At 65.4% G+C, this 41,735-nt stretch carries 41 protein-coding genes and 4 tRNA genes (1 of these 45 running past the window's edge); 11 read left to right on the top strand and 34 right to left on the bottom strand.

What is annotated here, in order from left to right; genetic code table 11:
• From ASF31_RS14325 to rpsL, 4 genes are all read right to left on the bottom strand, one after another.
• The coding region (locus tag ASF31_RS14325) for a GTP-binding protein (RefSeq protein ID WP_156356038.1) at positions 1-165 on the bottom strand (165 nt) is incomplete at its 3' end.
• Positions 166-274: 109 nt separating this feature from the next.
• Positions 275-2,353, bottom strand: a complete 2,079-nt coding sequence (fusA, locus tag ASF31_RS12380) for an elongation factor G (protein ID WP_055754906.1) — start codon at positions 2,351-2,353, stop codon at positions 275-277.
• Between the two features lie 145 nt (positions 2,354-2,498).
• The gene (rpsG, locus tag ASF31_RS12375) at positions 2,499-2,972 is read right to left on the bottom strand and encodes a 30S ribosomal protein S7 (protein WP_055754905.1); all 474 of its coding nucleotides are present in this window, start codon (positions 2,970-2,972) and stop codon (positions 2,499-2,501) included.
• An 81-nt stretch (positions 2,973-3,053) separates the two neighbouring features.
• The gene (gene rpsL, locus ASF31_RS12370) at positions 3,054-3,428 is read right to left on the bottom strand and encodes a 30S ribosomal protein S12 (protein WP_008260482.1); all 375 of its coding nucleotides are present in this window, start codon (positions 3,426-3,428) and stop codon (positions 3,054-3,056) included.
• Between the two features lie 394 nt (positions 3,429-3,822).
• Between rpsL and ASF31_RS12365 the strand changes: the two genes are divergently transcribed.
• The 3 genes from ASF31_RS12365 (at position 3,823) to ASF31_RS12355 (ending at position 5,983) form a co-directional block, all read left to right on the top strand.
• On the top strand, positions 3,823-4,419 hold the full coding sequence (locus tag ASF31_RS12365) for a hypothetical protein (RefSeq protein WP_156356036.1): 597 nt from the start codon (positions 3,823-3,825) through the stop codon (positions 4,417-4,419).
• A gap of 416 nt (positions 4,420-4,835) precedes the next feature.
• On the top strand, positions 4,836-5,150 hold the full coding sequence (locus tag ASF31_RS14535) for a hypothetical protein (protein ID WP_156356035.1): 315 nt from the start codon (positions 4,836-4,838) through the stop codon (positions 5,148-5,150).
• Complete coding sequence (locus ASF31_RS12355) at positions 5,147-5,983, top strand: hypothetical protein (RefSeq protein ID WP_055754902.1); 837 nt, start codon at positions 5,147-5,149, stop codon at positions 5,981-5,983. Before ASF31_RS14535 ends, ASF31_RS12355 begins: the two co-directional genes overlap by 4 nt.
• A gap of 280 nt (positions 5,984-6,263) precedes the next feature.
• Here the strand turns inward: ASF31_RS12355 and rpoC are convergent, their stop codons facing one another.
• Positions 6,264-10,460 carry a DNA-directed RNA polymerase subunit beta' gene (gene rpoC, locus ASF31_RS12350; protein ID WP_055754901.1) on the bottom strand — a complete coding sequence of 1,399 codons (4,197 nt, stop codon included), beginning with the start codon at positions 10,458-10,460 and terminating at the stop codon, positions 6,264-6,266.
• A 103-nt stretch (positions 10,461-10,563) separates the two neighbouring features.
• On the bottom strand, positions 10,564-14,679 hold the full coding sequence (gene rpoB / locus ASF31_RS12345) for a DNA-directed RNA polymerase subunit beta (RefSeq protein WP_055754900.1): 4,116 nt from the start codon (positions 14,677-14,679) through the stop codon (positions 10,564-10,566).
• A 340-nt stretch (positions 14,680-15,019) separates the two neighbouring features.
• On the opposite strand from rpoB, the gene ASF31_RS12340 reads away from it, so the two are divergent.
• Positions 15,020-15,571 (top strand): FKBP-type peptidyl-prolyl cis-trans isomerase, encoded by a 552-nt coding sequence (locus ASF31_RS12340; RefSeq protein ID WP_055754899.1) that lies wholly within the window; start codon positions 15,020-15,022, stop codon positions 15,569-15,571.
• A 3-nt stretch (positions 15,572-15,574) separates the two neighbouring features.
• Here the strand turns inward: ASF31_RS12340 and ASF31_RS12335 are convergent, their stop codons facing one another.
• From ASF31_RS12335 to ASF31_RS12325, 3 genes are all read right to left on the bottom strand, one after another.
• Entirely contained in the window at positions 15,575-16,003 is a 429-nt protein-coding gene (locus ASF31_RS12335; RefSeq protein ID WP_055754898.1) for a molecular chaperone DnaJ, read from the bottom strand.
• Between the two features lie 7 nt (positions 16,004-16,010).
• Positions 16,011-16,847, bottom strand: a complete 837-nt coding sequence (locus ASF31_RS12330; protein WP_055754897.1) for a division plane positioning ATPase MipZ — start codon at positions 16,845-16,847, stop codon at positions 16,011-16,013.
• A gap of 129 nt (positions 16,848-16,976) precedes the next feature.
• A complete protein-coding gene (locus ASF31_RS12325) occupies positions 16,977-17,636 on the bottom strand; it encodes an SPOR domain-containing protein (protein WP_162233965.1) in 660 nt (219 codons plus the stop codon).
• A gap of 75 nt (positions 17,637-17,711) precedes the next feature.
• Between ASF31_RS12325 and panC the strand changes: the two genes are divergently transcribed.
• Positions 17,712-18,572: a pantoate--beta-alanine ligase gene (gene panC / locus ASF31_RS12320; RefSeq protein ID WP_055754895.1), complete on the top strand. Its 861-nt coding sequence runs from the start codon at positions 17,712-17,714 to the stop codon at positions 18,570-18,572.
• A gap of 44 nt (positions 18,573-18,616) precedes the next feature.
• On the opposite strand, the gene ASF31_RS12315 is transcribed toward panC, so the two are convergent.
• The 4 genes from ASF31_RS12315 to ASF31_RS14640 all read right to left on the bottom strand — a co-directional run bounded on the left by ASF31_RS12315 (position 18,617) and on the right by ASF31_RS14640 (position 21,901).
• Complete coding sequence (locus ASF31_RS12315; protein ID WP_235551330.1) at positions 18,617-19,339, bottom strand: chorismate mutase; 723 nt, start codon at positions 19,337-19,339, stop codon at positions 18,617-18,619.
• 318 nt (positions 19,340-19,657) lie between these two features.
• Positions 19,658-20,233, bottom strand: a complete 576-nt coding sequence (locus ASF31_RS12310) for a prephenate dehydratase domain-containing protein (RefSeq protein WP_055754893.1) — start codon at positions 20,231-20,233, stop codon at positions 19,658-19,660.
• A 90-nt stretch (positions 20,234-20,323) separates the two neighbouring features.
• Complete coding sequence (locus ASF31_RS12305; RefSeq protein ID WP_055754892.1) at positions 20,324-21,694, bottom strand: class II 3-deoxy-7-phosphoheptulonate synthase; 1,371 nt, start codon at positions 21,692-21,694, stop codon at positions 20,324-20,326.
• Positions 21,695-21,760: 66 nt separating this feature from the next.
• Positions 21,761-21,901, bottom strand: coding sequence for a hypothetical protein (locus ASF31_RS14640; RefSeq protein ID WP_165116349.1), 141 nt, complete (start codon positions 21,899-21,901; stop codon positions 21,761-21,763).
• Positions 21,902-22,144: 243 nt separating this feature from the next.
• On the opposite strand from ASF31_RS14640, the gene ASF31_RS12300 reads away from it, so the two are divergent.
• Positions 22,145-23,140, top strand: a complete 996-nt coding sequence (locus tag ASF31_RS12300; protein WP_082465140.1) for an ROK family protein — start codon at positions 22,145-22,147, stop codon at positions 23,138-23,140.
• On the opposite strand, the gene ASF31_RS12295 is transcribed toward ASF31_RS12300, so the two are convergent.
• The 3 genes from ASF31_RS12295 to ASF31_RS12285 all read right to left on the bottom strand — a co-directional run bounded on the left by ASF31_RS12295 (position 23,097) and on the right by ASF31_RS12285 (position 25,331).
• Positions 23,097-23,171, bottom strand: a tRNA-Val gene (locus ASF31_RS12295). The two genes, ASF31_RS12300 and ASF31_RS12295, sit on opposite strands and share 44 nt — an antisense overlap.
• A gap of 56 nt (positions 23,172-23,227) precedes the next feature.
• Entirely contained in the window at positions 23,228-24,517 is a 1,290-nt protein-coding gene (locus ASF31_RS12290) for a dicarboxylate/amino acid:cation symporter (RefSeq protein ID WP_055754891.1), read from the bottom strand.
• Between the two features lie 100 nt (positions 24,518-24,617).
• Positions 24,618-25,331 (bottom strand): HAD-IA family hydrolase, encoded by a 714-nt coding sequence (locus ASF31_RS12285; protein ID WP_055754933.1) that lies wholly within the window; start codon positions 25,329-25,331, stop codon positions 24,618-24,620.
• 64 nt (positions 25,332-25,395) lie between these two features.
• Between ASF31_RS12285 and glmU the strand changes: the two genes are divergently transcribed.
• Positions 25,396-26,748 carry a bifunctional UDP-N-acetylglucosamine diphosphorylase/glucosamine-1-phosphate N-acetyltransferase GlmU gene (gene glmU / locus ASF31_RS12280; protein ID WP_055754890.1) on the top strand — a complete coding sequence of 451 codons (1,353 nt, stop codon included), beginning with the start codon at positions 25,396-25,398 and terminating at the stop codon, positions 26,746-26,748.
• Complete coding sequence (gene rpiA, locus ASF31_RS12275; RefSeq protein WP_055754889.1) at positions 26,745-27,428, top strand: ribose-5-phosphate isomerase RpiA; 684 nt, start codon at positions 26,745-26,747, stop codon at positions 27,426-27,428. The genes glmU and rpiA overlap by 4 nt, the downstream gene beginning before the upstream one ends.
• On the opposite strand, the gene ASF31_RS12270 is transcribed toward rpiA, so the two are convergent.
• From ASF31_RS12270 to ASF31_RS12260, 3 genes are all read right to left on the bottom strand, one after another.
• Positions 27,425-27,994: a sugar transferase gene (locus tag ASF31_RS12270; protein ID WP_055754888.1), complete on the bottom strand. Its 570-nt coding sequence runs from the start codon at positions 27,992-27,994 to the stop codon at positions 27,425-27,427. The two genes, rpiA and ASF31_RS12270, sit on opposite strands and share 4 nt — an antisense overlap.
• Before the next feature lie 172 nt (positions 27,995-28,166).
• Entirely contained in the window at positions 28,167-28,664 is a 498-nt protein-coding gene (locus tag ASF31_RS12265; RefSeq protein ID WP_055754887.1) for a hypothetical protein, read from the bottom strand.
• Positions 28,661-29,617, bottom strand: coding sequence for a M28 family peptidase (locus ASF31_RS12260; protein ID WP_055754886.1), 957 nt, complete (start codon positions 29,615-29,617; stop codon positions 28,661-28,663). The genes ASF31_RS12265 and ASF31_RS12260 overlap by 4 nt, the downstream gene beginning before the upstream one ends.
• A 120-nt stretch (positions 29,618-29,737) precedes the next feature.
• Between ASF31_RS12260 and ligA the strand changes: the two genes are divergently transcribed.
• Positions 29,738-32,071 (top strand): NAD-dependent DNA ligase LigA, encoded by a 2,334-nt coding sequence (ligA, locus tag ASF31_RS12255; protein WP_055754932.1) that lies wholly within the window; start codon positions 29,738-29,740, stop codon positions 32,069-32,071.
• A 122-nt stretch (positions 32,072-32,193) separates the two neighbouring features.
• Positions 32,194-32,616, top strand: coding sequence for a DUF2147 domain-containing protein (locus ASF31_RS12250; protein WP_055754885.1), 423 nt, complete (start codon positions 32,194-32,196; stop codon positions 32,614-32,616).
• Between the two features lie 72 nt (positions 32,617-32,688).
• Here ASF31_RS12250 and ASF31_RS12245 read toward each other — a convergent pair whose 3' ends face one another.
• From ASF31_RS12245 to ASF31_RS12180, 14 genes are all read right to left on the bottom strand, one after another.
• Positions 32,689-33,675 (bottom strand): aldo/keto reductase, encoded by a 987-nt coding sequence (locus tag ASF31_RS12245; RefSeq protein ID WP_055754884.1) that lies wholly within the window; start codon positions 33,673-33,675, stop codon positions 32,689-32,691.
• Positions 33,676-33,785: 110 nt separating this feature from the next.
• Positions 33,786-33,862: transfer RNA gene (locus ASF31_RS12240), tRNA-His, on the bottom strand.
• A 150-nt stretch (positions 33,863-34,012) separates the two neighbouring features.
• Positions 34,013-34,732 (bottom strand): energy transducer TonB, encoded by a 720-nt coding sequence (locus ASF31_RS14885; protein ID WP_055754883.1) that lies wholly within the window; start codon positions 34,730-34,732, stop codon positions 34,013-34,015.
• Between the two features lie 14 nt (positions 34,733-34,746).
• Complete coding sequence (locus ASF31_RS12230; protein ID WP_055754882.1) at positions 34,747-35,181, bottom strand: biopolymer transporter ExbD; 435 nt, start codon at positions 35,179-35,181, stop codon at positions 34,747-34,749.
• Positions 35,182-35,186: 5 nt separating this feature from the next.
• Complete coding sequence (locus tag ASF31_RS12225; RefSeq protein WP_055754881.1) at positions 35,187-36,068, bottom strand: MotA/TolQ/ExbB proton channel family protein; 882 nt, start codon at positions 36,066-36,068, stop codon at positions 35,187-35,189.
• A 531-nt stretch (positions 36,069-36,599) separates the two neighbouring features.
• Positions 36,600-36,675: transfer RNA gene (locus ASF31_RS12220), tRNA-Phe, on the bottom strand.
• Positions 36,676-36,702: 27 nt separating this feature from the next.
• Positions 36,703-36,903 (bottom strand): DNA gyrase inhibitor YacG, encoded by a 201-nt coding sequence (locus ASF31_RS12215; protein WP_055754880.1) that lies wholly within the window; start codon positions 36,901-36,903, stop codon positions 36,703-36,705.
• A 3-nt stretch (positions 36,904-36,906) separates the two neighbouring features.
• Positions 36,907-37,941, bottom strand: coding sequence for a ribonuclease E/G (locus tag ASF31_RS12210; protein WP_055754879.1), 1,035 nt, complete (start codon positions 37,939-37,941; stop codon positions 36,907-36,909).
• Positions 37,938-38,519: a nucleoside triphosphate pyrophosphatase gene (locus tag ASF31_RS12205; protein ID WP_055754878.1), complete on the bottom strand. Its 582-nt coding sequence runs from the start codon at positions 38,517-38,519 to the stop codon at positions 37,938-37,940. Before ASF31_RS12205 ends, ASF31_RS12210 begins: the two co-directional genes overlap by 4 nt.
• Positions 38,520-38,738, bottom strand: a complete 219-nt coding sequence (infA, locus tag ASF31_RS12200; RefSeq protein ID WP_008261544.1) for a translation initiation factor IF-1 — start codon at positions 38,736-38,738, stop codon at positions 38,520-38,522.
• Between the two features lie 103 nt (positions 38,739-38,841).
• Positions 38,842-39,309: a UPF0262 family protein gene (locus tag ASF31_RS12195; RefSeq protein WP_017505201.1), complete on the bottom strand. Its 468-nt coding sequence runs from the start codon at positions 39,307-39,309 to the stop codon at positions 38,842-38,844.
• On the bottom strand, positions 39,306-39,791 hold the full coding sequence (locus tag ASF31_RS12190) for a DUF2948 family protein (protein WP_055754877.1): 486 nt from the start codon (positions 39,789-39,791) through the stop codon (positions 39,306-39,308). Before ASF31_RS12190 ends, ASF31_RS12195 begins: the two co-directional genes overlap by 4 nt.
• A complete protein-coding gene (gene murA, locus ASF31_RS12185; RefSeq protein ID WP_055754876.1) occupies positions 39,781-41,070 on the bottom strand; it encodes a UDP-N-acetylglucosamine 1-carboxyvinyltransferase in 1,290 nt (429 codons plus the stop codon). Before murA ends, ASF31_RS12190 begins: the two co-directional genes overlap by 11 nt.
• A gap of 102 nt (positions 41,071-41,172) precedes the next feature.
• A complete protein-coding gene (locus ASF31_RS12180) occupies positions 41,173-41,370 on the bottom strand; it encodes a hypothetical protein (protein WP_055754875.1) in 198 nt (65 codons plus the stop codon).
• Positions 41,371-41,480: 110 nt separating this feature from the next.
• Between ASF31_RS12180 and ASF31_RS12175 the strand changes: the two genes are divergently transcribed.
• A tRNA-Thr gene (locus ASF31_RS12175) sits at positions 41,481-41,555 on the top strand.
• Between the two features lie 66 nt (positions 41,556-41,621).
• On the opposite strand, the gene ASF31_RS12170 is transcribed toward ASF31_RS12175, so the two are convergent.
• Positions 41,622-41,735 carry the end of a hypothetical protein gene (locus tag ASF31_RS12170; RefSeq protein ID WP_235551329.1) on the bottom strand. It continues 474 nt past the right edge of the window, so 114 of the gene's 588 nt are visible here — the last part of the coding sequence; its start codon lies beyond the right edge, outside the window; its stop codon occupies positions 41,622-41,624.

Below are 41,735 nucleotides of genomic sequence, written 5' to 3'. Positions count from 1 at the left end.
ATAGACCGGCCCGAAGTCCTTGAGCGTCTCGTCCTTCAGGGCTTCCAGGCTGTCGATGACGGTCATCGTGATCGCAGCCGTCAACGTCGTCTTGCCGTGGTCAACGTGACCAATCGTGCCGATGTTGCAGTGCGGCTTCGTCCGTTCGAACTTTTCCTTGGCCATTTTCTAGCTCCTAAGGTCCCCGAACCGGGGTTCCTGCAGTTTGGGGGTTAAGGACGCCCGGTCCTTACGGTCCGGGCGCATATAGGCGGGCTTTCCGAAAAGGGAAAGCTTAGGCGTACTTCTTGATCACTTCGTCGGCGACGTGTTGCGGCACCGGCTCGTAGTGGTCGTATTGCATGGTGAACTGGGCGCGGCCCTGCGACATGCCGCGCAGCGTGTTCACATAGCCGAACATGTTGGCCAGCGGCACGAAGGCGTTCACGACGGTGGCGTTGCCGCGCATGTCCTGACCCTGGATCATGCCGCGACGGCCGTTCAGGTCGCCGATGACCGAGCCGAGGTATTCCTCGGGGGTCACGACTTCCACCGCCATGATCGGCTCGAGCAGCTTGGGCGAACCCTTCTCCTTCAGCTCGCGGAAGGCGGCGCGCGACGCGATTTCGAACGCCAGCACGCTGGAGTCGACGTCGTGGTACTTGCCGTCCGTCAGCGTCGCCTTGAAGTCGATCAGCGGGAAGCCGGCCAGCAGGCCGTTGTCCTTGGCCGAGTTCAGGCCCTTTTCGACGCCGGGGATATATTCCTTCGGCACCGCGCCGCCGACGATCGAGTTCTCGAACACGAAGCCCGAGCCCGGCTCGCCGGGTTCGAAGGTGATCATGACGCGGGCGAACTGGCCCGTACCGCCGGTCTGCTTCTTGTGCGTGTAGTCGATGTCGACCTTGCGGCCCAGCGATTCACGATAGGCGACCTGCGGCGCGCCGATGTTGGCCTCGACCTTGTAGGTGCGCTTCAGGATGTCGATCTTGATGTCCAGGTGCAGCTCGCCCATGCCCTTCAGGATCGTCTGGCCCGACTCGTGGTCGGTCGAGACGGTGAAGGAGGGATCTTCCGAGGCCAGCTTGGCCAGGGCGACGCCCAGCTTCTCCTGGTCGCCCTTGGTCTTGGGCTCGACCGAGATCTCGATGACCGGCGCCGGGAACTCCATCTTCTCCAGGATGACGGGCGACTTGATCGGGTCACACAGGGTGTCGCCCGTGCGGGTTTCCTTCAGGCCGGCCAGGGCGACGATGTCGCCGGCGTAGGCTTCCTTGACGTCTTCGCGGTTGTTGGAGTGCATCTGCAGCATCCGGCCGACGCGCTCTTTCTTGTCGCGGCTGGAGTTCAGCAGCGACTGACCGGTTTCCATCTTGCCCGAGTACAGGCGGCAGAAGGTCAGCGAGCCGACGAAGGGGTCGTCCATGATCTTGAAGGCCAGCACCGACAGCGGCTCTTCGTCCGAAGCCTTACGCACGACGGGCTCTTCGGTCTTGAAGTCGATGCCCGGGGTCGGCGGGATGTCCAGCGGCGACGGCAGGTAGTCGACGACGGCGTCCAACAGCGTCTGCACGCCCTTGTTCTTGAAGGCCGAGCCGCACAGGATCGGATAGAAGGCGCCGGTCAGAACGGCCTTACGGATGCACTTCTTGATGGTGGCTTCGTCGGGCTCGTTGCCCTCGAGGTAGGCTTCCATCGCCTCGTCGTCCAGCTCGACGGCGTTGTCGATCAGGTACTGACGCGCGGCGATCGCCTTGTCCATCAGGTCGTCGGGGATCGGCACGTCCTTGTAGGAGGCGCCCAGGCCGTCGTTGTCCCAGACCACGCCGGTCATGCGGACCAGGTCGACCAGACCCGACAGCGAGGACTCAGCGCCGATCGGGAACTGGATCGGCACGGCCTTGGCGCCCAGACGGTCGCGGATCGACTCGACCGAGGCGTCGAAGTCGGCGCCGATCTTGTCCATCTTGTTGACGTAGACGATGCGCGGCACCTTGTACTTGTCGGCCTGGCGCCAGACGGTTTCCGTCTGCGGCTCGACGCCGGCGTTGCCGTCCAGCACGGTCACGGCGCCGTCGAGGACGCGCAGCGAACGTTCGACCTCAATGGTGAAGTCCACGTGGCCGGGGGTGTCGATGATGTTCAGGCGCTTGCCCTGCCAGAAGGCGGTCGTCGCGGCGGACGTGATGGTGATGCCGCGCTCCTGCTCCTGGTCCATCCAGTCCATGGTCGCAGCGCCGTCGTGGACTTCGCCGATCTTGTGGGATTTACCGGTGTAATACAGGATCCGCTCGGTCGTCGTCGTCTTGCCCGCGTCGATGTGGGCCATGATGCCGAAGTTGCGGTAGTCCTCGAGCTTGTGAGTGCGGGCCATGAAAGCGTGCCTTGAAAATTTCAGGACGCTCAGGTGCGCCCTCGGAAGGATGTCGGTGTTCGGATAAGCGAGCGCGGGCGATTTAACTTAAACCGCCCGCGCCGGAAACCCTTAGATAGTCAGCGCAGATGACGCTTTAAAGGCGTTACCAGCGATAGTGGCTGAAGGCGCGGTTAGCTTCGGCCATCTTGTGGGTGTCTTCACGCTTCTTGACCGCGGTGCCGCGGTTGTTCGAGGCGTCCAGCAGTTCGGCGGCCAGCTTCTCGGTCATGGTGTTCTCGCCACGCTTGCGCGCAGCGTTCACCAGCCAGCGGATGGCCAGGGCGCGGCGACGGTCCGGACGGACCTCGACGGGCACCTGATAAGTGGCGCCGCCGACGCGACGCGAGCGCACTTCGACCGACGGGGAGACGTTGTCCAGGGCGGCGTGGAAGGTCGCGACCGGCTCCTGGTCCTTCTTCTTCTCGGCCAGGATGTCGAAGGCGCCGTACACGATGTTTTCGGCGACGGCCTTCTTACCTTCGTACATGACGTAGTTCATGAACTTGGTGACGATCAGGTCCCCGAACTTGGGATCCGGCAGAACTTCACGTTTCTGGGCGCGGTGACGACGCGACATGGGGTATTCCTTGCAGTGCCCGACCAGCGCCGGGAAGATCTCGAAAAGGCCTCCGGGCGCGACGGCCCGGAGAAGAATGGCTTACTTCGGACGCTTGGCGCCGTAGTGCGAACGACGCTGCTTCCGGTCCTTGACGCCTTGGGTATCCAGAACGCCGCGCAGGATGTGGTAGCGAACGCCGGGCAAGTCCTTCACGCGGCCGCCGCGGATCAGAACAACCGAGTGTTCTTGCAGGTTGTGGCCTTCGCCGGGGATGTAGCAAACGGCTTCGTAGCCGTTCTTGGCCAGACGGACCTTGGCGACCTTACGCAGAGCCGAGTTCGGCTTCTTCGGGGTCGTGGTGTAAACGCGGGTGCAGACGCCGCGACGCTGGGGCGAACCCTCCAGAGCCGGCACCTTGTTGCGGGTGGGCTTGGGCTTGCGCGGCTTGCGGATCAGCTGGTTGATCGTAGGCATTCGAAACTCGTCTCGACTTCTGATGGAGGCGTGTGTCTTTCGACCGAAGCGCCTCTCGCCTTCTTGTGAACGGGGGACCATCCCCTCGCCCGGGTGTCATCGAGACTGAGCGCGCGACCACCCAAACAGAAAAACCGGAACGCGCGCTTTGGGCGTTCCGGCGGGCACAGCCCGTCCGTTGGATTGTCACGATCTCAGCGACCGGCGAACCGGTCACGCCTCGAAAGTGGGCGGCTTCTACGCGCGATGGGCGCGAAGGTCAAGGCGGAGACGTTAACACTCCAGAATGCAGCCGCTTCGATGAAGCCTAGCGGTCTTCAATAGAGCGACCTTTCGCCTGAAACCCGCCACGCTTCGCGCTCAGCTTGACGACACGACCAACCGGGGATGGGTCATGGCGGGGCTGGCCAGAACAGGGGCGATTGCGCTCTCGCTTGCGGTGAACGCAGGCCTGCTGACGCTGCTCGCGTCGGAGGACCGCCGCCCGGCGCCGCGTCGGGTTTCGGGACACTCGCCTCTCTACATCCAGATCGAACCCGTGATCATAGGGGCCAAGGCCCGCAAGGCGCCGGCGTCCCCGCCGCAAGCGCAGGACCAGCGCCGGGCGCCGGTCCATTCGCGCGATTCCGAGACTGCGGGATCGGACCCGACCATGACGCCGACATCGGATCGTCCGGCCACGCCCGCCTATGACCCGCGCTGGACCGTCCGACCGAGCGTCTCGCTCGACGCCGCCTGGCCGACGGGAAACGCGGTGCGCAATGGCGGACCGGATTGCCGGCCCGAAAGCGCACGGTCCACGCAAGACCGGCACGCTTGCCGTGCGCTGGCGAGCGCGGCTGGTGAAACAGCGCCGCCGATGGTGCGCTCCGGCGATGAGGAAAGGACAGCAGCCTTCGCCAAGGAAGCCGCCGTCAAGAAACGCTGGCGCGACTACCGCGAGGGCGACGGCGCCTACCCCGGGCTGCGGTCCCTATTCGGTAGGAACTGACGATGGCTGTTGTTGACCTCTTAACTGGGACGACGACGCCGACGAAGTCCCCCCGCCGTCTTGACTGGCGCAAGGCGGGCTTTGCGGCCGCAGCCGTCGGGCTGAATGCGAGCGCCGTGGCGCTTCTATCCCTGACCGATCCAGGGCTGCGCGCTCGTTCGCTGCGGCCTGCGCCGATGATCGTCTATCTTGAGGACGCCTGGCCGTCCCTGGTCCGCGCGCCGAGGAGCCCGTCTGTCACGTCCTCTGAGGACGCCATGGCCGCCCCCCGACCCGCGCAGACGTCGCAAGCGGATGCGCCGGACAGAGGCGATCCGGCGACGTCGGCGCCTCCGCCCACGTCTTTGAGCCAGGCGAAAGCAGACGACGGGATCGACGCCCGCTGGCGAGTCGATGGCCCTCTTGCGGAGCCGAAATTGTCTTCCCTTTCGTGCAACGCCCCGCACCGCCTCGCGCCCGACGACCGCCGCCGCTGCGAAGAGCGCTGGAGCGGCGGTGAAACCACGCCTGTCATCCGGGGAACGGGCAATGCCTATCGCGACGCCGCCTTCGCGCGACAGGGCGCGCGTCGTCTGGCCGCCTGGGAAGCGCAGCGCGCCGATCCGCCGCGTGTTCGGGGATCATGCGAAGATCCTAACCCCGTGGCAGGTTGCGCCGACGTGGACATCCGTGTTGAACTCTTTTCCTCGCGGGACGGCTTGCTGCCCAATCTCAGAAAGCGTCGCGAATGACCGTCGCCTCCGCGCCCTCCCCTTGCTTCTGGTCGCGACGTAACCGCCCGAACTGGCGCAAGGTCGGCTTGGCCACAGCCTCCGTCGCCATCAACGCGGGGCTGATCGCCACCCTGTCGCTCACCGCGCTGGGGATTGACGCTCCGCCGAGCGCGCTCGATCCACGTCCCCTCTACATCGACATCAGCCCACGCCCTCTCCTGCCGAATGAGCGGCCCCGCCCTGCGATGCAGACGCCCGAGCCCGTCGCCATGTCCGCATCGCGTGACGCTGGCACCATCGACGCCGCTCCCACAGACAGGGTCGCGTCCGCACCGGACAGTCGCCCTACCCCAATCCGTCCACGCATCGCTGCGCCCGCGCCCCAGGGCGCGCCCACGCCGCCGGACGCCTGGACCGTCAATCCGAACGATCGCGCCGGCGCCATGTCTCGCGTCCTGCGTCAGGGCCTGATCGGCTGCACCACGCCGCAACAGCTCAACGCCGCCGAGCGCGCCCATTGCCGCGAGGACGCCATGCGACGCGGCATGAACGCCGCTCCGATCACCGGCACGGGCAACCCCGAGCGTGACGCCGCCTTTGCGCGCGAGGGCGCACGGCGTCTGGCCGAATGGGAGGCGCGACGTCGTCCTCTGTCCGGCGGCGTCGGCGTGGTGGGTCCGGCGGACTGCGTCGGCTCGAACTTCGGCACGGGCTGCGCCGGCGCCCTATTGCCCGACGTTCCCGGCGTTGACATGCGTCAAGGCGCAGAGACGACAATCAATCGAGGCGAACGCCGCCGCCAAGGCCTCTCAGCCAGCATCGGCGGAGTACGAATCGGCGGTAAAGACTGACAATGAGGTCAGCGATGATCCAGGCAGTGGATGTCGTGCATAACCCCGCCAAGATGTATCGCGGCTATGGCTAGACCGACGTAACCCACACCGCACCAGAGGACGATGTTAAGGGCCATCACGACGGGCGAAGCCCGTTTCTTGGTCATGACGCATCCTCCCCCCTCACAATCAGAAGGAAAGCTCGACCACAATCAAGGCGCGGTCAACGGCTCATAGAAAAAGGGCGGCGCCGTCGCCGGCGCCGCCCCCTTCATGTCTTCGCTTTTGAAACGAAAGATCAGCTCTCGCTGCTCTCCAGCTCCAGTTGCAGATCGGCCGGCAGCGGCTCGATCGCCTCTTCCAGAGCCGAGGTCAGTTCTGCATCACGCTCGTTGGCGATCTTCTGCAGGCTGCGCAGATAGGCGCCGGTGCCGGCCGGGATCAGGCGGCCGACGATGACGTTTTCCTTCAGGCCTTCCAGCATGTCCTTCTTGCCGTGGACCGAAGCGTCGGTGAGGACGCGGGTGGTCTCCTGGAAGGACGCCGCCGAGATGAAGCTGCGGGTTTGCAGCGACGCCTTGGTGATGCCCAGCAGGACGGGCTGGGTGGTGGCCAGACGGCCGCCACGCTTCTCGACCTTGGCGTTTTCCAGAACGGCTTCTGCAACTTCGACGGTGTCGCCGCGGATCAAGGTGGTTTCACCCGAATCCAGCACTTCCACCTTCTGCAGCATCTGACGCACGATGACTTCGATGTGCTTGTCGTTGATCGGCACGCCCTGCAGTCGATAGACCTCCTGCACTTCGTTCACCAGATATTCGGCCAGCGCCTCGACGCCCTGGATGCGCAGCAGATCGTGCGGATCCGGGTTGCCGTCGATGATGTAGTCGCCCTTCTGGATCAGATCGCCGTCGTGGACGGAGATGTGCTTGCCCTTCGGGATCAGGAACTCGACCGGTTCGCCCTGCACGCCGTCGGCGTTGGGCTCGGGCGTGATCTTGATGCGACGCTTGTTCTTGTAGTCGCGGCCGAATTCGACGCGACCATCCATCTCGGCGATGACCGCGCAGTCCTTCGGACGACGCGCTTCGAACAGTTCGGCGACGCGCGGCAGACCGCCGGTGATGTCGCGGGTCTTGGCGCCTTCGGTCGGAACGCGAGCGATGATCTCGCCCGGCTTGACCTCATCGCCGTTCGACACGGACAGAACCGCGCCCACCGGCAGCAGATAGCGGGCGTCCGAACCGGACGACAGCTTGGCGTAGGCGTCGCCCAGGGTGACGCCCATGGCCGGACGCAGGTCCGAGCCGCGCGGGCTGGCGCGCCAGTCGCTGACGACGCGCTGGGCGATGCCCGTCGCTTCGTCGGTTTCTTCCTTCACCGACAGGCCTTCGACCAGGTCCTCGAAGCGCACGACGCCGCCGACTTCCGTCAGGATCGGGGTGGTGTAGGGGTCCCACTCCGCCAGGCGCTGGTTCTTCTTGACCTCGTCGCCGTCCTTGACGCGGATACGGGCGCCATAAGGAGCCTTGTGCGTCTCGCGGTCCTTGCCGTCCACGACCACGGTCACGATGACGTTGCGGCTCATGGCCACCAGGTCGCCGTGGGCCGCGACGACGGTCGGGCCGGTGACCTTGGCCGTACCGGCGTTGGTCGCCTCCATGAAGGAGGTTTCCGCCACCTGAGCCGTACCGCCGATGTGGAAGGTCCGCATCGTCAGCTGGGTGCCCGGCTCGCCGATCGACTGGGCGGCGATGACGCCGACCGCTTCGCCGATGTTGACGTTGGTGCCGCGCGCCAGGTCACGGCCGTAGCAGTGGGCGCAGATCCCGGCTTCGGCCTCGCAGGTCAGGGCCGAACGGACCTTGACCGACTGGACGCCCGCAGCCTCAACGGCCTCGGCGACTTCTTCCACGAGATAGGTGTCGGCGGGGAACAGGACGGTATCGGTGCCCGGCTCCTTGATGTCCTCGGCCGCATAACGACCCAGGATGCGCTGACCCAGCGAGACCAGCACGTCGCCGCCTTCCATCACCGCACGCAGGGTGATGCCGCGCGTCGAGCCGCAATCCTGCTCGGTGACGATGGAGTCCTGCGCCACGTCCACCAGACGGCGGGTCAGGTAACCCGAGTTGGCGGTCTTCAGCGCGGTGTCGGCCAGACCCTTACGGGCGCCGTGGGTGGAGTTGAAGTATTCAAGGACGGTCAGGCCTTCCTTGAAGTTCGAGGTGATCGGCGTCTCGATGATCTCGCCGGACGGCTTGGCCATCAGGCCGCGCATGCCGCCCAGTTGCTTCATCTGGGCCTGCGAACCACGGGCGCCGGAGTTGGCCATCATGAAGACCGAGTTGATGTCGGGGTTTTCACCCTCGATCAGCACGCGCGGTTGCGCGATCTCGCCCATCATGGCGTCGGCGATCCGGTCCGTGGCCTTGGACCAGGCGTCCACCACCTTGTTGTACTTCTCGCCGCGCGTGATCAGGCCGTCGGCGTACTGTTGCTCGTACTCCTCGACCTGAGTGCGGGTCTCGGCGACCAGCTCGACCTTCTTGGCCGGGATCACGATGTCGTCCTTGCCGAACGAAATGCCGGCCTTGGCGGCTTCGCGGAAGCCCAGGCCCATCATCTGGTCAGCGAAGATGACCGTCGCCTTCTGACCGCAGTGGCGATAGACCACGTCGATCAGATTGCCGATTTCCTTCTTGGTCAGGTTCTTCTCGAGCAGGCGATAGCCGACGTTCGGGTTGCGCGGCAGCAGAGCCGCCAGCTTCATCCGGCCCGGCGTGGTGTCGATGACCTTGGTCACCTCATTGCCTTCGGCGTCCTGTTCCGTCCAGCGCGCCTTGATGCGCGTGTGCAGGGTGACGACCTTGGCGTCCAGCGCCGCATCGATCTCGCCGATGTTGGCGAACAGCTTGCCTTCACCCGGCTCGCCGTCCTTGACCAGCGACAGATAGTACAGCCCCAAGACGATGTCCTGCGACGGCACGATGATCGGCTTGCCGTTGGCGGGCGACAGGATGTTGTTGGTCGACATCATCAGGACGCGCGCTTCCAGCTGGGCCTCGAGGCTCAGCGGGACGTGAACGGCCATCTGGTCGCCGTCGAAGTCGGCGTTGAAGGCGGTGCAGACCAGTGGGTGCAGGCGGATGGCCTTGCCCTCGATCAGCTTGGGCTCGAACGCCTGGATGCCCAGACGGTGAAGCGTCGGCGCGCGGTTCAGCAGAACCGGGTGCTCGCGGATGACCTCGTCCAGGATGTCCCAGACGGCGGGCTGCTCGCGCTCGACCATGCGCTTGGATTGCTTGACGGTGCCCGACAGGCCCTTGGCGTCCAGGCGCGCATAGATGAACGGCTTGAACAGCTCCAGCGCCATCTTCTTGGGCAGGCCGCACTCGTGCAGCTTCAGTTCCGGACCCACGGTGATGACCGAACGGCCCGAATAGTCGACGCGCTTGCCCAGCAGGTTCTGACGGAAGCGACCCTGCTTACCCTTCAGCATGTCGGCCAGCGACTTCAGCGGACGCTTGTTGGCGCCCGTGATCACGCGACCACGACGGCCGTTGTCGAACAGGGCGTCGACAGACTCCTGCAGCATCCGCTTTTCGTTACGGATGATGATGTCCGGCGCGCGCAGCTCCATCAGGCGCTTCAGGCGGTTGTTGCGGTTGATGACACGGCGATACAGATCGTTCAGGTCAGAGGTCGCGAAACGACCGCCGTCCAGCGGCACCAGCGGACGCAGTTCCGGCGGGATGACCGGCACGATCGTCAGGATCATCCACTCGGGCTTGTTGCCCGATTCCAGGAAGGCCTCGATCAGCTTCAGGCGCTTGGACGCCTTCTTGGCCTTCATTTCCGAGGGATTGTCGGCCAGCTCGGCGCGGTGCTTTTCAGCTTCCGCGTTCAGGTCGATGCCCATCAGCAGGTTGCGGACGGCCTCGGCGCCGATCTCGGCGGTGAAGCCGTCATCGCCGAACTCTTCCTGGTAGCGATAGAACTCGTCTTCCGTCAGCAGTTGGTTCTGCTTCAGCGGGGTCAGGCCCGGCTCGGTGACGATGTAGTTCTCGAAGTACAGGACGCGCTCGACGTCCTTCAGCGCCATGTCCAGCATCAGCGAGATGCGGCTGGGCAGCGACTTCAGGAACCAGATGTGGGCGACCGGCGCAGCCAGGTCGATGTGACCCATGCGCTCGCGGCGAACGCGGGCCAGGGTGACTTCGACGCCGCACTTCTCGCAGATGATGCCCTTGTACTTCATGCGCTTGTACTTGCCGCACAGGCATTCGTAGTCCTTGGTCGGGCCAAAGATACGCGCGCAGAACAGGCCGTCACGCTCGGGCTTGAACGTACGGTAGTTGATGGTTTCCGGCTTCTTGATCTCGCCGAACGACCAAGAACGGATCTTCTCGGGCGAGGCCAGGGCGATCTTGATCTGGTCGAAGGTCGGGGTGACCGGGACCGGGTTGAAGATGTTCAGGACTTCCTGGTTCATCTTGATTCCTTCTGCGGGGCTGACCCGCGAAAATTATTCAGAACGGAGAAAAGCGGAGGGATCGCCCTCCCCCGCCGTGGCGAGAGAGGGCTCGTGATCCGGATCAGCTGTTCCCCAGCTCCACGTTCAGACCCAGCGAACGCATTTCCTTGATGAGCACGTTGAAGCTCTCGGGAATGCCGGCCTCGAAGCTGTCGTCGCCACGGACGATGGCCTCGTAGACCTTGGTCCGGCCGGCCACGTCGTCGGACTTCACCGTCAGCATCTCCTGCAGGGTGTAGGCGGCGCCGTAGGCTTCCAGAGCCCAGACCTCCATTTCCCCGAAGCGCTGACCGCCGAACTGCGCCTTGCCGCCCAGTGGCTGCTGGGTGACCAGCGAGTACGGGCCGATGGAGCGGGCGTGGATCTTGTCGTCGACCAGGTGGTGCAGCTTCAGCATGTAGATGTAGCCGACCGTGACCGGACGCTTGAACTGCTCGCCGGTCTGACCGTCGTACAGGATCGACTGTGCCGACTTGTTCAGCCCAGCTTCTTCCAGCAGACGCTCGATGTCGCCGATGTGCGCACCGTCGAAGACCGGGGTCGCGAAGGGCACGCCCTTGGACAGGTTCTTCGCCAGTTCGATCAGCTCTTCCTCATCCTGCGGCAGCGGGGTTTCCGGGCCGTAGATATGGGTCAGACGATCGATCAGCGCCTGCTTCTGACCACCCGCTTGCCAGGCTTCCAGCAGACCGGAGATCTGCTTGCCCAGACCGGCGGCGGCCCAACCCAGGTGGGTTTCGAAGATCTGGCCGATGTTCATGCGCGACGGCACGCCCAGCGGGTTCAGAACGACGTCGACGTGCGTGCCGTCTTCCAGGTGCGGCATGTCCTCGATCGGCAGGATCTTGGAGATGACGCCCTTGTTGCCGTGACGGCCGGCCATCTTGTCGCCGGGCTGAAGCTTACGCTTCACGGCCACGAAGACCTTGACCATCTTCATCACGCCGGGGGGCAGTTCGTCACCGCGCTGCAGCTTCTCGACCTTGTCTTCGAAACGACGGTCCAGTTGCTTGCGAGCATCCTCGAACTGGCGCTTCATCGCTTCCAGCTCGCCCATGGCCTTTTCGTCGTCCAGGGCGATCTGCCACCACAGACCACGGCTGACCTCGGCCAGCTTCTCGTCGGTCAGTTCGCCACGGCCGATGCCCTTGGGCCCCGACACGGCGTTCTTGCCGACGATCAGCGGCTTCAGGCGGCCATAGACGTTGCGCTCGAGGATTTTGAGCTCGTCGTCGCGGTCCTTGCCCAGACGTTCGATCTCGGCGCGTTCGATCGCCATGGCGCGCTCGTCCTTGTCGACGCCGTGACGATTGAAGACGCGAACGTCGACGATCGTGCCGGCGACGCCGGGCGGCAGGCGCAGGGAGGTGTCGCGCACGTCCGAAGCCTTCTCGCCGAAGATGGCGCGCAGCAGCTTCTCTTCCGGCGTCATCGGGCTTTCGCCCTTCGGCGTGACCTTGCCGACCAGGATGTCGCCCGGCTGGACCTCGGCGCCGATGGCCACGATGCCCGCTTCGTCGAGGTTGCGCAGGGCTTCCTCGCCGACGTTGGGGATGTCGCGCGTGATTTCCTCAGGGCCAAGCTTCGTATCGCGGGCGGCGACTTCGAACTCTTCCAGGTGGATCGAGGTGAAGACGTCGTCGCGCACGATGCGCTCGGAGATCAGGATGGAGTCTTCGAAGTTGTAGCCGTTCCAGGGCATGAAGGCGACCAGGGCGTTGCGGCCCAGAGCCAGTTCGCCCAGGTCCGTCGACGGACCGTCGGCGATGACGTCGCCGCCCTTCACCTGATCGCCCACGCGCACGATCGGGCGCTGGTTGATGCAGGTCGACTGGTTCGAACGCTGGAACTTCGACAGGCGGTAGATATCGACGCCAGAGCGGGCGGCGTCCACGTCGCCGGTGGCGCGCACGACGATCCGGGTGCCGTCGATCTGTTCGACGACGCCGTCACGACGGGCGACCACGACGGCGCCGGAGTCCACGGCCACGACCGCTTCCATGCCGGTGCCGACCAGCGGCGCGTCCGACTGCACCAGAGGCACGGCCTGACGTTGCATGTTGGCGCCCATCAGCGCGCGGTTGGCGTCGTCGTTTTCCAGGAACGGGATCAGGGCCGCAGCGACCGAAACGACCTGTTTCGGCGACACGTCCATCATGTCCACGGCGTCCTTGTTCAGGAGCTGGGATTCACCGTTGATCCGGCCGGGAACCAGGTCCTCGACGATCTGACCATTCTTCAGTTCGATGTTGGCCTGAGCGATCGTGTACTTCGACTCTTCCATGGCCGAGATGTAGACCACCTCGCCCTGGGCCTGGCCGTCCTTCACGCGGCGGTACGGGCTCTCGATGAAGCCGTACTTGTTGACGCGCGCGTGGGTGGCCAGCGAGTTGATCAGGCCGATGTTCGGGCCTTCCGGCGTTTCGATCGGGCAGATGCGGCCGTAGTGGGTCGGGTGCACGTCGCGGACTTCAAAGCCCGCGCGCTCACGCGTCAGACCGCCCGGGCCAAGCGCCGACAGACGACGCTTGTGGGTGATTTCCGACAGCGGGTTCGTCTGGTCCATGAACTGCGACAGCTGCGACGAACCGAAGAACTCGCGAACCGCGGCGGCGGCCGGCTTGGCGTTGATCAAGTCGTGCGGCATGACCGTGTCGATATCGACCGAGGACATGCGCTCCTTGATGGCGCGCTCCATGCGCAGCAGACCGACGCGGTACTGGTTTTCCAGCAGCTCGCCGACCGAACGGACCCGGCGGTTGCCCAGGTTGTCGATGTCGTCGATCTCGCCGCGGCCGTCCTTCAGGCCGACCAGGATCTGCAGCACCTTCAGCACGTCTTCCTTGCGCAGGACGCGGATCTCGTCAGAGACCTCGGGGCTTTCCAGACGCATGTTCATCTTGACCCGGCCGACAGCCGACAGGTCGTAGCGTTCGCTGTCGAAGAACAGCGAGTTGAACATGGCCTCGGCGGCTTCCGGGGTGGGCGGCTCGCCCGGACGCATCACGCGATAGACGTCGAACAGGGCGTCCTCGCGGTTGTCGTTCTTGTCCACGCGCAGGGTGTTGCGCATGTAGGCGCCGACCGTGACGTGGTCGATGTCCAGCACTTCGATGGTGGTGAAGCCGTTTTGCTCCAGCACTTCGATGGTCGGGGCGTCCAGTTCGTCGCCGGCCTCGGCGAAGATTTCGCCGGTCTCGAAGTTGACGGCGTCATTGGCTAGATACTTGGTGACCAGGGCGTCGGCGGCCAGCGACAGCGAGGTCGTCGTCTCGCCCAGCTTCTTGGCGGCGCGGGCGCTAATCTTCTGACCGGCCTGGGCGACCACTTCGCCGGTGTCGGCGTCGATCAGGTCGAACTCCGGCTTAACACCGCGCCAGCGCTCGGCCTTGTAAGGCGTGACCCAGCCTTCACCGCGCTTCTCGTAAGGCACGGTCTCGTAGAAGGTCTTCAGGATTTCTTCGCCGTCCATCCCCAGACCCATCAGGAAGGTCGTGGCGGGCAGCTTGCGGCGGCGGTCGATGCGCACATAGACCACGTCCTTGGCGTCGAACTCGAAGTCGAGCCACGAGCCGCGGTACGGGATCACGCGGGCGGCGAACAGCAGCTTGCCCGACGAGTGCGTCTTGCCCTTGTCGTGGTCGAAGAAGACACCCGGCGAACGGTGCATCTGCGACACGATCACGCGCTCGGTGCCGTTGACGATGAAGGTGCCCTTGTCCGTCATGAGCGGGATGTCGCCCATATAGACGTCCTGCTCCTTGATGTCCTTGACCGAACGGGCTCCCGTTTCCTCGTCGGTCTCGAACACGATCAGGCGCAGCTTGACCTTCAGCGGCGCGGCATAGGTCATGTCGCGCTGGATGCACTCCTCGACGTCGTACTTCGGCTCTTCGAACTCGTACGAGACGTATTCCAGGATGGCGCGTTCGTTGAAGTCCTTGATCGGGAACACCGACTTGAAGACCGCCTCGATGCCCTGCTCCTTGCGGACGCCCGGACGGACCTCGCGCTGCAGGAACTGTTCGTAGGAAGCGCGCTGAACCTCGATCAGGTTCGGCATCGCGATCGCTTCGGGGATACGCCCGAAGGATTTGCGGATACGCTTCTTGCCGGTGAACGAGGTGGCGGAAGCGATCTGACCGTTGATGGCGAGATCGTGGGCGACGTCAGTCATTCAGTGTTTCCCATGGCGCACGCCCCGGGGAAGGCGTGCGTGAAATGCAGCAGCCACGGCGCGCGTCTCCGCGTCCGCAGCCAGGGTTTCGGCATCCACCCTCGGCCCGCTGCCGGGCCAGGACGCCTGAAATGTACCGGCTCCCTGGGAAGGAGCCGCGCCTTCGCTCGGTCGGAGGGCGACGGACCGGGCCTCGGCGCTTGCGCGCAGACTCATATGGAGTGTTGCGGAGCGCGCACATATACGCGCATTCGCGACGAAATAAAGGCCCAAGGGAACCTTTTCGACAGAGCCGACCAATCTCATTGCGAGCGACGAAGGCCTGATCTAGCGTCGCCTTATGACACGGATCGCCCTGCCTCTGCTCGCCGCTCTCGCCCTCTCCGCCTGCGCCACCCATCGCGCGCCGGTGACCTATGCCGAGACGGCTTCGGCCGCCGCGCGCGCCGCCGATCAGGTCAATGGCCAGGGGGCCCTGACGCCGCAGCAGGCCTGGGACGCCGGCAACACCGCCTACCTCGCCTGGAACGGCGCGCGGCGCGGCTGGACCACCACCGAAAGCGGCCTGCAATATCGCCGCGTCGGCAAGGCCCACCCCGAGGGCGCTCAGCCGAAGGCGACCGACACGGTCAAGGTCCACTATCGCGGCACCTTCATTGACGGGCGCGAGTTCGACAGTTCCTACGCCCGCAACGAACCGGCCGAGTTTCCGCTGAACCGCGTCATCAAGGGCTGGACCGAGGGCGTGGCCCTGATGCGCGTCGGGGAAATCTACGAATTCGTCATCCCCGCCTCGCTGGGCTACGGCTCGCGCTGGGTCGGCGGCGACGAACTGCCCCCCAACTCCACCCTGCGCTTCTCGGTCGAACTGCTGGACGTCAAGCCGGGCTGACGCTCAGCGACGTCCGGATTTTCCCAGCAGCCGATCGCGCGCGGCGTTGACGCGCGTCGCCAGCCCCTCCGTGCCGCCCTTGTCGGGGTGGGCGCGGGCCATGGCGCGTTTCCATGCCGAACGGATTTCGGCCTCAGTCGCGGTTGGTCCGACGCCCAGCACGGCGCGGGCGTCAGCCTCGCTGATGGGTTCGGATTGAACGATCGGTCTCTGACGAGAGGACCAGGCCAGATAAAGCCCTGCCCCGGCCAGCGCCGCCGCCGTCAGCCACGATCCACGAAACGCCGCCAGCGCGCCGCCCGCCAGCAGCACCGCGCCCAGCAAGGTCGCGGTCACGCGCCAGTGGGCGCGTCCGCGTCGCTCGGTCTGCCGGCCCAGCCGCACTAGCGCCCAAACGGCGATCGCCGCCAGGGCCAGCCAGATCAAACCCATCAGGCGATCAGGCCGCCACGTCCAAAGGGCTCAGCACCTGCTCCAGGCCCATCGCCATCATCAGATTGCGCATCTCCTGGCGCGCAGCGACGTGGGCCAGGGACACCGCGACCGGCCGGATCTCGTTCGACAGGTCGGCCACCGTCAGGCCGAACGGGAACAGCTCGCGATAGATGACCCGATCGCGCAGGCCCGGACCGACGCGGAAGCCGACGCGTTTGGCCAGCTTGGTCATCCGTTCTTCCAGACGCTTGCGGTTGCGGGCCTCCGCGACGGCGAGGCGATTGGTGACCACCAGCCAGTCGATCGTGGCGTGACGGCCCTGGGCGATGGCGCGCTGCTTGCGCGCCTCCCAGACGCTCTCGGAATAGATGGAGGGCTTCAGCAGCTCCAGGGTGACCGGATCGACATCGCCCAGCAGATCGAAATCGACGAAGCTGTCGTTCATCGGCGTCACGATCTGATCGGCGCGGGCGTGGGCGGCGTTCGAAACGGCCGTGTCGCCGCCGGGCGTGTCGATCAGGATGCAATCGACGCCCCGCGCCGACGCCTCATCGAAAGCGCGCTCGAAGGTGGCGATCTGTTCGGCCACGTCCGCCTTGGCCAAGGCCTTGCCGTCGCCCATGTCAGGAATGAACGGCTGGGGCAGATCGTGCCCGTTCGCGGCCAGCCAGGCCAGACGATTGTGGAAGAAACGCTGCATCGAGCGCTGGCGCAGGTCCAGATCGATGATCGCCACCGAGCGCCCGGCGTGCAGCAGGCCGGTCACGATGTGGATGGCCAGGGTGGACTTGCCCGCCCCGCCCTTTTCGTTGCCGAGGACGATCACATGCGGCTGCGTCATTCGAGGGAATCCTCTGTGCCGACCGCGCGACTCAGACTGCGCGGTCCTAAGTCCGGCGAGACTCGGCCTCAACGGGCCAAACGTCAACGGAACCTTAACGCAGACCTGTGGACGGCGAACCGGGGTCGGTCAGCTGTTGCGCGCGCACCAAGCGTCGGCGACAGCGACGGAGCGGCACACCGCAGCGGCGGTTTCGGTCGAGACCGGCCCGACCTTCAGCCGCGTCAGCCGACGGCCGTTGACCTCGACCTCCTGATAGATCGGCGACAATCCCGACAGGTCTGACGTAGCCTTCATCCGATCCCAAGCCAGACGCGCGCCGGCCGCACTGGAATAGGCGCCCAGTTGGATTGTTCGCCCGGTTTCCCGCGTCGCCGGAAGGCTGGCGGGACGCAGCACCGGCGCCTGAACCCGCGAGATCGCCTCATCCGCAACGGCTTTCACGACCGCCGGCGAGGCAGCCCGTACAACCGCGTCGCGCAGCCCGGTATCCTCACCGACGGGGCGCAGACCCGCCTGAACGTCACGAGCGTCCCACATGGCGTGAGGATCCATGACCGCCACCTTGACCGGCGTGAAGCGCACAGGCCGCAGTCCAGCCTTTTCAGCCACGGCATGCCGGGTTTCGCGATCGCGGGCCGATAGCGGAATGTCGATCGACGCGACGTTGTCGGCCATCGCGCTGAACCGATGGGGATCGCTGTCCACCGCGCCACAACCGGCGACGGCTAGGCTGCTGGCGAAAGCCAGGGCGATCAGAACTGGACGGGTCGCTTCTGCGGGCGTCATAAGCACGACCATAGAGCCCAGACTTTGCGGTCTGGTGCATCAACAGGCTTAAGCGGAAAGGTTAATCGCTTCATCATGATAGACGCCGCCCCCCTCCCCGTCGTCCGCACCGTCGCCGACCTGCGGGCGATCGTCCGGGACTGGAAACGTCAAGGCCTGAGCGTCGGCATGGTTCCGACCATGGGCGCCCTGCATGAAGGCCACCTGACCCTGGTGCGCGAGGCCGCACGCCGCGCCGACCGCGTCGTCGCCTCCAACTTCGTCAATCCGACCCAGTTCGCGGCGCATGAGGATCTGGGCAAATATCCCCGCCAACAGGAGGAGGACGCCCGTTTGTTGGCCGGCGCCGGCTGCCATCTGATGTTCGCGCCCTCAGCCGACGAGATGTATCCGGAAGGCTTTGCGACAACCGTCGCCGTCGCCGGCCCGGCGCTGGGTCTGGAAGGCGACTTCCGGCCTCAGATGTTCGGTGGGGTCGCCGTGGTCGTCACCAAGCTGTTCAACCAGGTCCAGCCCGATGTCGCGATCTTCGGCGAGAAGGACTACCAACAGCTGATGGTCGTTCGCCGGTTCGTGCGCGACCTGGACCTGCCGGTCGAGATCGTCGGCGCGCCGACGGAGCGGGACGGCTGGGGTCTGGCCCTGTCGTCACGCAACGCCTACCTGTCAGAGACCGAGCTTGAAACCGCCCGCCGTCTGAACGGCATTCTGGCGGAGGCCGGCGTCCATGCCTCAAGCGGCCGCCCCCTGCCAGGCGTCGAGCGTGAAGCCTATGCGGCCCTTCTGAAAGCCGGGTTTGATCGCGTCGATTACGTCGCCATCCGCCACGCTGAGGACCTGACGCCGTTCCGCAACGACATCGTCGACGCCCCCGCGCGCATCCTGGCCGCCGCCTGGCTGGGCAAGACGCGACTGATCGACAATATGGCGGTCTGAAACGACAAGGGCCGCATCCGTTCGCCGGATGCGGCCCTGTCAGATCATCCGATCGCGCCGACGCAACCCTCTGCGTCGCCTGGCGCCAGATCGGCGTCGGTCAGGGCGATGGTCCAGCCGTGATGTGTGTTCAGGCCCCAGCGCCGCGCGCCGCCGCCATCGCCGGCGTCCCCACCCGCCGTGACCACCACGCGTCGGCCCTTGGGCAGAGCCGGCGGATCGATCTTGCCCACCGCCAGAGACGTCGGCGTCTCGCCGCCGTAACCGTCGAACACGCTCAGCATCGACCATTCACGACGCAGGCCCATCCACCAGGCGTCCTCGGTATTGATCGCCAGCACAGCGATCCCGTGGCCCTCGGCGGCGAAAGCCAGAGCTTTTTGCGGATCGCGCACCATCTTGATGTCGGCGGCGGCGCCGAAGCGCAGGCGCGCGCCGTCATAGGCGCGTGTCGGTTCGATTGGGGCCCAGACCTGGACCTGAAGCCGGCCCTGGCGCGCCAGGCCCCAGCCGACGATCTCGCGCCACAGATGTTCGACCGCCTCGGCATTCTCGGGCTGCGCCTGCTTGAGCATGCGCGAGAGGACGGTTTGTTCGCGATCGGGACGCAGCTTGGTGTGCGGTCCCGTGGGTGCGTCCTTGGCCCTGCCGACGGTGGCGGCGATGGCCAGACGTTGCTCGAACAGGGCCAGGATCTGGTCGTCGATGCCGTCGATTTCGGCGCGCAGGGCGGCCAGCGCCTGCTGTTCGGGGGTCAGGTCGGCCATGTCAGGCCAGACTTGCTGAAGGTTGGAATGGGGCATGGGAAAGGGCTTTCGGCATTCTGAGATTCGATATGTGCAGGGGCGAACAGCCGCTCTGGTCCAGAGCGGTCGCCGGTGAAGCAGTCAGGGACGGAGTGCGCCCGACGCCTCAGCCGGCGTATCGAAAGCCGTAAAAGCCGTAGCCGAAATAGAGGCCGGAAACCGCGCGCGAACGGTCGAAAGAAACAGAAAGAGCGCGCAGGCGGGACATGGTCCGGTTCCGGTTGATGCGGATCGTGTTGCGACCCGTCGGTGTCTTAAGGACGCAAAGACCGTGCGCAGTCAAGCCTCAGGGAAGCTCAACAGGACAAAACGCGTCTGATTATCGCTGGAATCCTGCAAGTCGTTGCGCAGGATCGACAGACCATACACCTCAGCGGCGCCGACCGGGGCGATGGCCGCCCGTGTCGGGTCGCCCGCTTCTGCCACATCGCGCGCCGCGCCTGCGGTATCGAAATGCTCGATGACCTCGACATTCAAACCGGCCAGCGTGTCCTTGCACTGGGCCAGGGCGATGGGGTGGCTCTCGACCGTGCGGATATCGGACAGACGCGCGCCGTCGATCGCCATCAGCGCATGACGGATCGGCCGCCAGACCTGGGCGACCGGCTCCACGCCAAGCGCACCGACCAACGTCGCCGCCGGCTCGACCACGCCGATGGTCGAGTTCTCGACCGGGATCAGGGCGCAACCGCAGTCGCCGGCGCGCAGCGCATCCAGGGCCTGGGCGAAGGTTTCGAACGCCACAGCCTCGTCCCAAGGACGCAGGGCCAGACAGGCCTCATGGCTGAACGATCCGGGCGCGCCCTGATAGGCGACCCGGCCGGGCTTTTCCTCAGTTGGAGCCGCTACTTGCATCGATCACTTCCTCGGTCTCGGATCGATCTGGCGCTGCCTCGGTGGCGTCACCATGACCGGATCGGCCCGCATTTGGGGCGCTGACGACGGCTAGGCCGCCGCCGACTGCGCCACCCGCCCGGCCTTCAGCCGCTCCGCGACCAGGAAGGCCAGCTCCAGCGCCTGGTCCGCGTTCAGGCGTGGATCGCAGTGGGTGTGATAGCGGTTTGACAGGTCGTCCTCAGTCACCGCCTGGGCGCCCCCGATGCATTCGGTGACGTTCTGGCCGGTCATTTCCAGATGGACGCCGCCGGGGTGGACACCTTCGGCCTCGGCCACATCGATAAAGGTCCGGACTTCGCTCAAAATTCGGTCGAACGGCCGGGTCTTGTAGCCGTTTCCGGCCTTCAGCGTGTTGCCGTGCATCGGGTCGATGGACCAGATCACCTTGCGGCCCGAGGCCTTCACCTCGCGCATCAGCCTGGGCAGACGCTCGCCGACCTTGTCGTGACCGAAGCGTCCGATCAGCGTCAGGCGACCCGAGACATTGTCCGGGTTCAGGGCGTCGATCAGCGGCAGCAGGTCGTCGGCCGTCATGGTCGGCCCGCACTTCACGCCGATGGGGTTCTTGATCCCCTTCATGAACTCGACGTGGGCGCCGTCCAGCTGACGCGTGCGCTCGCCGATCCATAGCATATGGGCCGAGGTGTCGAACCATTCGCCCGAACCGCCATCCAGACGCGTCAGGGCGCTTTCGACGTTCAGCAGCAGGGCCTCGTGACTGGTGAAGACCTCGACCCGGCTCAGATCCGGATGCGTCTCGGGCGTAACGCCGACCGCCTCCATGAAGGCCAGGGCCTCGGTAATCTTGTCGGCCAGCTCACGGTACTGGGCGCCGGCGGCGTTGTCTCCGGCGAAGCCCAGAGTCCAGCGATGGATGTTGTATAGATCGGCGTAGCCGCCGCCGGCGAAGGCGCGCAGCAGGTTCAGCGTCGAGGCCGACTGGTTATAGGCGCGGATCAGACGTTGCGGATCGGGCGCGCGCTCCTCCGGCGTGAACCCCATGCCGTTGATGATGTCGCCGCGATAGCTGGGCAGTTCGACGCCGTCAATCTCCTCCAGCGGCGACGAGCGGGGCTTGGCGAACTGGCCCGCGATCCGCCCCACCTTCACAACCGGCTTGCGTCCGGCGAAGGTCAGGACGACCGCCATCTGAAGGATCAGACGGAAGGTGTCGCGGATATTGTCGGTCGAGAACTCCTTGAAGCTTTCCGCGCAGTCGCCGCCCTGAAGCAGGAAGGCGTCACCCCGCTCGACCTGCGCCAGCTTCGACGTCAGGCGCCGCGCTTCGCCGGCGAAGACCAGCGGCGGCAAGGCGCGCAGCTCGTCTTCCACCCGCGCGAGGGCGGCAGGATCCGGATAGTCCGCCGGCATATGCAGGGCGGTCTTGGTTCTCCAGCTTTCGGGGGTCCAGCGTGTCATCGCGCAAGAATAGGACTTCGCGCCTATTCAAACAACGAAAAGCCAGGAGGATTTTGCCGCGAAATGTCAGTCTTCCGAAGAAGGCGACTTTTCCGCCGCAGCTTCAGCCTTGCGTTCGGCCTTCGCCGCCGCCTTCTCGGCCGCCTTCAGCGCTGCGGCGCGCTCACGTTCCTGACGCTCAAAGCTATAGTTGGGTTTGCGAGCCATCGGCGTCCTCGTCTCAAATCTTGATCTTGCGGTGAAGGTGACGATGCATGGGGCCGGACGCAATCGCCAAATCCAGCACCATGCAAAAGCAGCTCACAGCAGTCTCTCCTTGCGCGTCAAAATCTTGGCTGCAGCGTCGAAGGCGATGAACAGGCGAGCTAAAAGGGTCATGGGCTCTGAACGCTTGGCCTTATTCGATGTTCAGTCCCGCAAACCTTCGTCGCACCCAGCAGGCAGGCGCCCATGTCGACCCAACCCACCCTCCTTGGCGGTGTCGAAGCCGGCGGCACCAAGTTCATCTGCGGCGTCGCCGCCGCCGACGGCGTGATTGTCGACCAGATTCGTATACCCACGACGTCGCCCGACGAGACGCTCGATGCGGTTGCAGCCTTCTTCGTCAACGCCCAGTCGAGGCACGGCCGGCTTTCTGCGCTGGCGACCGTCAGTTTCGGCCCTTTGTCCCTGAAATCCGACGCGCCGGACTTCGGCGCCATCACCAGCACGCCCAAGCCCGGGTGGAGCGGCGTCAACCTGTTGGCCCGTCTGAGCCGCCGCCTAGATGTTCCAATGACGCTGGACACCGATGTGAACGGCGCGGCCGTCGGCGAACATCTGTTCGGCAGCGGGCAAGGGCTGGAGAGCTTCTGCTACGTCACGGTTGGCACGGGCGTGGGGGTCGGGGTGATGATTGACGGCGCGCCGCATGGCGGGGCGAACCATCCCGAAGCCGGTCATATCCGACTGCCCCGCGCCAAGGGCGACGAGACGTTCTCGGGCGTTTGTCCCTTCCACGGTGACTGTCTGGAAGGCTTGGCGAGCGGGCCGGCGCTGCAAGCGCGCTGGGGCGCGGCGGCCGAGACTTTTTCTCGTGATCATCCGGCCTGGCCGATGGCGGCGGAGTATATCGCCGGTCTGTGCACCAACCTGACCTATACGCTGCGGCCGGAGCGAATCATCATCGGCGGCGGCGTGATGCAGCCGCACATGTACGATCTGGTCAGACAGGCGCTGGTGAGACAGCTCGGCGGCTATGGCGCGAGCCTGCGGGATCTGGATATGAAGACCTACATCGCGGCGCCGACTGCGGGCGTATCCGCGGGTCTGATCGGCGCATTGGCCCTCGCCTACCGTTCTGTCACAGGCACGTGGCCCAAGGGATGGGCGACGCAGGGCCACGATCAGATCGAAGTGGAGATGGTGGACGCGACAGGGATTGAACCTGTGACCCCCTCGGTGTGAACGAGGTGCTCTCCCGCTGAGCTACGCGTCCTTGCCTTGCGGAGGCGGCGACATAGCCCGGTCGCCGGCCCCGCGCAAGCGCCTGTTTCAGATTCCGGCGGCGCGAACGCCTTCGGGCGTATCGGCTTCCGGGTCGCCCGGAAGCCAGGCGACGTGACCGTTGTAGATGTCCTGGTTGAGGATGCCCTCCTCCTTGGCCACCAGCACCGGGACCAGCATCTGGCCGGTGACGTTGGTCGCGGTGCGCATCATGTCGATAATCCGGTCGATGGCGACGATATAGCCGATCCCTTCCAGCGGCAGGCCGGCGGTCGACAGGGTCAGGGTCAGCATGACGATGCTGGTGCCCGGCACGCCGGCCGTTCCCAGCGACCCAAGCACCGCCGTCAGGCCGATCAGGACGTACTGGGTCAGCGTCAGATCGATCTTGAAATACTGGGCGATGAAGATCGAGGCGATGGCCGGATAGATGGCCCCGCACCCGTCCATCTTCACATTGGCGCCCAAAGGCACGGCGAAGGCGGCGTAGGCCTGGGGCACGCCCAGCCGTTCGACCGTCTGGCGAAGGGTGATCGGCAACGTCCCCAGCGAGGAGGAGGTCGCAAACGCGGTCTGCTGGGCCGCGAAGGCGCCGCGGAAGAAGCTGGTGACCTTCAGGCCGTGGATCTTCAACAGGCCCGAATAGACGATCAGGATGTGGAACAGGCAGGCGGCATAGATGGCGAGAATGAACTTCAGCAGCGGCAGCAGCGCCTCCCAGCCATAGCCGCCGACGACCGATCCGATCAGGCCGAACACGCCGATGGGCGTCAGCTGGATGACCCAGCGGGTGATGCGGAAGATGACGGCCGCGCCCTCATCCACCAGACGCCGAACGCCCTGCGCCCGGTCGCCCAGCGCCACCAGGGCCATGCCGACCAAGGCCGAGAAGAAGATGATCTGCAGCACCTTGCCTTCGGCCAGGGCGGCGAACGGATTGGTCGGCACGACGCCGATCAAGACTTCCAACGGAGTCGGGATCACCCGTTCCTTGACCTCGCCCAGCGGCAAGTTGGACAGGCCGACGCCCGGATTGATGATGTGGCCGAAGGCGAAACCGACCAGCACCGCCAGCAACGACGTGATGGCGAACCAGACGATGGTCCGCACCCCCAGCCGCACGGCCCCCGCCCCCTCGCCCAGCTTGGCGATCGAGCTGGCAATGGTGAAGAGCACCAGCGGCGCCACAACCATGCGGATCAGGTTCAGATAGACGTCGCCGATCGGCTGAAGCCAAGTCTCGGCCCGCTCGCGCAGGATCAGCCCGGCGATGATGCCGAGGATGAAGCCGGCGGCGGTCCGCTGCCACAGCGGGATCTTGAAAAAGCGAGCGAGCATGACGGCACTTTCAACAGGGGTGCGCCAATCTGTCCATCGCCATGGCGATCCGCAACCGCAGCAGCGATCATTCAGCCGACAGATTTCCTGTCGGCTGGCTTCAGAATTTCAGCGCCCGCCTTACGTAGAAGTCGGAGAGGATACCGTCGATCGCCTCTTCGACGTCCTCGAAAGCGTCGATCAGCACGTCCCCGCCCAGGTCTTCGACGGGCGTCGGCGTAAAGCCGAAGGTCGTCAGAATGCAGGGCATGCCGGCGTCTTTAGCGGCGTCCGCGTCCGGCGCGGCGTCTCCCACCATGATGGCCCGTTCGGGATCACCGCCTGCGATCACGACGGCCTCCTTCAGATGGGCGCCCGAGGGCTTGCGCGCGCTGACCCGATCCGGGCCGACGATGGCGGCGAAATGTCGGGTCAGGTCCAGCTTGCCCAACAACAGCTCCGACAGGTCCGAACGCTTGTTGGTGGCCACGACCAGGATAGCGCCCCGCTCGCTGAGCCGCTCCAGCGTCTCGACCACACCCTCGAAGGGCTGCGAGCCGTCGGCGATATGAACGGCGTAATCGACCAGGAACCGCTCGAACAGTTCGTCCGACTTGGCCCGCTCGACCGGCGCGCCTGCGGCTTCGAAGCCGTGCACCAGCAGCGCCCGCGCGCCCGATCCGATCAGGGTCGAGGCGGACTCCATCGGCACGGGCGGCAGCCCCTCCTCGACCAGCATCCGGTTCAGCGTGCCGATCAGGTCCGGGGCGGAATCGACCAGCGTGCCGTCAAGGTCGAAGGCGATGGTCCAGCCTTCCAGGTCGCGATCGCTCATCCACATCTCCCGCTGGCCCGCATGATGGGCTAGATCGCAGGACGACTAGACTGCGAGACGATTCATGACCAGCCAGACGCGCGCCCGCGCCGCCATCATTCTCGCCGCCGGCCAGGGCACGCGGATGAAATCGCCGCTGCCCAAGGTGCTGCACCCGGTGGCCCACCGCGCCATGCTGGACCACGCCATCGATGCGGCGGAAGGCCTGGGGTGCGAACGCATCGTCGTCGTGGTCGGCAATCACTCGCCGGAGGTCCGGGCCCATGTCGTCAAACGGCTGGGCGAGGCCGCCATTGCGGTCCAGGACCCGCCGCTCGGCACCGGCCACGCCGTGCGCGCCGCCGAACAGGCGCTGGCCGACTTCGACGGCGAGGTGGTCGTCACCTATGGCGACGTGCCGTTGCTAAAGGCCGCCGACATCGAGCCCGTGTTCAATGCCGACGGCGTGACCGTCATCGGGTTCAAGGCTCGCGATCCGGGCGCCTACGGCCGTCTGATCGTCGAAGGCGACACCCTGACCGCCATCACGGAGGCCAAGGAGGCGTCGGCCGAGATTCTCGCCATCACCGCCTGCAACTCGGGCGTCATGGCCGCGCCGGCCGGCCTGCTCTTCTCGTTGCTGGCCGACGTGAAGAACGAAAACGCCAAGGGCGAATACTATCTGACGGATGTCGTCGCTCTGGCACGCCAGGGCGGCCATCCGACCCGCGCCGTCTTCGCCGCTGAGGACGCGGTAATGGGCGTCAACTCCCAGGCCGAGCTGGCTCAGGCCGAAGCCTTGTTCCAGAGCGTGCAACGCGACAACTTCCTGGCGGCCGGCGTGACGATGGCGGCGCCTGACACCGTTCATTTCGCCTGGGACACCCAGATCGGCGGCGGGACCGTTATCGAGCCGTTCGTCGTCTTCGGTCCCGGCGCGGTGATCGAGGGCGGCGCGCGCATTCGCAGCTTCAGCCATATCGAGGGCGCGCGGGTCGCTGCCGGCGCCGAAGTCGGTCCTTACGCGCGCCTGCGTCCCGGCGCGGACCTGGCGACCGGGGTCAAGGTCGGCAATTTCGTCGAGGTCAAGAACGTCAGGATGGCCGAAGGCGCAAAGGCCAATCACCTGGCCTATCTCGGCGACGGGTCGGTCGGCGCGGGCGCCAACGTCGGCGCAGGCACGATCTTCTGCAACTACGACGGCTTCAACAAGGCGCAGACCCAGATCGGCGCCGGCGCTTTCGTCGGATCGAACTCCAGCCTGGTGGCCCCGGTGGTCATCGGCGACGGCGCCCTGATCGCCTCCGGCTCTGTCATTACCCAGGACGTGCCCGCCGACGCCATGGCCTTCGGCCGCGCGCGCCAGACTGTCAAACCCGAAGCGGCCGCGGCCTTCCGTGTCGAAGCCAAGGCCAAGAAGGCTGCGAAATTTAAATGAGCGACCTCCAGAAGAAGAACGCCGGCGAGGCCGCCGCCGCCCACGTCGAGGCGGGCATGATCGTCGGCCTGGGCACCGGCTCGACGGCCGCCTGGTTCGTCAAGGCGCTGGCGGCGCGCAACCTGCCCAACCTGCGCTGCGTGCCGACATCGGAGAAGACTGCAGATCTCGCGCGCGAACTTGGGCTGACTTTGTCGACGCTGGAGGACACGCCGCGCATCGACCTGACCGTGGACGGCGCCGACGAAATCGGGCCGGGCCTGGCGCTGATCAAGGGAGGCGGTGCGGCCCTGCTGCGCGAGAAACTGGTGTGGGAGGCCTCGGCCCGCTGCATCGTCATCGCCGACGCGGCCAAGGTGGTGCCTGTGCTGGGGACCTTCCCCCTGCCGATCGAGGTCGTCGCCTTCGGTCACAAGACGACAGCCAACCGCATCGCCGATGTGCTGATCGACCACGACATCAACCAGCCGGCGCGCGTGCGTCAGGCGGATCGCGGCCTGGTTCGCACCGACGGCGGCAATCTGATCTACGATGCGGGCTGCAAAGCGATCCATGATCCGGTCCGTCTGGCCGACGATCTGAAACTGACCACCGGCGTGGTGGAACACGGCCTGTTCCTGGACCTCGCAGACTTCGCCATCATCGGGACGGACGAGGGCGTTGAGGAGCGCCTTCCCTAGGACACGCCCCGGCGGCTCAGCACCGCCGGGACCGTGCGCGCCAGGATCGCCAGATAGACGCTCACGGTGCGGTTTCTGACGAACCAGACGTCCATCGCCACACGCCGCGGATAGGGCACGGCGTTGCGCCCCGACACCTGCCACAGCCCCGTCAGGCCCGGGCGCACCGCGCAGTAGTCGGCCAGCCGCCGGCCATATCGCCCAGCCTCGTCGATCACGATCGGTCGGGGGCCGACCAGCGACATCTCGCCCCTCAACACATTGATCAGCTGTGGCAGTTCATCCAGGCTGGATCGTCGCAACAGACGGCCCAGCGACGTGACGCGCGGATCGTGTGTCAGCTTTCGCTTCGCCTGCCATTCCGGATCAGAGGCTGATGGCAAGGCTCGCTCCGCGCCCACCGTCATCGAACGGAATTTGAGGCAGTCGAACATTCGGCCGTCGCGGCCGATGCGCTGCTGGCGAAAGATCGCGCCCCCTCCGTCCTGCGCCCTGACGCCCAGGGCGATGAAAACGAAGAGCGGCCAGGTCAGAAGCAGCCCTATCAGGGCGAAGGCGATATCCATGGCGCGGGTCGGGTCGAGACGAACGCGGCGCCGATGCGCACCGACACCGCATGTCGATGTTACATCGCACCCGGCCAATTCAGATATGGACATTCAGCGCCCCCAAGCGTCACCATGACTTGGGATTGCGTTAATGGCAATCTTGGCGCGCCGTCAGCGCAGGTTGGTTAGATCAGTCGCCGCCCCACCAACTCAGCGTGAAGGGCGTGGGACGACCGTTGACCGAAACCGTTCCGGTGACGACAGGCATCTGATCTCCGAGATTCCGCCGCGCCGTCGCCAATGCGCCCTGATCAATCCGCGCCGACAGTTCCACCGGGCCCAAGCCGGGCGCGGAGCCCCGCATTTGAATCCGATCGTCGGTGACGACGTAGGCGTCCGGCAGAACCCTGGCCTCGCCTTGCGGGCCGGTCAGCGACAGGATCAGCGGCGGCGAAGCGCGAGAGCCGCCTTCCCAGGCGGCGAAGGCGTCATCCTGTCCGATGAACAGCGAAGCCACGGGCTGAATGGATTCCTCACCTGTCGGGCGATAGTCGCCCGAGATATCGCCGCTCAGACGATGCTGGAACGTCGCTTCCGGCGTCGACGTCGATGTCGCGGCGTCGCGCCGCTCGCATGCCGCCAGGCTCAACAAGCCCGCGACCGCAACGACCACCCATGAGGACTTCATCGATCAAGCGCCCGGTCCAAGGCGCGGAACCCGGCGATGGCGATCTCGGTCGCGCTAGTGAAGACCGACGGCGTGATCTTGTCGAAGGTGTCGCTCGGTCGATGATAGTCGGGGTGATAATCGACGCCCATGTACAGGAAGGGCATGCCCGCCTCATGGAACGCGCCATGATCGGAGGCGTCGACCCAGTTGTTCTCGCCCGTATCCTGCGGGGTGTCCTTGCCAAAGGCGAAGGACACGGCCCCGTTCGGCGCCACGGCCTCCAGCACGGGGCGCAGATTGGGGTGCTGATAGGTCCCGGTGACCCACAGATGGCCATCCGTTTCCGCCCGCGCCGTCATGTCGAAGTTCAGGTTCAGGCTTAGTGACGACAGGGGCACCGGGGGCGCCTTGACGAACTCGCGAGCGCCCAGCAGCCCCCGCTCCTCGCCGTCCAGCGCAACGATCAGCACGCTGTGTTCCGGCGGTTCGGCCTTCAGTCGCGCTGCCAGTTCCAGCATCGTCGCCACGCCCGAGGCGTTGTCGTCGGCCCCATGGAAGATCTGGCCGTCATTGACGCCGACATGGTCGTAGTGGGCCGTCACAACGATATAGCGGTCGGCGACGCGGGTTCCGGGGATCAGGCCGACGATGTTGACGCCGCTGAAGGTCTTGACGCCTTCTCTCGTGCGGCCCGGCGTCTCGAACCGCTGCAAACGCCCGAACGGCGGCGGCTGAACGCCCATGGCCTCTAATCGCGAGACGATGTAGGCGCGCGCCCGCTCGCCGCCTTCTGAGCCCGTGTCGCGGCCTTGCATGTCGTCGGCCGACAGGATGCGAACGTCCTCCAGCAGTTGGCTGGAAACCGGCGCGACGGCGCTCGGCGCACTCGGCGCTGTTGCGGGAACGGCGGCGCAGCCGCTGACGATCAGGGCGGCGCCAGCGACGAAGAGGCAGAGGGTCGAACGAGTCATACAGGCTCCGATAGGGACGCGCGAACTTAGCGAAGAGCGGACGGCGCGTCAGCCTACGGTTCTGTCATCATCGGCTTTGCGCGATGCACGGGCGGCGCGTCAGATGATATGACGGCGGCCATGGCCAATGCGATTCCTCTCGAAGTCCCCGTCGAAGACCTCACCGCCGAGACGGCCGCCGAGGCCCTGGCCTGGCTGGCCGCCGAAATGGCCCGCCACGACGCGCTCTACAACGAGGCGACGCCCGAGATTTCCGACGCCGACTACGACGCCCTGCGTGCGCGCAACTTAGCGATCGAAACCGCCTTTCCCGATTTGATCCGGCTTGACTCTCCGTCGAACAAGGTCGGCGCCGCCGCCTCAACCCAGTTCGCCGAGGTGCGCCACGGCGTGCCCATGCTGTCGCTGGACAATGCCTTCGACGAGGGCGAGGTGCGCGATTTCGTCGCCCGGATCACACGCTTCCTGAAACTGTCCGCCGACGAACCGATCGCCTTTGTCGCCGAGCCCAAGATCGACGGCCTGTCCGCCAATCTCCTGTATGTCGACGGCAGGCTGACGATCGGCGCCACGCGCGGCGACGGCCGCGCGGGCGAGGACGTCACCGCCAATCTGAACACCATCGCGGATGTGCAGCAGACCCTGGCCGGCGACGACTGGCCCGACCGGATCGAGATCCGTGGCGAAGTCTATGCCCCCAATGACGCCTTCGCCGCCTTCAACGCCGCCGCCGAGGCGGAAGGCCGCCGCACCTACGCCAACCCCCGCAATTTCGCCGCCGGCTCCCTGCGCCAGAAGGACGCCCGGATCACCGCCAAACGTCCGCTGAACTTCTTCGCCTACGCCTGGGGCGAACACTCCAGCGACTTCGCCGAGACCCAGTGGGAGGCCCTGCAAAAGCTCAAGGCCTGGGGCTTCCCCGTCAACGCCCGCTCGCGCCGGGTCGAGGGCGCGGAGGGGCTGATCGCCGTCTATCGCGAACTGGAACGCGACCGCGCGACCCTGGGCTATGACATCGACGGCGTGGTCTACAAGGTGGATCGCATCGACTGGCAACGCCGCCTCGGCTTCGTCGCCCGCAGCCCCCGCTGGGCTATCGCCCACAAATTTCCGGCCCAGCAGGCCACTACGGTGCTGGAGGGCATCGACATCCAGGTCGGCAGGACCGGCTCCCTGACCCCCGTCGCCCGCCTGCACCCCGTCACCGTCGGAGGCGTGGTGGTGCGAAACGCCACCCTGCACAATGAAGACGAGATCGAACGTCTGGATGTCCGCATCGGCGACACGGTCCGCCTGCAACGCGCCGGCGACGTCATCCCCCAGATCCTGGGCGTGGTCCCGGAGTTACGTCCCGCCGACGCCGTCCCCTATGTCTTCCCTGAACACTGCCCCGTCTGCGGCTCTGAAGCCGTGCGCGAAGGCGACGAGGTCAAACGCCGCTGCACCGGCGGCCTGATCTGCGACGCCCAGATCGTCGAACGGCTCAAGCATTTCGTCGGCCGCCGCGCCTTTGACATAGAGGGATTGGGCGAAAAGCAGTTGGTCGCCTTCCATGCGCGCGGCTGGATCAAGGAGCCGGCCGACATCTTCAGACTGGCGCGCGACGAGGCGCGGCTGAAGGCGCTGGAGCGTGACGACGGTTATGGCGAAACCAGCATACGCAATCTGGTCGCCGGCATCGACGCCCGCCGCGTCATTTCGCTGGACCGGTTCCTGTTCGGTCTGGGAATCCGCGACATCGGCGAACAGACCTCCATCGTGCTGGCCCGCGCCTTCGAGAGCTGGTCCGCGCTGAAGGCCGCCTGCCTCCAAGCCGCCTCGGGCGTGCCGTCCGACGCCTGGACCGACCTGGCCGCCGCCCACGCCATATCGCCCCGCGTCCTGACCCTGATGGCCGAGGCCGCGCCCCCCGCCGTAGATCCCTGGCCCGAGGCGACGATGGACATGAAGATCAGCCAGGCCTTCCCCGGCATGGCCGCTCCGGCCCGCCGGTCTCTGGCGACGATGGCGAACGACTGGTCCGGGCTGGTCGAACTGGCCCGTGTCGCGCGCGAGGACGGCCCGTCCGAAATCCTGAACCAGATCGCCGGTGTCACCGGCGTCGGTCCCGTCGCGGCCGAGGCCTTGGCCCACTTCTTCCACGAGCCGCATAATCTGCAGGTCGTAGAGGCTTTGGAAGCCGAACTGACCGAAATCCTCGATGCCGAACGGCCCAAGTCCGACACTGCGGTCGCGGGCAAGACCGTCGTCTTCACCGGCGCCCTGGAGCGCTTCACCCGCGACGAGGCCAAGGCCCGCGCCGAAAGCCTGGGCGCCAAGGTCTCGGGTTCAGTGTCGAAAAAGACCGACTACCTCGTCGCAGGCCCCGGAGCCGGCTCCAAGCTCAAGGACGCCGAGAAGCATGGCGTCCAGGTGCTGACCGAGGACGAATGGCTGGCCCTGATCGGCGGTTGAAGTTGACCTAAGGGTCGGTTTTCGTTGGTGATCGCTGGGGTTTTGGCCTTGTTTTCAACCGAAACCGCGATCAACGTCCGCTTCAACGGGCGGTGCGACCGACCCGACGAAAGGGAACGACTATGAAGATCAAGATCATGCTGGCCGCGGCGACCCTGGCGGGCGCCCTCGCCTCTCCAGCCCTGGCGGGCGACCCGACCGGTCTGTGGCAGACCCCGACCAATGGCGGTCAGGTGCGGATCGCGCGCTGCGGACAGGGGCTGTGCGGCACGCTGGTGACTTCGGACCACATTCGCGCCGACGCCAATGCGCGCGACGCCAACAATCGTAACGCCGCCCAGCGGAACCGCACCCTGCGCAATCTGCCCATGCTGACCGGCTTCACCGGCGGTCCGACGGAATGGCGCAACGGCTCGGTCTACAATCCAGCCGACGGCGGCACCTATCGCGGCACCATCACCATGACCAATGACAACAGCCTGCGTCTGCGCGGCTGCATTGTGGCTCCGCTGTGCAAGACCCAGACCTGGACCCGCATCCAGTAGGGTCAGGACGCCCCATTTACGAAAGGCCCGGTCGGAGCGCTTCGACCGGGCCTTTTTCATTTGGCTTGCGGATCAGCGATTCAGCGCCGCCCGCGCCGCCTCGGCGTAGCGATGCCCCGTCGCCGCGCCCTTGGGGAAGACGGCCTCGATCCGGGCGATATCCTCAGGCGTCAAAACGACGTCCACGGCCGCCGCATTCTGCTCCAGGGTCGCGATCCGACGGGTGCCGGGGATCGGAACCAAATCCTCGCCTTGCGCCAGCACCCAGGCCAGCGCCAGTTGAGCGGCGGTTATGCCCTTGTCCGACGCAATGGCCTTTACCGCCTCAACCAAATCCAGGTTCTTCTGGAAGTTCTCGCCCATGAAGCGCGGATTGGTGCGGCGGAAGTCGTCTGCGTCCAGATCATCGATCGAGGTGATGTCGCTCGACAGGAAGCCGCGGCCCAGCGGGCTGTAGGGCACGAAGCCGATGCCCAGTTCGCGCACGACCGCAAACAGTTCGTCTTCGGGCTCGCGGCTCCACAGCGAATATTCCGTCTGCAGCGCCGTGATTGGATGGGTCGCGTGCGCCTTACGCAAGGTCTCAGGCGCGGCTTCGGACAGGCCCAGGAAGCGGACCTTGCCCTCCTTGACCAGTTCCGCCATCGCCCCGACCGTATCCTCGATCGGCGTGTCCGGATCGACGCGGTGCAGATAATAGAGATCGACGTGATCGACGCCGAGGCGTTGCAGACTGCCCTCTATGGCGCGACGCACATTGGCCGGGCTGCCGTCGGTCATCAGCCTGGTGCGGTCGGCGTTATAGTTGATGCCGAATTTGGTGGCGATGAAGGCCTGGTCGCGCCGATTTTTCAGCGCCTTGCCGACCAGCACTTCGTTTGTGTGAGGGCCGTACATCTCGGCAGTGTCGAACAGGGTGATCCCCAGGTCGAGCGCGCGATGGATGACGGAAATGGACTGCGACTCGTCGGCGCCGCCGTAGAAGGCGCTCATGCCCATGCAGCCCAGGCCAATGGCCGAAACCTCGGGGCCGTTCGCACCCAACTTGCGCGTCTTCATGGGGGCCTTCTCCTGTCGGTGCGGGGATCGGCCTAAAAACAGATATGGCGACCGATGATCAGGAAATGGTCGCGGCGACGGCGGGCTGCAAGCCCGGCCGCGCTTTGCGATGGTACCGCCTCTCAGGCTTGAACTGAGGACCTCCGGTTCCACAAACCGGCGCTCTAACCAACTGAGCTAAGGCGGCCCGCTCATCGCGAGGCGCGTTCTCTACCGGGCCTGCGGCAGGCGATCAAGCGCCTTCCTCACATTTCGTCAGGAGATTTCGCGGGCGACAGCCCAAACAAAAACGCCCCGGAGATTACTCTCCGAGGCGTCTTGTCTGTTGCCTTGACCATCACCCGAGGGTGAAGGGCACCCGGACGCGGAAGGTCGCGTCTTGAGCGGCGCCGTCGACGGTCCGCGGCGACAGCTGTCCACGCTGAACCACCCGAATGGCGGCGCGGCCGAAGCCCATGCCTGCGGGCTCTTCCGAGATCACCCGGCAGTTCGCCGGAGCACCGTTGGAGCGCGCGGTGCACTCGACCGTAGCCGAACCGCTGATTTCACGTTCCAGCGCACGCGCCGGGAAGTCATCAGCCGTCGGGCGCGGCTGGCGCGACCACTGAACATTGGTGATCGTCGACGGGCGCGGCGGAGCCGGAGGCGCAGGCGGAGGCGGAGGTCCAGGAATATTGACGGGCGGACCCGTGTATTCAACCCGATCTTCCTTCTTCGTCGGCGTGATGTTGACCGGCGGAGGGGGGACGATGTTCGGGACCGGAGCCGGCACGCGCACCTGAAGCTTCGGCGGCGGAGGCGTATCCGTCGGCGGAGGCGGCGGGGGCGGAGGCGGCGGAGGCGGCGGAACCGGCTCGACCAATTCGACCTCGACGGACTCGTCGACGTAGTTGAACTCCTTCAGCTTGAACTTGGACTGCTGAACAAAGAAGATCAGCAACGCAAACAAGATGCTGACCACCATCAGGCAGACGATCAGCACGGGGTAGGACACCCCCATGAAGCCCTTCTTCTTGGGTACGTCGTAGCGACTGCGATGATATTCGACGTCTGTCATACTATCTCCGCATCCTAACTCGTCGCCTGGTCTTCGCCGACCAGCGCAACGCTATAGAAGCCGTTATCCTGCAGCGCATTCATGACCTGCATGAAGTCGCCGTAACGGGTGTTCTGGTCGCCCCGAATGAAGATCCGCTCATCGGCCGGGTTCCGGGAACCGATCTGTTCTTTCAGATCGGCGCCCAGGGATCCGACGTCGGTCTTGAAGTCGCCCACATAGACGTCGCCGTCATTCTGGATCGAAATATAGACCGGCTTGGGCGGGTTCGGGGCCGCCTTGGCGACGGCGATTGGCAACTCGACAGGCACCGACACAGAGGCAAGCGGAGCCGCCACCATGAAGATGATGAGCAGGACCAGCATGATATCAACGAAAGGCGTAACGTTGATATCACTGTTGGCCTGAGGCAGGTTGCCAGCGCCGCCCGATTTAATCTTGGCGGCCATCCGTCTTACGCCCCCTTGTCGAGCTGACGCGAGATGCCGTTCAGCAGCTCAGCGGCGAAGCCGTCGGCGCGCGTGCCGTAGGCAGCGATGCGGGTGTTGAAGTAGTTGTAGAAGACAACGGCCGGAATAGCGGCGAACAGACCGATACCGGTGGCCAGAAGAGCTTCAGCGATACCCGGCGCCACGACGGCCAGGTTGGTCGTGTTCGACTGGGCGATACCGATGAAGGAGTTCATGATGCCGTACACGGTGCCGAACAGACCGACGAACGGACCGATCGAGCCGACCGAAGCCAGGAACTGTTGACCGCCCGAAAGGCGCAGGGCCAGACCGGATTGAACGGCGGCGACAGCCGACTGAGCGCGGCCCATGGCCGAATCGAGGTGATCGCCGGTGACCGACAGACCCGATTGACGCGACAGTTCGATTTCTTCGGTGGCGGCGGCGGCCATGTCGGCCAGCGGGTTGCCGTCGAACTCTTCCTGAGTCGAGACAGCGCGCATGTCGGCGATGGTGCGGGCGCCGCGGAAGTTCTCGAGGAAGGTGTCGGTCTTGCGGTTCAGAGCGCCGAACTCGAACAGCTTGATGAGCAGCAGGGTCCACGACAGGATCGAGGCCAGCAGCAAGCCGGCCATAACGACCTTAACGACGACCGTGGCTTCCATGAACATGGAGATCGGGGTGATGTCGCCGTGACCGCCGCCGACGGCGTCGTTCACCGTTGCCGGATCAGCTTCGCCAGCAGCCGGAGCGGCGGCTGCGGGAGCCGCAGTCGAGGCGGCCGGGGTGGGCTCGGCCGGGGCCTGGGCCAGGACCGGCGAGCTCGCCATCAGCGCGGCGGCGCCGGCCATGGCGAGAAGGATATTCGTCTTTTTGCTGTTCAGCATAATTCGCCAGTTCCTGCTTGGTCTGACTCGTGGAACCAAAGGTGCGGCCATAGTCAGCGACCGCCCCCCAACCTGAAATGTTTCCTTCAACGCGCCCGTCCTTTCGAGGATCAGAGCCCGCTGAAATCTTCGGTGGAGATCGAACCGGTCGCCCGCCTCGTCTCCGCTGGTCGAACCTTCGGGGACACGTCCCCGGCGATCCGCATTAACGTCTTCTTGCGAAGGCGCCTCAACCCTTTGACGAACCCTTACCGGAGCGTCAAGGGACAAGAGGGGCTTTTAACCCGTCGAGAGACATGGAGAAAAGTTCCATCAACCAGCGCATTAAAGTGCGGCAGCGCGACATTTTGATGATGATCTGGCGTCAGATGAAGCAAGTTTGTTCAAAACGGCCGTCCTGAGCGCGATCATTTCCCGATACTGCAAATGTAGGGCTGATCGCTGCAAGCCAGCGGAAACCGAAGGGCGGCGCAGAGGCCGCAGCACAGGATCATGCGCTCAAAACAATCGATTTCACGGTGTAGGAAAAGATGGTGCCTGGAGGCGGGTTCGAACCACCGACACGCGGATTTTCAATCCGCTGCTCTACCAGCTGAGCTATCCAGGCGCCGACGCGGCGTCGCGAGAGGCGGGTCTATAGGGGAGGCTTTTCCGCCTGTCCAGCGCCCAATCCGTCCTTTTCGTCATCATCTTCCGCACCCTCGTCCAAGGCGGCCGGAATGGCGTAGGCGCCGGTGAACCAGCGCTGAAGATCCACGTCCGAACAGCGACGTGAGCAGAAGGGCTTGTACTTGGGATCGGCGTCGGCCTTGCGGCAGATGGGACAGGAAGCCACGGCTCAACCCTCTTCTATTCGTCCGCGCCCTGGCGGGATTGCGGCATCGGCCTGGATCACCGCTCGCGGTCCCAGACGAGCCGCCAGCGGATCAGTGATTACGGCTTCTTCCGGCGCGCAGCGCGCGATGACGCGCGGCGACAGAGTATCGGCCAGAAGCTGCCGCCGCAAAGTGCGCACGACAGACAAGGCTCGTGTTTGAACAGACGGGCGTCCGCTGGCGTCGAGCAAGACCTCCTCGATCGGCGTGCGGCGCCAAGGAAGCGACATCTGCAACAGGCCGAATCGACTGACGGGTCCGAAAACGGCCTGGGGGTCGTGGGCGAACGCGGCCCGCACGACCTTGGACTGCGCCTCGGCGTCCGTACCGTCCCCGACCATGTCGATGACGACCAGGCCGCCCCAGTTCCGCAGGCCGATCAGCCGCGCCGCCTGTTTCAAGCCCGCGCGATTCGCAGCCGCCCTTGCCTGTTTCGGATCACGACCGGGCGTAGAGGCGAAGTCGATGTCCACAGCCACCAAGGCGCGGGTGCGTTCGATGGCGAGATCGATTCCGTGCGAGGCGAAAACAATCGATTGAGCCAGAGCCTCCTCCTCCGCCTCGACCACGGCGTCGATGGCGGCGATGCTGGTGACTGATTCCTCGCCGGGCGCGAGATCGCGCAACTGTTCGGCGATGCTGGGTGCGGGCTGAATCAGGCGGGGCGTCCCCTCCCCCGGTCCTACATACCGAACTGCCGCCCCTTTTCCGGCACGAGGTTCGGCGGTGACGACGACTTCCAGCCGCTGGCCTTGGGTAATTCGGTCATTTCTCGGGAACGGCAGAAAGGCGGCGGCCGGTGCGGCGATATCGACGAAGGCGCCGCGCAAGCCAGGGTTCACCTCGATGACACGCCCCACGGAGCGGGCGCCGAGCCGGATCTGCGCCACATCATCCTCCCGGTGGATGAGAAGATGAGTGTAACGACCGTCGCGCATGATCGCGCCACGCGTCTCGCCAGGCGTCTCGTCGAGGAAGACCTCGACTGCGCCGCTCATGAACGCCAGCCGACGCCGTGCAGAAGCTGGACGGCCTCATAGACGGGCAGGCCCATCACGGAAGGATGGCTGCCGACGATGCGCTGGATGAAGGCGGCCGCCGGGCCCTGGATGCCATAGCCCCCGGCCTTGCCACGCCAGTCGCCCGTAGCGACGTAGGATGCGATCTCGTGGTCCGACAAGGGTTTGAAGGTCACGCGGGTTTCGTTGACGCGCGACGATAGTTTTCCGTCGCGCCAGACGGCGACGCCGGTGAAGACGCGGTGATTGCGGCCGGACAGCAGTTTCAGAAAACGCGTCGCCTCGGCCTCGTCCGCCGCCTTCTCCAGAAAGCGACGCCCCACAGCGACCACCGTATCGGCGGCGATGACGACCGCGTCGGGACAGCGTTCTGCGACAACCTGGGCTTTCGAGGTGGCGAGCCGTTCGGCCAGACGCGGCGGGGTTTCGCCCTTCAGAGGCGTTTCGTCGATGTCGGCGGGATCGATATGGTCAGGCGTGATCCCGACCTGCGCCAGCAATTCGATGCGGCGCGGGCTGGCCGAAGCCAGCACCAGTTCGGGGCGACCCGCAGCCACTTACTTGAAGCGATAGGTGATGCGACCCTTGGTCAGGTCGTAGGGGGTCATTTCGACCAGCACCTTGTCGCCGGCCAGAACGCGGATGCGGTTCTTGCGCATCTTGCCGGCGGTGTGGGCGATGATCTCGTGGTCGTTCTCGAGCGTCACGCGGAATGTGGCGTTCGGCAGCAGTTCGCTGACGGTGCCGGGAAACTCGAGCAGTTCTTCCTTAGCCATGCGGCCTCTCACGCCCGTTGAATATGCGTTCGACCCCACGCTGGGCGGGCGCGAGGGGCGGAATGGACGGGCCTAATGCCCGAAAACACAGAGATAGTCGAGGTCAGCCGCGACGGTAGAGGGCGCAGAGCAATGTGAACAGGCGCCGCGACGTCTCGTGATCGACCACGATCTTGCCGTCCAACCGCGTCTTCAGCTGCTCGGCCCCTTCGTTGTGAAGGCCGCGCCGGCCCATATCGACCGATTCGATCTGGCTGGCCGAGGATCCGCGCAGAGCCTCATAGTAGCTATCGCAGATCATCAGATAGTCTTTGATCACGCCTTTCAGCGGCGTCAGGCTGATGGCGTAGGTGCGCGTGAAGTTCTCGCCGTCGATGTCGAACACCAGACGATTGTCCTGAAGCGACAGCTTCAGCCTGTAGGGCCCGCCCTCGGCGCCGACGGGCTCGAAACTGTTTTTCTCGACCAGATCAAAGATGGCGACGCGACGCTCGTGCTCGATCTCGGCCGTCGCCGCCGGAAGGGTCGCGGCGTCCAGTTCGACCGAGGCCAGCTTGTGATCGGCGCTCATGCCGCAGTCCCTTCGTCCAGTTCGGGCGTGTCCAGGTGGGTCGGCGCGATCCGTGCAGGCCAGCGGTCGGAAATATCCGTCACCACGGCGTCCAAACATTCGACGTCGATCCGCAGATCCCCGCCGCCGGCGAACATCAGGATGACGCGGCCGCTGAGATCCTCGGTCGGAATAAAGTCGAGCGCGAGCAGTTCTAGCGAAGCGTCGGGACTGCGCGACAGGCGGCGGCTCTTGACCGCCAGAACGTCGCCGAACTGCATGGCGCACATCACGCGCGTCCCGCCGCACTCCCAGCAAAACCGGCTAAAGGCGATGGTCAGGGTCCGCGCCTGTTTTTCCCAGACGATATCGACGGGCCGCAGGATGGCGTCCTGAAGCGCGGCGGAAATGATCTGGAGATCGTCGGCGTCCTCGGCCAGCAGGCGCAACGGTTCGACCGGCGCCTTGGCTTCGGTGATGACGCCGTCGATCTCAGTGCTCATCACCTGTTCCCTTTATGCGGCGGATGTCGGCTCCGCACGCGCCGAGCTTTTCTTCCAAACGCTCGAAACCGCGATCCAGATGATAGACGCGTCCGACAGTAGTTTCGCCCTCGGCGACGAGGCCCGCGATAACCAGGCACATGGAGGCGCGAAGATCGGTCGCCATCACCTGCGCACCGTGCAGAACTTCGACACCGTTGACGTGCGCCTCTCCGGCATGGACCGAAATGTCGGCGCCCAGTCGCGCCAACTCCGGCACATGCATGAAGCGGTTTTCGAAGATCGTCTCGCGAACCGTGCTGACGCCCTCCGCCGTCGTCATTAGCGCCATGAACTGGGCCTGAAGATCGGTAGCGAAGCCCGGATAGATGGCCGTCTCGACGTCCACGGCCTTCAGGCGCTGCTTCGGGTCGCGTTTGATCAGCACGCCGTCGGCGGTCGGCGACACCTCGACGCCCGCCTCGACCATCTTGTCGGTCAGCGAACCGATCAATTCAGCCCGCGCCTTGGTCAGACGCACCTCGCCGCCCGCCATGGCGGCGGCGACGGCGTAGGAGCCCATCTCGATCCGGTCGGGGATCACAGACCAGGTCGTTCCATTCAGCGACGAGACGCCGGTGATGGTCAGCACATCGGTGTCGATTCCCTCAATTTTGGCGCCCATGGCCGTCAGACAGTGGGCCAGATCGCCGATCTCGGGTTCGCGCGCCGCACGGCGCAGGACGGTCGTGCCTTCAGCCAGCACAGCGGCCAGAAGCGCATGTTCGGTGGCGCCGACCGAGACGAAGGGGAACTCGATCTCGGCGCCCTTCAAGCCCTTGGGCGCGCGGGCGGTGACATAGCCTTCGTCCAACTCGATCTCGGCGCCCAGCGCCGTCAGCGCCTGCAGATGCAGATCGACCGGACGCGCACCGATGGTGCAGCCGCCCGGCAGCGAGACCTTGGCTTCGCCTGTGCGCGCCAGCAACGGCCCCAGCACATTGAACGAAGCCCGCATTTGGCGCACCAGATCATAGGGGGCGAAGGTCGAGGTCAGGTCCTTGGCGTGAAACAGGCTCTCCTGCCCGTCCGCGCCGTCACGCTCGGTCACTTCGATGCCAAACTGGCGCAGCAACTGACCCAGGAACCGGGTGTCGGCCAGACGCGGCATATTGGTCAGCAGCAAGGGCTGATCCGTCAGGATCGAGGCGGCCATCAGCTTGATGGCGGAGTTCTTGGCGCCGCTGACGGGAATGTCCCCGAAAAGCTGGGCGCCGCCCTGAATGGCGATGCTGTCCATGACGTCCTTAAGCGCGCCCGATGCCAACGCCTCGGGGGGAAGGTTCTCTAGCAAGCCTATGGGCGCTTGCCAAAGGGCTGCGTGATCGCGAGCCGATGACTTTCAGTTGCTGTCGCGCGGCGCAGCAGGCGTCCGCGCGGGCGCCTTGCGGCGTCGCAGGTTGGCGCGAAGGGCGGAGGCCAGCCGCATGGCCTTTTCCGCCTTTGCGCGCGCTTTCTCGAATTCAGGCCCCGATTCGACGATCGGCGTCGCCTGCGCGGCGGCGGAGGGCGTATCGGCGTCATGCGGCGTGCGAGTCATGGCGCGATGATGCCGTGATCACGGGCCATGTCCAAACTTTCTTTCAGATCGTCAAAAAGCCGCTTCCCTCCCCGGAAGGGTTTGGCTATACGGCCGCTTCCTCAGTCGGGGCCGCCGTAGCTCAGTGGTAGAGCGCATCCTTGGTAAGGCTGAGGTCGTGGGTTCGATTCCCCCCGGCGGCACCATCTGAGACTTGAAAAGGCCCGGCTTTCGCCGGGCCTTTTTGATTTCCAGATCGGACAAAAAAGCCTTCAGTCGTAGCCGTACAGGCCGCGGCGATGGGAATCGCGGTCATTCGCGTCCCCGTCCTTGCTCCAGCTGAACCCCATAGACATCGACTTGGTCGTGGTGTCGGCCCCATAGCC

Source organism: Brevundimonas sp. Leaf280, from assembly GCF_001422455.1.
GTDB lineage: Bacteria > Pseudomonadota > Alphaproteobacteria > Caulobacterales > Caulobacteraceae > Brevundimonas.
Note: the sequence above shows the minus strand (reverse complement) of the source record. Positions and strands in the feature narration are given on the sequence as shown.

Excerpts from the sequence above, each read along its gene's own strand:
- fusA (WP_055754906.1), bottom strand. The coding sequence starts at position 2,353 with ATGGCCCGCACTCACAAGCTCGAGGACTACCGCAACTTCGGCATCATG.
- rpsG (WP_055754905.1), bottom strand. The coding sequence starts at position 2,972 with ATGTCGCGTCGTCACCGCGCCCAGAAACGTGAAGTTCTGCCGGATCCC.
- rpsL (WP_008260482.1), bottom strand. The coding sequence starts at position 3,428 with ATGCCTACGATCAACCAGCTGATCCGCAAGCCGCGCAAGCCCAAGCCC.
- ASF31_RS12365 (WP_156356036.1), top strand. The coding sequence starts at position 3,823 with ATGGCGGGGCTGGCCAGAACAGGGGCGATTGCGCTCTCGCTTGCGGTG.
- ASF31_RS12355 (WP_055754902.1), top strand. The coding sequence starts at position 5,147 with ATGACCGTCGCCTCCGCGCCCTCCCCTTGCTTCTGGTCGCGACGTAAC.
- rpoC (WP_055754901.1), bottom strand. The coding sequence starts at position 10,460 with ATGAACCAGGAAGTCCTGAACATCTTCAACCCGGTCCCGGTCACCCCG.
- rpoB (WP_055754900.1), bottom strand. The coding sequence starts at position 14,679 with ATGACTGACGTCGCCCACGATCTCGCCATCAACGGTCAGATCGCTTCC.
- ASF31_RS12340 (WP_055754899.1), top strand. The coding sequence starts at position 15,020 with ATGACACGGATCGCCCTGCCTCTGCTCGCCGCTCTCGCCCTCTCCGCC.
- ASF31_RS12335 (WP_055754898.1), bottom strand. The coding sequence starts at position 16,003 with ATGGGTTTGATCTGGCTGGCCCTGGCGGCGATCGCCGTTTGGGCGCTA.
- ASF31_RS12330 (WP_055754897.1), bottom strand. The coding sequence starts at position 16,847 with ATGACGCAGCCGCATGTGATCGTCCTCGGCAACGAAAAGGGCGGGGCG.
- ASF31_RS12325 (WP_162233965.1), bottom strand. The coding sequence starts at position 17,636 with ATGACGCCCGCAGAAGCGACCCGTCCAGTTCTGATCGCCCTGGCTTTC.
- panC (WP_055754895.1), top strand. The coding sequence starts at position 17,712 with ATGATAGACGCCGCCCCCCTCCCCGTCGTCCGCACCGTCGCCGACCTG.
- ASF31_RS12315 (WP_235551330.1), bottom strand. The coding sequence starts at position 19,339 with ATGGCCGACCTGACCCCCGAACAGCAGGCGCTGGCCGCCCTGCGCGCC.
- ASF31_RS12310 (WP_055754893.1), bottom strand. The coding sequence starts at position 20,233 with ATGCAAGTAGCGGCTCCAACTGAGGAAAAGCCCGGCCGGGTCGCCTAT.
- ASF31_RS12305 (WP_055754892.1), bottom strand. The coding sequence starts at position 21,694 with ATGACACGCTGGACCCCCGAAAGCTGGAGAACCAAGACCGCCCTGCAT.
- ASF31_RS14640 (WP_165116349.1), bottom strand. The coding sequence starts at position 21,901 with ATGGCTCGCAAACCCAACTATAGCTTTGAGCGTCAGGAACGTGAGCGC.
- ASF31_RS12300 (WP_082465140.1), top strand. The coding sequence starts at position 22,145 with ATGTCGACCCAACCCACCCTCCTTGGCGGTGTCGAAGCCGGCGGCACC.
- ASF31_RS12290 (WP_055754891.1), bottom strand. The coding sequence starts at position 24,517 with ATGCTCGCTCGCTTTTTCAAGATCCCGCTGTGGCAGCGGACCGCCGCC.
- ASF31_RS12285 (WP_055754933.1), bottom strand. The coding sequence starts at position 25,331 with ATGAGCGATCGCGACCTGGAAGGCTGGACCATCGCCTTCGACCTTGAC.
- glmU (WP_055754890.1), top strand. The coding sequence starts at position 25,396 with ATGACCAGCCAGACGCGCGCCCGCGCCGCCATCATTCTCGCCGCCGGC.
- rpiA (WP_055754889.1), top strand. The coding sequence starts at position 26,745 with ATGAGCGACCTCCAGAAGAAGAACGCCGGCGAGGCCGCCGCCGCCCAC.
- ASF31_RS12270 (WP_055754888.1), bottom strand. The coding sequence starts at position 27,994 with ATGGATATCGCCTTCGCCCTGATAGGGCTGCTTCTGACCTGGCCGCTC.
- ASF31_RS12265 (WP_055754887.1), bottom strand. The coding sequence starts at position 28,664 with ATGAAGTCCTCATGGGTGGTCGTTGCGGTCGCGGGCTTGTTGAGCCTG.
- ASF31_RS12260 (WP_055754886.1), bottom strand. The coding sequence starts at position 29,617 with ATGACTCGTTCGACCCTCTGCCTCTTCGTCGCTGGCGCCGCCCTGATC.
- ligA (WP_055754932.1), top strand. The coding sequence starts at position 29,738 with ATGGCCAATGCGATTCCTCTCGAAGTCCCCGTCGAAGACCTCACCGCC.
- ASF31_RS12250 (WP_055754885.1), top strand. The coding sequence starts at position 32,194 with ATGAAGATCAAGATCATGCTGGCCGCGGCGACCCTGGCGGGCGCCCTC.
- ASF31_RS12245 (WP_055754884.1), bottom strand. The coding sequence starts at position 33,675 with ATGAAGACGCGCAAGTTGGGTGCGAACGGCCCCGAGGTTTCGGCCATT.
- ASF31_RS14885 (WP_055754883.1), bottom strand. The coding sequence starts at position 34,732 with ATGACAGACGTCGAATATCATCGCAGTCGCTACGACGTACCCAAGAAG.
- ASF31_RS12230 (WP_055754882.1), bottom strand. The coding sequence starts at position 35,181 with ATGGCCGCCAAGATTAAATCGGGCGGCGCTGGCAACCTGCCTCAGGCC.
- ASF31_RS12225 (WP_055754881.1), bottom strand. The coding sequence starts at position 36,068 with ATGCTGAACAGCAAAAAGACGAATATCCTTCTCGCCATGGCCGGCGCC.
- ASF31_RS12210 (WP_055754879.1), bottom strand. The coding sequence starts at position 37,941 with ATGAGCGGCGCAGTCGAGGTCTTCCTCGACGAGACGCCTGGCGAGACG.
- infA (WP_008261544.1), bottom strand. The coding sequence starts at position 38,738 with ATGGCTAAGGAAGAACTGCTCGAGTTTCCCGGCACCGTCAGCGAACTG.
- ASF31_RS12195 (WP_017505201.1), bottom strand. The coding sequence starts at position 39,309 with ATGAGCGCCGATCACAAGCTGGCCTCGGTCGAACTGGACGCCGCGACC.
- ASF31_RS12190 (WP_055754877.1), bottom strand. The coding sequence starts at position 39,791 with ATGAGCACTGAGATCGACGGCGTCATCACCGAAGCCAAGGCGCCGGTC.
- murA (WP_055754876.1), bottom strand. The coding sequence starts at position 41,070 with ATGGACAGCATCGCCATTCAGGGCGGCGCCCAGCTTTTCGGGGACATT.
- ASF31_RS12180 (WP_055754875.1), bottom strand. The coding sequence starts at position 41,370 with ATGACTCGCACGCCGCATGACGCCGATACGCCCTCCGCCGCCGCGCAG.